This is a genomic window from Nonomuraea glycinis (assembly GCF_014646515.1).
GTDB lineage: Bacteria > Actinomycetota > Actinomycetes > Streptosporangiales > Streptosporangiaceae > Nonomuraea > Nonomuraea glycinis.
The window spans coordinates 1-57671 of record NZ_BMNK01000009.1; the positions used below are offsets into that span (position 1 = coordinate 1).

At 70.2% G+C, this 57671-nt stretch carries 53 protein-coding genes (1 of these 53 running past the window's edge); 22 read left to right on the top strand and 31 right to left on the bottom strand.

Translation table 11 applies throughout. The features are described from left to right. Positions 1-59: 59 nt before the first annotated feature. The 4 genes from IEY87_RS24465 to IEY87_RS24480 form a co-directional block, all read right to left on the bottom strand. Complete coding sequence (locus IEY87_RS24465; RefSeq protein WP_189141115.1) at positions 60-1049, bottom strand: polysaccharide deacetylase family protein; 990 nt, start codon at positions 1047-1049, stop codon at positions 60-62. Positions 1050-1226: 177 nt separating this feature from the next. Continuing rightward, complete coding sequence (locus IEY87_RS24470; RefSeq protein WP_189141116.1) at positions 1227-2441, bottom strand: NADP-dependent isocitrate dehydrogenase; 1215 nt, start codon at positions 2439-2441, stop codon at positions 1227-1229. Positions 2442-2492: 51 nt separating this feature from the next. Next, complete coding sequence (locus IEY87_RS24475; RefSeq protein WP_189141117.1) at positions 2493-2792, bottom strand: DUF3017 domain-containing protein; 300 nt, start codon at positions 2790-2792, stop codon at positions 2493-2495. Between the two features lie 4 nt (positions 2793-2796). After that, a complete protein-coding gene (locus IEY87_RS24480; RefSeq protein ID WP_189141118.1) occupies positions 2797-3918 on the bottom strand; it encodes a citrate/2-methylcitrate synthase in 1122 nt (373 codons plus the stop codon). A gap of 181 nt (positions 3919-4099) precedes the next feature. On the opposite strand from IEY87_RS24480, the gene IEY87_RS24485 reads away from it, so the two are divergent. Then, positions 4100-4741: an FHA domain-containing protein gene (locus IEY87_RS24485; protein WP_189141119.1), complete on the top strand. Its 642-nt coding sequence runs from the start codon at positions 4100-4102 to the stop codon at positions 4739-4741. Here the strand turns inward: IEY87_RS24485 and IEY87_RS24490 are convergent. Further along, a complete protein-coding gene (locus tag IEY87_RS24490; RefSeq protein ID WP_189141120.1) occupies positions 4715-5833 on the bottom strand; it encodes an anhydro-N-acetylmuramic acid kinase in 1119 nt (372 codons plus the stop codon). The two genes, IEY87_RS24485 and IEY87_RS24490, sit on opposite strands and share 27 nt — an antisense overlap. A gap of 12 nt (positions 5834-5845) precedes the next feature. Continuing rightward, positions 5846-7375 carry a glycoside hydrolase family 10-like protein gene (locus IEY87_RS24495; RefSeq protein ID WP_189141121.1) on the bottom strand — a complete coding sequence of 510 codons (1530 nt, stop codon included), beginning with the start codon at positions 7373-7375 and terminating at the stop codon, positions 5846-5848. 88 nt (positions 7376-7463) lie between these two features. Here IEY87_RS24495 and IEY87_RS24500 point away from each other — a divergent pair, with 88 nt between their 5' ends. Both IEY87_RS24500 and IEY87_RS24505 read left to right on the top strand, forming a co-directional pair. After that, positions 7464-8942, top strand: a complete 1479-nt coding sequence (locus tag IEY87_RS24500; protein WP_189141122.1) for a glycoside hydrolase family 3 protein — start codon at positions 7464-7466, stop codon at positions 8940-8942. After that, positions 8927-9808: a MurR/RpiR family transcriptional regulator gene (locus IEY87_RS24505; protein ID WP_225277641.1), complete on the top strand. Its 882-nt coding sequence runs from the start codon at positions 8927-8929 to the stop codon at positions 9806-9808. Before IEY87_RS24500 ends, IEY87_RS24505 begins: the two co-directional genes overlap by 16 nt. A 120-nt stretch (positions 9809-9928) precedes the next feature. On the opposite strand, the gene IEY87_RS24510 is transcribed toward IEY87_RS24505, so the two are convergent. Continuing rightward, on the bottom strand, positions 9929-11212 hold the full coding sequence (locus IEY87_RS24510) for a helix-turn-helix transcriptional regulator (protein WP_189141123.1): 1284 nt from the start codon (positions 11210-11212) through the stop codon (positions 9929-9931). 138 nt (positions 11213-11350) lie between these two features. On the opposite strand from IEY87_RS24510, the gene IEY87_RS24515 reads away from it, so the two are divergent. Beyond that, a complete protein-coding gene (locus IEY87_RS24515) occupies positions 11351-12286 on the top strand; it encodes an NADP-dependent oxidoreductase (protein ID WP_189141124.1) in 936 nt (311 codons plus the stop codon). Positions 12287-12326: 40 nt separating this feature from the next. On the opposite strand, the gene IEY87_RS24520 is transcribed toward IEY87_RS24515, so the two are convergent. Further along, on the bottom strand, positions 12327-13091 hold the full coding sequence (locus IEY87_RS24520; protein WP_225277642.1) for an IclR family transcriptional regulator domain-containing protein: 765 nt from the start codon (positions 13089-13091) through the stop codon (positions 12327-12329). A gap of 101 nt (positions 13092-13192) precedes the next feature. Between IEY87_RS24520 and IEY87_RS24525 the strand changes: the two genes are divergently transcribed. Both IEY87_RS24525 and IEY87_RS24530 read left to right on the top strand, forming a co-directional pair. After that, on the top strand, positions 13193-14908 hold the full coding sequence (locus IEY87_RS24525) for a thiamine pyrophosphate-dependent enzyme (RefSeq protein WP_189141126.1): 1716 nt from the start codon (positions 13193-13195) through the stop codon (positions 14906-14908). Positions 14909-14977: 69 nt separating this feature from the next. Then, positions 14978-16231, top strand: a complete 1254-nt coding sequence (locus IEY87_RS24530) for an RNA-guided endonuclease InsQ/TnpB family protein (protein WP_189141433.1) — start codon at positions 14978-14980, stop codon at positions 16229-16231. Positions 16232-16275: 44 nt separating this feature from the next. Here IEY87_RS24530 and IEY87_RS24535 read toward each other — a convergent pair whose 3' ends face one another. Continuing rightward, a complete protein-coding gene (locus tag IEY87_RS24535; RefSeq protein ID WP_189141127.1) occupies positions 16276-17145 on the bottom strand; it encodes a bifunctional methylenetetrahydrofolate dehydrogenase/methenyltetrahydrofolate cyclohydrolase in 870 nt (289 codons plus the stop codon). Between the two features lie 446 nt (positions 17146-17591). Here IEY87_RS24535 and IEY87_RS24540 point away from each other — a divergent pair, with 446 nt between their 5' ends. Further along, positions 17592-18551, top strand: coding sequence for an ROK family protein (locus tag IEY87_RS24540; RefSeq protein WP_189141128.1), 960 nt, complete (start codon positions 17592-17594; stop codon positions 18549-18551). On the opposite strand, the gene IEY87_RS24545 is transcribed toward IEY87_RS24540, so the two are convergent. From IEY87_RS24545 to purN, 3 genes are all read right to left on the bottom strand, one after another. Further along, positions 18530-18712, bottom strand: coding sequence for a hypothetical protein (locus IEY87_RS24545; RefSeq protein ID WP_189141467.1), 183 nt, complete (start codon positions 18710-18712; stop codon positions 18530-18532). The genes IEY87_RS24540 and IEY87_RS24545 overlap by 22 nt on opposite strands. 119 nt (positions 18713-18831) lie before the next feature. Continuing rightward, the gene (gene purH / locus IEY87_RS24550; RefSeq protein WP_189141129.1) at positions 18832-20382 is read right to left on the bottom strand and encodes a bifunctional phosphoribosylaminoimidazolecarboxamide formyltransferase/IMP cyclohydrolase; all 1551 of its coding nucleotides are present in this window, start codon (positions 20380-20382) and stop codon (positions 18832-18834) included. Beyond that, positions 20379-21008: a phosphoribosylglycinamide formyltransferase gene (gene purN, locus IEY87_RS24555; RefSeq protein ID WP_189141130.1), complete on the bottom strand. Its 630-nt coding sequence runs from the start codon at positions 21006-21008 to the stop codon at positions 20379-20381. Before purN ends, purH begins: the two co-directional genes overlap by 4 nt. 74 nt (positions 21009-21082) lie before the next feature. On the opposite strand from purN, the gene IEY87_RS24560 reads away from it, so the two are divergent. Continuing rightward, positions 21083-21502, top strand: a complete 420-nt coding sequence (locus IEY87_RS24560) for a hypothetical protein (protein WP_225277644.1) — start codon at positions 21083-21085, stop codon at positions 21500-21502. 58 nt (positions 21503-21560) lie between these two features. On the opposite strand, the gene IEY87_RS24565 is transcribed toward IEY87_RS24560, so the two are convergent. The 3 genes from IEY87_RS24565 to sucC all read right to left on the bottom strand — a co-directional run bounded on the left by IEY87_RS24565 (position 21561) and on the right by sucC (position 25475). Then, positions 21561-23189, bottom strand: coding sequence for a cell division protein PerM (locus IEY87_RS24565; protein ID WP_189141131.1), 1629 nt, complete (start codon positions 23187-23189; stop codon positions 21561-21563). Positions 23190-23414: 225 nt separating this feature from the next. Further along, a complete protein-coding gene (sucD, locus tag IEY87_RS24570) occupies positions 23415-24290 on the bottom strand; it encodes a succinate--CoA ligase subunit alpha (RefSeq protein WP_189141132.1) in 876 nt (291 codons plus the stop codon). 3 nt (positions 24291-24293) lie between these two features. Beyond that, on the bottom strand, positions 24294-25475 hold the full coding sequence (gene sucC, locus IEY87_RS24575) for an ADP-forming succinate--CoA ligase subunit beta (RefSeq protein WP_189141133.1): 1182 nt from the start codon (positions 25473-25475) through the stop codon (positions 24294-24296). Positions 25476-25754: 279 nt separating this feature from the next. Between sucC and IEY87_RS24580 the strand changes: the two genes are divergently transcribed. Both IEY87_RS24580 and IEY87_RS24585 read left to right on the top strand, forming a co-directional pair. Next, a complete protein-coding gene (locus tag IEY87_RS24580) occupies positions 25755-26558 on the top strand; it encodes a hypothetical protein (RefSeq protein WP_189141134.1) in 804 nt (267 codons plus the stop codon). A gap of 162 nt (positions 26559-26720) precedes the next feature. Further along, complete coding sequence (locus tag IEY87_RS24585) at positions 26721-27599, top strand: hypothetical protein (RefSeq protein ID WP_189141135.1); 879 nt, start codon at positions 26721-26723, stop codon at positions 27597-27599. A gap of 155 nt (positions 27600-27754) precedes the next feature. Here the strand turns inward: IEY87_RS24585 and galE are convergent, their stop codons facing one another. Then, positions 27755-28741 carry a UDP-glucose 4-epimerase GalE gene (gene galE / locus IEY87_RS24590; RefSeq protein WP_189141136.1) on the bottom strand — a complete coding sequence of 329 codons (987 nt, stop codon included), beginning with the start codon at positions 28739-28741 and terminating at the stop codon, positions 27755-27757. A gap of 200 nt (positions 28742-28941) precedes the next feature. On the opposite strand from galE, the gene IEY87_RS24595 reads away from it, so the two are divergent. After that, entirely contained in the window at positions 28942-29982 is a 1041-nt protein-coding gene (locus tag IEY87_RS24595; RefSeq protein WP_189141137.1) for a L,D-transpeptidase, read from the top strand. Between the two features lie 42 nt (positions 29983-30024). Here IEY87_RS24595 and pcrA read toward each other — a convergent pair whose 3' ends face one another. Beyond that, positions 30025-32247 (bottom strand): DNA helicase PcrA, encoded by a 2223-nt coding sequence (pcrA, locus tag IEY87_RS24600; RefSeq protein WP_189141435.1) that lies wholly within the window; start codon positions 32245-32247, stop codon positions 30025-30027. A gap of 124 nt (positions 32248-32371) precedes the next feature. Here pcrA and IEY87_RS24605 point away from each other — a divergent pair, with 124 nt between their 5' ends. Then, positions 32372-33091: a PIG-L deacetylase family protein gene (locus IEY87_RS24605; protein WP_189141138.1), complete on the top strand. Its 720-nt coding sequence runs from the start codon at positions 32372-32374 to the stop codon at positions 33089-33091. A gap of 25 nt (positions 33092-33116) precedes the next feature. Here the strand turns inward: IEY87_RS24605 and IEY87_RS24610 are convergent, their stop codons facing one another. The 9 genes from IEY87_RS24610 to IEY87_RS24650 form a co-directional block, all read right to left on the bottom strand. Then, complete coding sequence (locus tag IEY87_RS24610) at positions 33117-33530, bottom strand: PIN domain nuclease (protein WP_225277645.1); 414 nt, start codon at positions 33528-33530, stop codon at positions 33117-33119. Then, a complete protein-coding gene (locus IEY87_RS24615; protein WP_189141140.1) occupies positions 33527-33751 on the bottom strand; it encodes a type II toxin-antitoxin system VapB family antitoxin in 225 nt (74 codons plus the stop codon). The genes IEY87_RS24610 and IEY87_RS24615 overlap by 4 nt, the downstream gene beginning before the upstream one ends. 263 nt (positions 33752-34014) lie before the next feature. After that, complete coding sequence (locus tag IEY87_RS24620; protein ID WP_225277646.1) at positions 34015-35004, bottom strand: DUF2804 domain-containing protein; 990 nt, start codon at positions 35002-35004, stop codon at positions 34015-34017. A 167-nt stretch (positions 35005-35171) separates the two neighbouring features. After that, positions 35172-35873, bottom strand: coding sequence for a CPBP family intramembrane glutamic endopeptidase (locus tag IEY87_RS24625; protein ID WP_189141141.1), 702 nt, complete (start codon positions 35871-35873; stop codon positions 35172-35174). A 90-nt stretch (positions 35874-35963) separates the two neighbouring features. Further along, on the bottom strand, positions 35964-36221 hold the full coding sequence (locus tag IEY87_RS24630; protein WP_189141142.1) for a WhiB family transcriptional regulator: 258 nt from the start codon (positions 36219-36221) through the stop codon (positions 35964-35966). A 220-nt stretch (positions 36222-36441) separates the two neighbouring features. Beyond that, positions 36442-37074 carry a neutral zinc metallopeptidase gene (locus IEY87_RS24635; RefSeq protein WP_225277680.1) on the bottom strand — a complete coding sequence of 211 codons (633 nt, stop codon included), beginning with the start codon at positions 37072-37074 and terminating at the stop codon, positions 36442-36444. Between the two features lie 76 nt (positions 37075-37150). Continuing rightward, on the bottom strand, positions 37151-38602 hold the full coding sequence (locus IEY87_RS24640) for a glutamate-cysteine ligase family protein (RefSeq protein ID WP_229699381.1): 1452 nt from the start codon (positions 38600-38602) through the stop codon (positions 37151-37153). 308 nt (positions 38603-38910) lie between these two features. Next, positions 38911-39543 (bottom strand): response regulator, encoded by a 633-nt coding sequence (locus IEY87_RS24645; protein ID WP_189141145.1) that lies wholly within the window; start codon positions 39541-39543, stop codon positions 38911-38913. Continuing rightward, positions 39540-40748, bottom strand: a complete 1209-nt coding sequence (locus IEY87_RS24650; RefSeq protein WP_189141146.1) for an ATP-binding protein — start codon at positions 40746-40748, stop codon at positions 39540-39542. The genes IEY87_RS24645 and IEY87_RS24650 overlap by 4 nt, the downstream gene beginning before the upstream one ends. A 113-nt stretch (positions 40749-40861) precedes the next feature. Between IEY87_RS24650 and IEY87_RS24655 the strand changes: the two genes are divergently transcribed. From IEY87_RS24655 to IEY87_RS24690, 8 genes are all read left to right on the top strand, one after another. Beyond that, positions 40862-42559 carry a PspC domain-containing protein gene (locus tag IEY87_RS24655; RefSeq protein ID WP_189141147.1) on the top strand — a complete coding sequence of 566 codons (1698 nt, stop codon included), beginning with the start codon at positions 40862-40864 and terminating at the stop codon, positions 42557-42559. Beyond that, the gene (locus tag IEY87_RS24660) at positions 42549-42752 is read left to right on the top strand and encodes a hypothetical protein (protein ID WP_189141148.1); all 204 of its coding nucleotides are present in this window, start codon (positions 42549-42551) and stop codon (positions 42750-42752) included. Before IEY87_RS24655 ends, IEY87_RS24660 begins: the two co-directional genes overlap by 11 nt. Positions 42753-42823: 71 nt before the next feature. After that, positions 42824-43306 carry a (2Fe-2S)-binding protein gene (locus IEY87_RS24665; protein WP_189141149.1) on the top strand — a complete coding sequence of 161 codons (483 nt, stop codon included), beginning with the start codon at positions 42824-42826 and terminating at the stop codon, positions 43304-43306. After that, positions 43303-45630: a xanthine dehydrogenase family protein molybdopterin-binding subunit gene (locus IEY87_RS24670; protein ID WP_189141150.1), complete on the top strand. Its 2328-nt coding sequence runs from the start codon at positions 43303-43305 to the stop codon at positions 45628-45630. The genes IEY87_RS24665 and IEY87_RS24670 overlap by 4 nt, the downstream gene beginning before the upstream one ends. Continuing rightward, a complete protein-coding gene (locus tag IEY87_RS24675) occupies positions 45627-46481 on the top strand; it encodes an FAD binding domain-containing protein (RefSeq protein WP_189141151.1) in 855 nt (284 codons plus the stop codon). Before IEY87_RS24670 ends, IEY87_RS24675 begins: the two co-directional genes overlap by 4 nt. Before the next feature lie 80 nt (positions 46482-46561). Then, on the top strand, positions 46562-47296 hold the full coding sequence (locus tag IEY87_RS24680) for an SRPBCC family protein (protein ID WP_189141152.1): 735 nt from the start codon (positions 46562-46564) through the stop codon (positions 47294-47296). 81 nt (positions 47297-47377) lie between these two features. Further along, a complete protein-coding gene (locus IEY87_RS24685; RefSeq protein WP_189141153.1) occupies positions 47378-50011 on the top strand; it encodes a bifunctional glycosyltransferase/CDP-glycerol:glycerophosphate glycerophosphotransferase in 2634 nt (877 codons plus the stop codon). Further along, a complete protein-coding gene (locus IEY87_RS24690; protein ID WP_189141154.1) occupies positions 50008-51060 on the top strand; it encodes a glycosyltransferase in 1053 nt (350 codons plus the stop codon). The genes IEY87_RS24685 and IEY87_RS24690 overlap by 4 nt, the downstream gene beginning before the upstream one ends. A gap of 73 nt (positions 51061-51133) precedes the next feature. Here IEY87_RS24690 and IEY87_RS24695 read toward each other — a convergent pair whose 3' ends face one another. The 3 genes from IEY87_RS24695 to IEY87_RS24705 are packed head-to-tail and all read right to left on the bottom strand — an operon-like array spanning position 51134 to position 54492. Beyond that, positions 51134-52183 (bottom strand): sulfotransferase family protein, encoded by a 1050-nt coding sequence (locus IEY87_RS24695; RefSeq protein WP_189141155.1) that lies wholly within the window; start codon positions 52181-52183, stop codon positions 51134-51136. Between the two features lie 17 nt (positions 52184-52200). Further along, positions 52201-53001, bottom strand: a complete 801-nt coding sequence (locus IEY87_RS24700) for a CDP-alcohol phosphatidyltransferase family protein (protein ID WP_225277647.1) — start codon at positions 52999-53001, stop codon at positions 52201-52203. A gap of 48 nt (positions 53002-53049) precedes the next feature. Further along, complete coding sequence (locus tag IEY87_RS24705; RefSeq protein ID WP_189141156.1) at positions 53050-54492, bottom strand: glycosyltransferase family 2 protein; 1443 nt, start codon at positions 54490-54492, stop codon at positions 53050-53052. A 120-nt stretch (positions 54493-54612) separates the two neighbouring features. On the opposite strand from IEY87_RS24705, the gene IEY87_RS24710 reads away from it, so the two are divergent. Together IEY87_RS24710 and pseI are read left to right on the top strand one after the other, a co-directional pair. Beyond that, positions 54613-55113: a GNAT family N-acetyltransferase gene (locus tag IEY87_RS24710; RefSeq protein WP_189141157.1), complete on the top strand. Its 501-nt coding sequence runs from the start codon at positions 54613-54615 to the stop codon at positions 55111-55113. Beyond that, positions 55110-56153, top strand: a complete 1044-nt coding sequence (gene pseI / locus IEY87_RS24715; protein ID WP_189141158.1) for a pseudaminic acid synthase — start codon at positions 55110-55112, stop codon at positions 56151-56153. The genes IEY87_RS24710 and pseI overlap by 4 nt, the downstream gene beginning before the upstream one ends. Positions 56154-56163: 10 nt before the next feature. Here pseI and IEY87_RS24720 read toward each other — a convergent pair whose 3' ends face one another. After that, positions 56164-57228, bottom strand: coding sequence for a PseG/SpsG family protein (locus IEY87_RS24720; protein WP_189141159.1), 1065 nt, complete (start codon positions 57226-57228; stop codon positions 56164-56166). Next, on the bottom strand, positions 57225-57671 hold the 3' portion of the coding sequence (locus IEY87_RS24725) for a cytidylyltransferase domain-containing protein (RefSeq protein ID WP_225277648.1). Its footprint extends 282 nt past the window's final position; only the last 447 of its 729 coding nucleotides appear in the window; its start codon lies beyond the right edge, outside the window — the gene reads right to left on this strand; it ends in the stop codon at positions 57225-57227. The genes IEY87_RS24720 and IEY87_RS24725 overlap by 4 nt, the downstream gene beginning before the upstream one ends.

Here is a 57671-nt window from a genome sequence, read left to right on the forward strand (position 1 = left end):
CTCGATCATGTGGCTGAAACTCCTCACCTCAACCACATGATCCGAACTCTAAACAGCTCCTAGTACACCAGCGAGCGGGCCTTGTACGAGGTGCGCAGGAACGGGTTCTTGAACTTCGGGTACGCCACGGTCGCCGGGTCCCCGTCCGAGGTGTAGCGCATGTCCGGGTTGGCCTTCAGCCAGTCGAGCCACGCCGTCGAGCAGAACTGCGCGCAGTCGCCCTTCTTGTCCATGGCCCGGATGCGCGGGATGCCCAGCGGGTCGTAGGACTTGCTGAACGGCGAGGACGCGGGCGTGTAGCCGGCCAGGAAGGCGCCCCGGTGCTCGTAGTGGGGACCGCGCAGGGCCCACTCCTTCTTGCTGGGCTGGTTGCCGTACGGCAGCGCGATCGAGACCGGCTTGGTGTGGGACAGCGAGTCGATCGTCTCGGCGATGCTGCCGATCTGCTCCTCGACCTGCTGCTTGCTGCGCCCGCGCAGGTTGTGGTGGTCGCGGGTGTGGTTGCCGATGTCGAAGCCGTTGTCCTTGAGCCAGATCAGCAGCTGAGCCTGCTCCTCCCGCTGGCTCTTGCCGAACATGTCGCGGGTGACGTAGAAGGTGGCGACCGGGCGGAAGCCCGGGTTCTTGGCGGCCATGTCCTGGAGGATCGCGACCGCGGTGTCCTTCTGCGGCGTGCCTGTCTCGTCCATCGTGAGCTGGCTGGGCGAGGAGTCGTCGAAGGTGAGGACGACCGGGTGCTTGCCCGCCGGAATGTCGATCTTGCCGGTGACGAGCTCCGCCGCGGTGATCGGCACGTAGCCGTCCTTGATCAGCCGTTCGAGATCCTCCCGGAACTTCGCGGGCGTGCGGTCGTCGGTGGTGGCCGGTTTGGGAATGATGCGGTGCCACATGAGCACCGGGATCTGTCCCAGCTCGTTGGCCTTGACCTTGGCCGCGGCCGCGACCTTGGCGGCCTTGCTGCGCTGCAGCTTGGCGGCGGCCTCCGCCTTGGTGTCCTTGACCTGGGCCACCGGCTCGGAGCCGCACCCGGACAGGATCGCAGCGACCATGACCACACCCATGCCACTGATGAAAGGCAGTCGCATTCGAACCCCCCGAAACGCGTACGACTGGTTACGGAGAGCTCATACCCAGATGATCAACCGTGCCACGCCAGCGATCACCCAAGAGATGGTGTGGGTCCACGGAAAAGGGCCGCCCGTAGGCGGCCCTCCACGTGCGACGGCTCAGGCCATCTTCTTCTTGAGGTTCTCGTCGAGCGCGCCCAGGAAGTCCTGGGTGGTCAGCCACTTGGCGTCGCCGCCGACCAGCAGAGCCAGGTCCTTGGTCATCAGGCCGCTCTCGACCGTCTCGACGCAGACCTGCTCCAGCGTGTCGGCGAACGCGGTCACCGCGGGGGTGTTGTCGAGCTTGCCGCGGTGGGCCAGGCCACGGGTCCACGCGAAGATCGAGGCGATCGGGTTCGTGGAAGTGGCGTTGCCCTTCTGGTGCTCGCGGTAGTGGCGGGTCACCGTGCCGTGCGCGGCCTCGGCCTCGACGGTGCGGCCGTCGGGGGTCATCAGCACCGAGGTCATCAGGCCGAGCGAGCCGAAGCCCTGCGCGACGGTGTCGGACTGGACGTCGCCGTCGTAGTTCTTCGCCGCCCAGACGTAGCCGCCCTCCCACTTCATGGCCGCGGCGACCATGTCGTCGATGAGGCGGTGCTCGTAGGTGATGCCGGCGGCGGCGAACTCGTCCTTGAACTCGGTCTCGAAGACCTCGGCGAAGATGTCCTTGAAGCGGCCGTCGTACGTCTTGAGGATGGTGTTCTTCGTCGAGAGGTAGACCGGGTAGTTGCGGTTCAGGCCGTAGCGCAGGGACGCGCGGGCGAAGTCGCGGATGGACTCGTCCAGGTTGTACATGGCCATCGCGATGCCGGGGCCCGGGAAGTCGTACACGTCGAGCTCGACCGGCTGGGAGCCGTCCTTCGGCGTGTAGGTGAGGGTGAGCTTGCCCTCGCCGGGGACCTTCAGGTCGGTGGCGCGATACTGGTCGCCGAAGGCGTGACGGCCGATGACGATCGGCTTGGTCCAGCCGGGGACGAGCCTCGGCACGTTGGACATGATGATCGGCTCACGGAAGATGACACCGCCGAGGATGTTGCGGATGGTCCCGTTCGGGGACTTCCACATCTTCTTGAGCCCGAACTCCTCCACCCGCGCCTCGTCCGGGGTGATGGTGGCGCACTTCACACCGACGCCGTACTTCTTGATGGCGTTGGCGGCGTCGATCGTGATCTGGTCGTCCGTGGCGTCGCGCTTCTCGATGCCGAGGTCGTAGTACTTCAGGTCGACGTCGAGGTAGGGAAGGATCAGCTGGTCCTTGATGAACTGCCAGATGATCCGGGTCATCTCGTCGCCGTCAAGCTCGACGACCGAACCCTCCACCTTGATCTTGGGCATGCGAATGGTTCCCCTTCACTGAATGAATACGTTGAGGCTATCGGACGCCCCTCAACCGGAGAAAAGGGACTGGATGAGCGCCTTCAACGCGTTGTTGTAGAGCAGCAGCGAGCTCAGGACCAGCACGAAGCCGGACAGGCCGAGCGTGATGACGTCGGTGATCCTGCTGCGCACGGCGAGCGGGCCGCCGTAGCCGGCGAAGCGCAGCGCGGCGCCGAGCATGAGGACGGCGCCCACGGCGAACCCGCCCCACCGCACGTCGATGAGGAAGATCAAGCCCACGCCGACGGCCGCACTCGCCAGGATCAGCGGGTACGGCCCCCAGCTCTCACGCTCGTAGTTCTCGCTCAAAGGCTCATCGTTCGTCGATCGGCTTCCACTTCTGGTCCGTCTCGCCGATGTATTCGCTGTCCGGGCGAATCAGGCGGTTGTCCGCGTGCTGCTCGATCACGTGCGCGGTCCAGCCGGACATGCGACTGATCGAGAAGACGGGAGTGAACAGGTCGGTCGGGATTCCAAGGTAGTGGTAGACGGACGCCGCGTAGAAGTCGACGTTCGGATAGAGCCCCTTGGTCTCGAAGACGACCTCTTCCATCTCCTTGGACATCCGGTAATAGGTGTCGTCCCCGGTCGCCTCGGCGAGTTCCTGCGACATCTTGCGCAGGTGGGTGGCGCGCGGGTCCTCGGTCTTGTAAACGCGGTGGCCGAAGCCCATGATCTTCTCGCCGGCCTGGAGCTTGTCGCGCACGGCCTGGGCGACGCCCGTCGGTGAGATCGACTCCAGCGTCTTCATGACCTGCTCGTTCGCTCCGCCGTGCAGCGGGCCCTTGAGCGTGCCGATGGCGGCGACGATGGCGGAGTGCATGTCCGACAGGGTCGCGGCGCAGACGCGGGCGGCGAAGGTGGAGGCGTTCATGGTGTGGTCGGCGTGCAGCACCAGGCAGGAGTCGAAGATCTCGACCTCGCGCCGCGCCGGGCTGCGGCCGGTGACCTGGAGCAGGAAGTTCGCGGCGACGCTGAGCGCGGGATCCGGCTCGGGCGCCTGGCCGCCGGTGCGGGCGGCGTGGTAGCGGGCGACCAGCAGGGGCTGCTGCGCGGTGAGGCGGGCGGCCTTGGCCAGGTTGGCCTCGCGCGCGTTGCTGTCCTTGTCCGGGTCGTCCGCGCCGGCGAGCGACACCAGGGTGCGCAGCGCCTCCATCGGTTTCTGCTTCTCCGCGATCTCGGAGATGTTCGCCGAGACGAGCGGGCCCAGCTCCCGGCCACGCACCAGCTCCTCACCGTAGGCGGCGAGCTCGGCCCGGTCGGGCAGCTTTCCGCGCTGCAGCAGGTGTGCGGTCTCCTCGAACGTCGCGCGGCCGGCCAGGTCGTGGATGTCGTATCCACGATAGAACAGGCGACCGGCCTTCCCGTCGATGTCGCTGAGCGCTGTGGACGCCGCGACGACATCTGCCAGGCCTTTTGTGGGCTTGTCCGCCATGTGTACTTCCTCCGCTTATCTCCCGTGGAAGTCTACCTGTGAGCAGGCAAAACCAGTCTCAAGGGGTCAGATCAATTTCAAGCGCGATTCTCGTTTCGGCAAAGGCGATTCCGCATCCCCACGTTTGGGTAAGCCGCAGCTGTAGTAATAGTTACGGCGGGCTACCTGGGGAGGAACTGCCGTGGAGGGGCCGTTCATACGCATCGAGGACACCGGCGAGGTGGTCCCGTTGCGCCCCGAGATCACGACGGTGGGAAGGGGCCGGGGCGCGGACATCCGGCTCAGCGATCCCAGCGTGTCTCGGCTCCATGCCGAGTTCGTCAGGCGAGGACCCTACCTGTATGTCGTTGACCTGGGCCTGTCCCGCAACGGCACACGGGTGAACGGCAGGCCGATCGCCCGGAGGGTGCTTGACGACGGCGACGTCGTCTCCTTCGGCGCGGCCCGCGGTCGCATCGGTGGAGTCCCCCGTGAGGACTTCACCCCCGAGGTCGAACTCCGCAGAGCCGCGGCGCCCGAGCTGACCAGACGCGAGGTCGATGTGCTGACCTCGCTCTGCAGGCCGGCGCTGTCGGACGAGGCGTTCGTCGCCCCGGCTACCGCACGGGAAATCGCCGACGACCTGGTTGTGACCGAAGCCGCGGTCAAGCAGCACCTGCTGCGGCTGTATCAGAAGTTCAGGATTCCCGAAGGCACCAACCGGCGCACGCGGCTGGCCAACGAGGTCGTCGCGCTGGGCCTGGTGCGCCCGACACCTGTGGTGCCACCACAGCGGTCGGGGGCCCCTGCCGAGCCGTCAGCGGCGGGACGCAGGGCTTCCTGAGAGGCGGATCGCGACCGGGGCTTCGGCGAGGGGTTCCGGCAGCGTCAGCGGATCGGAACCCGGCGTTATCGTGCCCAGGATCCGGGCGCCCGAGGCGCCCGTGCACCTGGGCACGGTGGCGGGCAGGCCGTGTGCGGTGAGCCAGCCGAACAGCGAGAAGGCGATCGCCTCCTTGCCGTCGGCGGGCACGCCGAGTTCGTCGCTGGTCACGAAGGTCGCCGGCGACGTACGCGAGCGCAGCATGCTCATCAACGTGGGGTTACGCGCCCCGCCGCCTGAGACGATCACCGTGTCGAGGCGGTGCCGGCGGATCTCCGCCGCCACCGTCTCGGCCGTGAGCGCGGTCAGCGTGGCGACCAGGTCCGCCTGCGGCAGATCCGCCTGTACGTAGTCGGGCGTGAAAAGCTCCTTGCCGGTGGATTTGGGCGGCTCCATGCGGTAGTACGGCTCGGCCAGCAGCTCCTCCAGGAGCCCGGCGTCGACGGTGCCCGCCGCCGCCAGTTCGCCGTCCCGGTCGTACGGCGGCGCGGCGGCGTCGATGAGCGCGCAGGCGGGCCCGGTGTCGTAGGCGAGGACCGGCTCCCGCACGGTCAGATTGGCGATCCCGCCCAGGTTCAGCGCCCCGGTACGGCCCGGCATGCCCGCCATGAGCAGCAGGTCGAGATAGGACACCAGCGGCGCCCCCTGCCCACCCGCCGCGACGTCGCGCGCCCGTACGTCCGACACCACCGGCAGCCCGGTCCGCTCGGCGATCCAGGCCGGCTGGCCGAGCTGCAGGGTGCCCAGCACCCGCCCGTCCTCCACCCAGTGGAACAGGGTCTGACCGTGGGAGCAGATCAGGTCGGCCGGCAACCCGGCCGCCACGTCCGCGAACGCCTGGCCGATGAGCGTGTCCAGCGCGCAGACCTCGCCCAGGTCGATCCGGTGCGGCGGCAGCGCCGCCACGATGCGGGCTCTCAGCCCAGGCTCGTACGGCCGCTCCCCCAGATGCAGCAGCGTGCCGGTCAGCACGTCGCCGTCCAGCGACCAGTCCACCACGGCGCTGTCCACACCGTCGTGTGAGGTGCCCGAGATGAGACCGAGAACCCGCATCGTAACGTCCCCCTAGATGACCTTGAAGCCGTTGCTCGGCTCGCTGGTGCGGTTGGCCCGGTCCACCGCCACCACGTAGTAGTGGTCCCCGCGCCGGCCGTCCGCATCCCGCCAGCTCACCTGCCGGTCGCCCGGGAGGACGGCGACCAGATGGCGGGCGTCACGGAAGCCCGACGACGACGCCCGGCTCGGGAAGCGGAAGACGGCGAACTGGAACGGCTCGTCCCGCCCGGTGGCCACCGCGCGCACCTCCACCCCGCCGTGCCGCCGGATCGCGTAGGCCAGCACCGGCCGGTGCGGCGGCCTTCCCTTCGCGAGCCTGGGCAGCACGGGCGCGAGCGCCGGTCGCGTGTAGTGGTCGTTGACCGCGGTGCTGATCGAGCCGATCCGGTCGGCGCGCAGGTCGTTGGCGTTGTACCAGATGTCGCCGCCGATCTGCCGGTGGTCGCGGTTGAGCGTGAGATGGTCGGACAGCTCGGCCGGGTCCTGCCACTCGGGCGCCTGCGCGGGATCACCCGCCTTGTAGGCGGCCTGGCCGATCCACAGCAGCGTGCCGGTGCCGTCGGCCACGCCGGACCACCACGGCACCAGCTTCGAGTAGTCGGCGGGCGGCTGCCCGATGTACCAGTAGAGCTGCGGCGCGATGTAGTCCAGCCAGCCCTTGCGCACCCAGCCGCGGGTGTCGGCGTGCAGGTTGTCGTAGGACTGACCGCCGTTGGTGTCGGAGCCGAGCGGGTCGGTGCCCTTGTTGCGCCAGATGCCGGACGGGCTGATGCCCCACGCGGTCTCCGGCTTGGCCGCGCGCACCCGCTGCTGCATCTCCGAGACCATCAGGTCCACGTTGTGCCGGCGCCAGGCGGCCAGGTCGGGGAAACCGCCGCCGTGCTGGGCGAAGGCGGCGCTGTCGTCGAAGGCCGTGCTGTTGGTCGGGTAGAAGTAGTCGTCGAAGTGCAGGCCGTCGATGTCGTAGCGGGTCAGCGCGTCCAGCATCGCGTCCTGGCAGAACTTCCGGACCTCCGGCATGCCCGGGTTGTAGTAGAGCTTGCCGCCGAACGGCAGGATCCAGTCGGGGTGCTTGCGCCCGGGGTGGTCGGGGTGCAGCTGCGCCGGGTCCGCCTGCATGGAGACGCGGTACGGGTTGAACCAGGCATGGAAGGCCAGGCCGCGCTTGTGCGTCTCGGCCACGGCGAAGCCGAGCGGGTCGTAGCCGGGGTCCTGCCCCTGGACGCCCGTCAGCCAGTGCGACCAGGGCTCGAACGGCGACGGCCAGAAGGCGTCCGCGGTCGGCCTGATCTGCACGAACACCGAGTTCAGCTTGCGCTCGACGGCCAGGTCCAGCCAGGCGAGGTATTCGGCCTTCTGCTGGTCGGCGCTCAGGCCCTGCTTGGACGGCCAGTTGATGTTCACCACCGACGCGATCCACATGCCGCGCATCTGGCGCAGCGGGGGCACGTGATCGGTGGCCGCGAACGCGGGGAGGGGGACCGCTGAGGCCGCTGCGGCCAGTGCGAGACCTTTGAGGAGGGTCCTTCGGTCGTGCATGGGGGGTGGCTCCTCGGAAGAGGTTGTGTCGAGGGCGACGATGACAGAAAATTACCTTCGGATCAACAACTGTGAAGGAAAATGCCGAATGACCGCTGACCTGTACCGACTGGCCATGGCAGTTCTCCAGCCAGGCTACGCGGGGACTTCGGTCCCCGACTGGATGCGCAAGGCGCTCGGCCAGGGGCTCGGCGGTGTCGTGCTGTTCGCCCGCAACGCGCCGAGTGCGCAGGTCGTCCAGCAGATCAGGGCCGAGAACCCCGCCGCCGTCGTCGCCGTCGACGAGGAGGGCGGCGTGGTCACCCGCTTCGAAGTCGCCTCCGGCAGCTCCTTCCCCGGCAACCGCGCACTCGGCGTGGTCGACGACGTGGCGCTGACCGAACGGGTGGCCCGCCAGATCGGCCGCATGCTCGCACGGGCCGACGTCACCCTCGACTACGCCCCGGCCGCCGACGTGAACGCCAACCCCGCCAACCCGGTCATCGGCGTCCGCTCCTTCGGCCCCACCGCCGACCTGGTGGCCCGCCACACCGTCGCCTACGTCAACGGCATCCAGGGCGCCGGCGTCGCCGCCTGCGCCAAGCACTTCCCCGGCCACGGCGACACGGTCACCGACTCCCACCTGGAGTTGCCCACCGTGCACGCCTCCCGCGACACGCTCTTCGCCCGCGACCTGCCGCCGTTCCAGGCCGCCATCGCGGCCGGGGTGCGCTCGGTCATGTGCGGCCACCTCCTCGTCCCCGCCCTGGATCCCGACTCGCCCGCGACGCTCAGCCGTACCATCCTGACCGAGCTCCTCAGGGGCGAGCTCGGCTTCGACGGGATGCTCGTCACGGACGCCATCGAGATGCGGGCGGTGGCCGCCAGGTTCACCCCCGGCGAGATCACCGCCCGCGCGCTCGCCGCCGGCGTCGACGCCGTCTGCGTCGGCCTGACCACCGAACAGAGCCTGTACGAGATCCGCGACGCCATCGTGGCCGCCGTGCGCTCCGGCAGCCTGTCCGAGGAGCGGCTGGTGGAAGCGGGCGCCCGGGTGCACGCCCTGGCGAGCTGGTACGGCGAGCAGGCGGCCCTACGCGCCGCCGACTCCGACGCCGACGACACCGACGCGCACGTCGGCCTGGACGCCGCCCGCGCCGCGCTGACCGTGACCGGCTCGGCGACCCTGACCCGGGGGCCGCTCGTGGTGGAGGTCAACACCCGCCTCAGCCAGGCCGTGGACCCCGGGACCCCGGCCGGCGTCACCGCCGCGCTGACCGCCCTGCTCCCCGACACCGCCCGCGTCCAACTGGAGCCCGGCGGCCCGCTCCCCCGCCTCGGCCCCGGACTCGCGGCCGGTGCCGGGCTCGGGTCGGGGGCGGCGCAACGGCCCGTCGTGCTCGTGGTGCACGACGCCGCCCGGCACCCCTGGGTCCAGGACCGGGTGGCGCAGGCCGTACGGGAGCGGCCGGATGTGATCATCGTGGACACCGGCATCCCGGACGTCCCCTCCGGCGCCGCGCACCTCGCCACCCACGGCATCTCCCGCGTCTCCGCCCAGGCCGTGGCCGAGTGGCTGACCTCGTGACCCCGGTCCCCGAACCGGCCAACCCCGTCGCGGCCGTACGGGCCGTGCTGCCGTCGCTCACCCCGGCGGCGCAGTCCATCGCCCGCCTCATCCTGGACGACCCCGGCCTGGTCGTGCGCAGCACGATCACCGAGTTCAGCGGGGTGTCCGGGACCAGCGAGGCGACCATCGTGCGCACCGCCAGGGCACTCGGCTTCGGCGGCTACTCACAGATGCGCTTCGCCCTGGCCGCCGCCGTGGCCAAGGAGCCGGAACGGCTGGTCCCCGGCGACCTCGGCCCCGACGACCCGCTCACCGACGTGATCGCCAAGGTGGCCCGGGCCGAGTCCGAAGCGATCGCCGACACCGCCGCCCAGCTCGACCCCGACCAACTGGGCGAGGTCGTCACCGCCATCGTGGGCGCCCGCCGGGTGGACGTGTACGGCGTGGCCGCCTCCGGGCTGGTGGCCACCGACATGGCGCAGAAACTGCTGCGGATCGGCCTGTCCATCCACCCGTTCAGCGACGCCCACCTGGCGTTGACCAGCGCCGCGCTGCTCAAGGGCGGCGACGTGGTGGTGGCGATCAGCTGCAGCGGCGAGACCCCCGACGTGCTCGTCCCGGCCCGCACCGCGGCCGAGGCGGGCGCCCTGGTGGTGGCCATCACCAACAACCCCCGCTCATCACTGGCGGGCATGGCCGACCACACCCTGATCTCGGCCGGCCGCGAGACAGCGTTCCGCCCCGGGGCGCTGGCCAGCCGGATCAGCCAACTGCTGATCGTGGACTGCATCTTCGTAGGACTGGCCCAGCGCACGTACGACCGAGCGGACGCCGCCATCCGAGCCACCCGCCAAGCCACCGACCGCTACCGCCGCCGCACCTGACGGTCTTTGTGGACGGTGCCTTTTGTGGAACCAAATCCACCTGCCTAGCCCGCGGGCCCGGCGGAACGCGGCCTACCCGCACGTACTGCAACTCCGGCGAGATGTGCCCGCAGATCCGGGTCACACCAGGGGGCGCTGCGCCCCGCGGGCGAGGGCGGCGGCCTCGCCGCGCGAACCGGCCTTCAGCTTCTCCAGGATGTTGCGGACGTGGTACTTCACGGTGTGCTCGCTGATCTGCAGCTCTTCGGCGATACTCCGGTTGCGGAGTCCTTTGGTGATCCGCTCCAGTACCTGCAGTTCGCGCGGGTTCAGGCCCTGCAGGGCATCGGCCGACGGCGTTTCCTGGGCACTGAGCGGCAGTTCGACGAAGATGTGCGTGCCCCAGTCCGGCACCGCGTCCAGGGACAGTTCACCGCCGAGCGAGGCCACCCGGTCCGCGAGCCGGTGCATGGTGAGCGCGTCCGCCGAGAGTGCACCGGGCCCGTCGTCCCGGAGTGAGACGCGCAGCCCGGCATCGGCGAGTTGCCACTGGATACGGATCCGGCCGATCCCGTCCTGCTCCAGCATCAGGAGTACACCGCCCCGTACGACAGCGCGCGCGGCATGCGCGATATCGCTGGGAAGCAGCCGTCGGCTCGGCTCCGGAGGGACGAGTTCGAGGGCCACCTCGCTGTACCGGATGAGCGGGGCGAGGCGTTCTTCGAGGCGGGTGAACGCCTCGTGCGCGGTCTCCTCGGTGAGGGACCGGTCGAGATCACCGGCCGCGCGCAGCTCGATGAGGGCGGAGACCGCGATGTCCGTGGCCGCACGCCGGGCGGCTCCGTCGTCGAGCGTACGTGAGCGCAGCGCGCCCAGCAGCGCGGACAGCGCGGCCGTGTGGGCGTCCGTCAACTCGCTGATGGCGCGGGCCCGTTCCTGAGCCGCCATACGGTTCCCGGCCAGTGGGACGGGATGAGCTTGGGCCGCGTACGCCGACAGCCGGAGGGAGATGAGGTCCCACAGCCGCTGCACCACCTGCTGGGTGTGCGGGGCCGGCTCGATGCCGTCGGCCACGACAACGGTCAGCAACGCACCGGAGGTCCCGTGCGGCGCGGAGGCCACGGACAGTACGGGGCGTTTCTCCCCGCCGACCAGAGCGGTCTCGAAGCGCGGCACACCGATGTCCACCGTGCCCGCCAGCCGGCCGAGTTCCGCACTGGAGATCCGGTCGGCGACGCCGCGCTCGCCGACCTTGCGCATCGGCGAGCGGGAGCAGTCGCCTGTGAGGATGGCCAGCGCTCTGTGCGGCAGCGGTTCGGAAAGAACCGCGGACAACTGCTCCGAGGTGTCTTCCGGTGGAACTTCGAGTACGGAAATCGCGGCACCGAGCACCTGCCGCGGGTCCGACCAGTCACCAGCTTCCATGGCTGCCCACCCTAACGAGCGTTCTTCGTCACCGGACTGTTCCTTCGAGTAGTCCATTCCGTCCGGAAGGACGGGCGCACCACGCGAACCTCCGCGCGAGCCTGGACCCGTTGCATCCGACCGCAGAGGAGACAGACCGTGAAAGCACTTGTGGCCCCGTCCTACGGCCCGCTGGACCAGCTCGTCGTGACCGATGCGCCCGCTCCCTCGCCGGGCCCCGGTGAGCTGCTGGTGCGTGTGGAGGCGGCTGGGCTCAACCCGCTGGACGCCGCTCTGGTGACCGGCGCGATGCACGCCATGATGCCCGTCGAGCACCCCTTCGTCGTGGGCATGGACGCCGCGGGAGTCGTGGAGGCCGTCGGCGAGGGCGCCACCGGATACGAGATCGGCGACGCGGTCGTGGCCTACACCCACTTCCACCCGGGCACCATCGCCGAGTACACGAAGGTGGGAGTGGGCCCCCATGTGGCCAAGCGCCCGGCAGGCCTCGACGCGGTGCGCGGCGCCGCGCTGCCGTCGGTCTCTCTGACCTCCGAGTGCATTCTAGAGGCGGCGCGGGCCGAGGCGGGCCAGACGATCCTGATCATCGGGGCCACCGGGGGCGTCGGGTCGTTCACGGTCCAGCTGGCGGCACAGGCCGGCCTGTGGGTGCTGGCCACGGCCGCGCCGGCCGACGCCGACTACGTACGTGGTCTGGGCGCGCGCGATGTCATCGACTACACCTCCACCGACCCGGTGAAGGAGGCCCAGCGGCTGGCCGGTGGCCGACTGGACGTCGTACTGGACCTGGTCAACCGTGGTCCCGCCTTGCTGGGTACGGCGGATGCGATGAAGGACGGCGGCCGCCTGTTGTCCACGTTGATGGGCCCGGAGAGCTTCGAGCGCGGCATCACCGTCGTGTACGTACGGATGTCGGCACGCGAGGGGCAGCTCCAGAGCCTCTCCGAGCGCGTCACCGCGGGCACCCTCTCGGTCGAGGTCGCGGCCACCTATCCCCTGGACGACGCGCCCAAGGCCCTCGCGGAGTTCGCGTCGGGTCGCTACTCGCGGGGCAAGGTCGTCGTCACCGTCTGATCCGCCCGCCGCTCCTGGGTAGCACCCGAGGGGTACGTCGTCAGGTGCGGGTCTGGGCGGACAGGTCGGCTTCGATCCGGGCCGCCGTCGCCTGCAGCAGAGGCAGTAGCTCGCGCCTGACGTACTGCAACGTCGTACGGCTGGCGTGGGTGGAGACGTTCAGGGCGGCCACGGTAGCACCGGAGCGGTTCCGGATGCGTACCGCCAGGGAGCGCAGGCCTTCCTCCAGTTCCTGGTCCACCATCGACCAGCCGTGTGTGCGTACCTGGTCGAGTTCGGTGCGCAGGGCTGTGGGGGAGGTGAGGGTGCGTGAGGTGAGGGGGCGCAGGTCGGCTTGGGAGAGGTAGTGGTCCAGGGCGGGTGGTGGGAGGGCGGCCAGCAGGACGCGGCCCATGGAGGTGCAGTACGCGGGAAATCGGGTGCCGATGCTGATCGTCACCCGCATGATGCGGGCCGTCGCCACCCGGGCCACGTACACCACGTCCTCGCCGTCGAGCACCGCGACCGAGGTCGACTCGTGGACCTCGGCCGCCAGGCGTTCCAGGTGCGGGGCGGCGACCTCGGGGAGCGAGAGGCCGGACAGGTAGGCGTACCCGAGCTCCAGGACGCGGGGCGTGAGCGTGAACAGTCGGCCGTCGCTGCGCATGTACCCCAGCTCGACCAGCGTCAGCAGGAACCGTCTGGCCGTCGCCCGGGTGAGACCGGTCTCGCGGGCCACCTCGCTCAGGGTGAGGGCCGGCGTGGTGGCGCTGAACGCGCGGATCACGGCCAGGCCTCTGGCCAGCGACTGAACGTGGTCAACCATCGGATTCCTTGACAACATAGCCCGACAACGGCATAGCGTCCTTACCATACGGGACTGTTCGACATACGAATAGTTGTCCGCATAGTGAACAAGGGGACATCGTGCACACGGTCAGGGACGCGACGTTCGAGGTGCTCAGGCACACCGGGATGACCACGATCTTCTGCAACCCGGGCTCCACCGAGATCAGCCTGCTGACAGGGCTGCCCGACGACCTCGACTTCGTGCTCGCCCTGCACGAGGGGTCGGTGATCGGGATGGCCACCGGCTGGGCCATCGGCCACGACGCGCCCGCGCTCGCCGTGCTGCACACCACCGCCGGCCTCGGCAACGCCGTCGGGGCGATCGCCACCGCTCGGGCGAACCGGGTGCCGATGGTCATCCTGGTGGGCCAGCAGGACCGCAGGCACCTGGCGCAGGAGCCGTTCCTCGCCGGGCGGCTGTCGGGGCTGGCCGGTGACTACCCCGTGCACACCGACCATCCGGTACGCGCCCAGGACGTCCCCGGCGCCGTCGCCCGCGCCTTCCACCAGGCCACCACCTTCGCCGGGCCGGCCCTGGTGGTGGTGCCGATGGACGACTGGGCGGCGCCGTACGAAGGCGAGACCGTGACCGCGCCCGCCAGACTGCTCCGCCCGGTGTCGGTGCCGGACGCCGACCTGGCACCGCTGGTCGAACTGCTGGCGGGCGCCCGCGCCCCGGCGATCGTCACCGGCGCGGGCGCCTGTGACGGCTGGGACTCGCTGGTGGCGCTGGCCGAGCGGCTGGGGTGCCCGGTCTGGCAGGAGAGCTTCGGGGCGCGGGCCGGGTTCCCGCAGGATCATCCGCTGTACGTGGGCGTGCTGCCCGCCGACCGGCCACGGCTGCGGGCGGCGCTGGCGGAGCATGACGTGGTGCTGGCCGTGGGTGCGCCGGTCTTCCGGCAGTACGGGTACGAACCCGGCCCGCTGGTCGAGCCCGGCACCACGATCGCGCTGGTCACCGACGACCCCGCCGAGGCGCATCGGAGCCCGGCCGAGCTGGCCTACCTCGCCCGTCCGGACCAGGTGTGCGCACGCCTGGCCCAGCTCGTCCCACCCCGCGAACCCGGACCCGGCACACACATCCCATCCCGCGAACCCGCCCCGCTCACCTCGCCCCAGGAGCCTGGACCCGCCGTGTTGCGCGCCGAACCCGTGACCGACGGGCCGTTGCGGCCCGTGCGGGTGCTGCGGGAGTTGGCCGCGCGGCTCCCCGAGGACGTGGTGCTCGTCGAGGAGACGCCGTCATCGCGGCCCGACCTGCACAGGCTGCTGCCCGCCCGCAACCCGCTCGGGTTCGTGTCCGCGGCGATGGGCGGGCTGGGGTTCGCGCTGCCGGCGGCCGTGGGGTTGCGGATGGCGCTGCCCGACCGGCCGGTCGTGGCGGTCGTGGGCGACGGGGCCGCGCTCTGCGGCGTGCAGGCCCTGTGGAGCGCGGCCCACTACCGCGTCGGAACGCTGTTCGTGGTGCTGGCCAACGGGCGCTACGCGGTGATGGACCGGCTGGCGGAGCAGCACGGCGGCAAGGCGCCCTGGCCGGCGTTCGACGAGGTCAGCATGGCCGGGATGGCCAGGGCGCTGGGCTGCGAGGCCATCCGGATCAACGACCACGGCGAGCTGACCGCCGCCCTGGACGACGTGCTGCCCACGCTGGCCGCCCGCCGCGAACCCCTCCTGCTCGACGTCAGCGTGAGCGTGGATCCCGATTTTCAGCGTGATCTGGCGTGGAACCTGGGCGTTGACGCCCGGGAGGAAACGGCAGCGCGGGAGGGCCGCCAGGCCCGAGCGGTGCTGTGACAGTCGGCCCCGGTGCGCGGCTCAGCTGCGGATCTCGGGGCTGGGTTCCTCTCGCGGTGAGTGGACCGAATGGTAGTGTGTGCGATTGTGAAACTGGTGGTGCAGGTGAGACTTCTGCCCACGCCTGAGCAGGCGGCGGCCTTGGAAGCCACCCTGCGCACGGTCAACCGGGCCGCCAACGAGGTGTCGCGGGTCGCGTTCGCCCGGAAGATCCATGCGGGGCGTGACCTGCGCCGGGTGACCTACGGTCAGGTCCGGGCCGCCTTCGGCTTGGGGTCCCAGCCCGCCCAGCACACGATCAAGAAGGTCGCCGACGCCTACACCGCCCTTCGGGCCAATCTGCGTAACGGCACCTACGGCCCGGCCAACTCGCCGCGCAGGCTCAAAGCGGAATCGCAACCGATCAGCTTCCGCCCGCTGGCGGCCCAGCCGTTCGACGACCGCTGCCTGTCCTGGGACCACGATGCGCGGACGATCTCGATCTGGACCAGCAGCGGCCGGGCAAAGAATGTGGCGTTCACCGGCTCGGCCGCCCAGTTGGCGCAACTACGGAAGCACCGCCGCGGCGAGTCCGATCTGCTGTCCCGTGACGGCATGTGGTTCCTGCTGGCCACCATCGAGATCCCCGAGGCGCCGCTCCGCGAGCCCGACGGGTTTCTCGGCGTTGATCTGGGCATCGCCAACATCGCCACCACCTGCCCCGCCACAACTCCCTCCACAACTCCCATCGGTGCCGCAACCCCCGCCGCCGGCACCGAGCCCGCCACGGGTGCCGGGCCCAGCCCGGCCCGCTACAGCGGCGCGAAACTGAACGCGGTCCGCCACCGCCACCGGGAACTACGCCGCCGACTGCAGGCCAAAGCCACCAAATCCGCGAAACGGCTGTTGAAGAAGCGCCGCCGCAAAGAAGCGCGGTTCGCCGCCGATACCAACCATGTGATCGCCAAACGCATCGTGACCGAGGCCCAGCGCACCGGCCACGGCATCGCCCTGGAAGACCTCCAGGGCATCCGTGACCGGGTACGGCTCCGCAAGCCCCAGCGGGTCACCCTGCACTCATGGAGTTTCCACCAGCTCGGCGGCTTCATCACCTACAAGGCCCGGCGGGCCGGGGTCGCCGTGATCCACGTCGACCCGGCCTACACCAGCCGGCAGTGTTCGGCCTGCGGGCACACCGACCGCCGCAACCGGCCCAGCCAATCCACTTTCTCCTGCACGTCGTGCGGCTTCGCTGAGCACGCCGACGTCAACGCGGCCCGCAACATCGCCACCCGCGGCGTCGCGGACTGGGCAGTGAGTCACGCTGCCGACGACGCGGCCTGAACCGTCGAAGCCATCGACGGCAAGGAGCTGCAAGCTCGGTCCCTTCAGGGCTGAGAAGCTGACGCCTGAGAACCGCGCTCGGCGGCCTCGACCACGTTGGACAGCAGCAGGGCGCGGGTCATCGGGCCGACACCACCGGGGTTGGGGGTGAGGAAGCCGGCCACCTGGTCCACGCCGGGCGCCACGTCACCGGCGATCTTGCCGTCGACGCGGGAGACGCCCACGTCGAGCACGGCCGCGCCGGGCTTGACCATCTCGGGAGTGATCAGGTGCGGCACCCCCGCCGCCGCCACCACGATGTCCGCACGGCGTACGTGACCGGCCAGGTCCTGGGTGCCGGTGTGGCAGAGGGTCACGGTGGCGTTCTCGCTGCGCCGGGTGAGCAGCAGGCCGAGGGAACGGCCCACGGTGATGCCACGGCCGACCACGGCCACCTCGGCGCCCTTGATCGGCACGCCGTACTCCTGAAGGAGCAGCACGATCCCGTGCGGCGTGCAGGGCAGCGGCGCGTCGACCATGTGGACGAGGCGGCCGAGGTTGATCGGGTGCAGGCCGTCCGCGTCCTTGGCCGGGTCCATCCGCTCCAGCAGGGCCATGGTGTCCAGGTGCCTGGGCAGCGGGAGCTGGACGATGTAGCCGGTGCACTCGGGGGAGGCGTTGAGCTCGTCGATGGCGGCCTCGACGTCGGCCTGCGAGGCGGTCTCCGGCAGATCGACGCGGATCGAGGAGATGCCCACCTCGGCGCAGTCGCGGTGCTTGCCCGCCACGTAGATCTGGCTGCCGGGGTCCTCGCCCACCAGCACGGTGCCCAGGCCCGGCGTGATGCCCCGCTCCTTGAGCGCGGCCACCCGGGTCGCTAGGTCTGCCTTGGTCTTTGCGGCGGTCGCCTTGCCGTCGAGTCTCACTGCGCTCATGCGCCCGATCCTTTCACGACCCCCGACGCCTCCCACCAATCGCCCTCCCCCTGTGATCGCCACCCGCCATAAAAGGTGATCTCTGTGATCGCCGCCTCGCCGTACAGGACGATCTTTCAGATCGCCCGCCCCGCAGATCGATCTCTCTGATCACTGACCCCGCCGTTCAGGACATCCTTTACGGCCGGCCCGGGAGGGCCCAGTCACCGTAAGTGGCTGAGGTCTGTCCAGGGGAACGGTTCCCCGGTGGAGCGGGCGCGGCGCCGTTACGTGCGCGAGGTGGGCCGGTCAAGTGGTCATAGAGGGTGATCTGAGCCACAAATTGACATCGTTGTCATCGGTCTTTCGACGGCATAGTGTGACGGACGCCAGCATCTCGCTCATCGAGGGGTGACCTTGTCCGCTCGCCTGCCGTCCGTGGAGCCCGACAACCACCACGAACACTGATGACTCACGTACTCGCCATCGACATCGGAGGAACCAAGCTCGCCGCCGCACTGGTGGACGAGGGAGGCTCCGTACTGCGCTCCGCCACCCGCCCCACCCCGCGCGAGGACGTCATGGCCTCGCTCGCCACCCTGATCAAGGAGGTGTCCGAGGGCGGGCCCGAGCCGAGCGCCGCCGGGATCGGCTGCGCCGGGCCGTTGGACCTGGCCGCCGGCACGGTCAGCCCGGTGAACATGCCGAGCTGGCGCGGCTTCCCGCTGCGTGACCAGGTGCGCGAGCTGACCGGCCTGCCCACGGTCCTCGCCGGTGACGCCCAGTGCATGGCGCTCGGCGAGCACTGGCTGGGCGCCGGCCGGGGCAGCGCGGCACTGCTCGGCATCGTGGTGTCCACGGGCATCGGCGGCGGCCTGGTGATCGGCGGCCGGCCGCTGCTGGGCCCCACCGGCAACGCCGGCCATGTGGGCCACATGACGGTCGACCCGTACGGCGAGCGCTGTGAGTGCGGCGGGCGCGGCTGCGTGGAGCGTTACTCCAGCGGCCCGAACATGGTCCGCTGGGCCCTGGAGAACGGCTGGACCCCGGCCGAGGCGGCCCCACCACGCGACAGGGCGTGCGGCGGCACGGGAGTGGCACCGGCGAGAGCCGACGCGCGCCTGCTCGCTCAGGACGCGGCGGCCGGGAACGTGGTCGCGGTGGCCGCGTTCGCGCGGGGCGCCACGGCGCTGGCCGGGATGATCGCCGCCACGGCCGCCGCCACGGAGGTGAGCACGGTCGTCATCGGCGGTGGCGTCTCGGGGGCCGGGCCGGTGCTGTTCGAGCCGCTGGCACGGGCACTCGACGACATCGGCGGCCTGCCGTTCGTCCGGGCGGTCCGGGTGGAGCAGACCACCCTGGGAGTGCAAGCCGGCCTCGCCGGAGCCGCCAAGCTGGCCTGGGACTACTCGCGCTCGGCGACCTGAGCCTCGCGGCGCTCGATGATCCTGCGGGTGAACGGGATGTACTCGACCACGCGTCCGCCGAGGTAGGCCCCGGCGAAGGCGAGCAGGATGAGCACGAACGGGCTGGTGGCGAACCCGTTCACCGCGAGCAAGGCATGCAGGATTGCGTCAAGCATGGTCATATAGGACTCCATGGGAAGAAACGCGCAACGGCGGGTAAAGAGTAACCCTGCTGTTGGCATGCTCGCGGCGTTTTTCCGTGGCGCGGGTGACCCGGGGCGGCCGGGTCACCCGCGGTTGATCAGTGGAAGAAGTGGCGCGTGCCGGTGAAGTAGAGGGTGACGCCGGCCTTCTCCAGAGCCTCGATGACCTCCTGGTCCCGCACCGAGCCGCCCGGCTGCACGATGGCCTTGACCCCCGCCTCGACCAGCACCTGCGGCCCGTCAGGGAACGGGAAGAAGGCGTCCGACGCCGCCACCGAGCCCACCGCCCGCTCTCCTGCCCGGGTGACCGCCAGACGGCAGGAGTCGACCCGGTTGACCTGCCCCATGCCGACGCCCACCGTGGCCCGGTCGGCGGCCAGCAGGATCGCGTTGGACTTGACCGAACGGGCCGCCCGCCAGGCGAAGGCCAGGTCGGCCAGCAGCTCCGGCGAGGCGGGCTCCCCCGCCTTGAGGCTCCAGCTCTCGGGCGCGTCGCCCGGCGCCTGCAGCCGGTCCGTCTGCTGCACGAGCAGCCCGCCGTCGATCCGGCGGAACTCGGCCGCGTTGGCCGGCCCGCTCGGGCAGACCAGCAGCCGAAGGTTCTTCTTCTGCGTGAGTACGGCCAGCGCCTCCGGGTCGTAGGAGGGGGCCACCACCACTTCGGTGAACACCTCGGCGATCTGCGTGGCCAGCTCGGCCGTGACCGCGCCGTTGACCGCGATCACGCCCCCGTAGGCGGAGACCGGGTCGCAGGCGTGTGCCTTGCGGTGGGCCTCGGCCACGTCGGCGCCGACGGCGATGCCGCACGGGTTCTGGTGCTTGATGATCGCCACGCACGGGTCGGCGAAGTCCCAGGCCGCCCGCCACGCCGCGTCGGCGTCGAGGTAGTTGTTGTAGGACATCTCCTTGCCGTGCAGCTGCTCGGCGTTGGCCAGCCCGTCGTCGCCGGAGCTGTAGAGGGCGGCGCTCTGGTGCGGGTTCTCGCCGTAGCGCAGCTCGGCCTTGCGCTGCCAGGCGGCGCCCATGAAGGCCGGCCAGGGGCCGGACGCCTCTTCGGTGGCGTAGGCACTGGCGAACCACGACGCCACGGCCACGTCGTAGGAGGCGCTGTGGGCGAAGGCGACGCCGGCCAGCCGCCTGCGCTCGGTCAGCGTGAAACCGCCCTGGTCGAGGGCGGCCAGCACGCCGTCGTAACCGGCGGGGTCGACCACCACGGCGCAGGTGCTGTGGTTCTTGGCGGCGCCGCGGATCATCGCGGGCCCGCCGATGTCGATCTGCTCGACGCACTCCGCGTCGGACGCGCCCGAGGCCACCGTCTCCTGGAAGGGATAGAGGTTGACCACGACGAGCTGGAACGGGTCGATCTCCAGCTCGTCGAGCTGCGCCACGTGGTGCGGCTTGGTGAGGTCGGCCAGCAGCCCGGCGTGCACCCGCGGGTGCAGGGTCTTGACCCGCCCGTCGAGGCACTCCGGGAATCCGGTGAGCTGCTCGACCTTGGTCACCGGGATGCCGTAGGACGCGATGGCGGCCGCGGTGCCGCCCGTCGACACGATCTCCACGCCCGCGCCGTCGAGGGCCCTGGCCAGCTCCTCCAGCCCCGACTTGTCGTACACGGCGATCAACGCGCGCCGGATGGCGATGCGAGTCACTTGCTTTCCCCTCCTGATGGGTTGCCTATGCGGACGATGCGTCCGCTGACCGTCCAGCCCTCCCGGGCCAACCGGCCGACGATGTCGACGAGCAGGCGGCGCTCGACGGTCTTGATGCGCTCGTGCAGCTCCGCCTCGTCGTCGTCGGGCAGCACGGGCACGGCCTCCTGGGCGACGATCGGGCCGGTGTCGACCCCCGCGTCGGCCAGCATCACGGTGCAGCCGGTCACCTTGACCCCGTGCGCCAGCGCGTCGCGCACGCCATGCGCGCCGGGGAAGGACGGCAGCAGCGCGGGGTGGGTGTTGAGCACGGGGACGGCGTCGAGCGTCGGGGCGCCGAGAATTTTCATGAATCCGGCCGAGACCACGAGGTCCGGCTTGTAAGAGGCGATCTCTTCCGCGATCGCCGCATCCCACTCCTGCCGAGACGGATAATCGCCTAGTTTGTGGACGAAAGTGGGCACTCCACTCCGCGAAGCTCTGGCCAGACCTTCGATGCCCTCCCGGTCCGCCCCTACGGCCACCACCTGGGCGCCGTAGGAAGGATCGGCAGAAGCGTCCAGCAGGGCCTGTAGGTTTGTTCCAGAGCCGGAGACGAGAACGACGAGCCGCCCAGCCTTAGACACGCACACTCCAATGGGGATCCGTGGTGGGGCTGCCAGCGTATCTGTTCCTCGCCTGGCGACGCAGAGGAGGTCAGGTGTCGACACCGGTGCAAGCACCGGCCGGTCAGCAGCCCGCGGAGTCCGCGGGCCGCCGAGCGATCTGGTTGTCCATCGCAGCGCTGGCCATGACGTTCATGTTGCCCGCTGCCGGGCTGGTGATGGCGTTGTTCGCGATCGTGGCCGGGATCCGCGCGGTCCCGCTGCTGAAAGCCGCGGGCAAGCCCACCGGCGTGACCGCGGGCGGCATCGCCGTCGCGGCCGTCGCGCTGGCGCTGTCCGCCGCGACCACGGGCATGCAGCTCTATCTCATGAACGAGAACTCCGCCTACCAGGAGTGCATGAAGAGCGCGGGCACCGTGTCATCCCAGGGCGAGTGCTTCGTTCAGTTCAAGGAGGCGGCCCAGAAGAAGCTGCCCCCCGACGTGCTGGAGCTCATCGGAGCGACCCGGCCCTAGCCGCGGTTCCCAGGCGTAGGCCTGGCCCTAGTCTCGGTCCCCAGGCGTAGGTCCGGCCCTAGTCGCGGTCCCAGGCGTAGGGGTCGACGTAGATGACGTGACCGCCGCGATCGTCGGACTCGTCCACGATGTCCTTGCGCACCGGGACGGACTCGTCCAGCGGCAGGCGCGGACGGGCCTGGGAGAGCGTCTCGGCCGCGGCCGAGGCGTGCTCATCCTGCCAGTCGTCGCGGATGACCGGGATCGCCTGCGTGTCGGCCTCGGTGGCGTCCATCCAGTGGCCCGGCAGCGGCCGGGCGTCGGCCTCGGCCAGCCCCACCTTGCTCGCCGCCCTGGCGATCGCCGCCCCCGCCTTGCGGACCGGCACCGCGGCCTTGTCCAGCGGCACCCGGGCCCGCTTGTTGAGCAGCAGCAGGTTCGTCACCCCGGCGGAGATGCCCGAGGCCACGCCCACCTCCAGGGCGACCGACAGGGCCACCTCCCACGGGGACGGCCCGACGGCCGTCAGCCGCCCGCCGCCGATCGGGCCACCGGACAGCGCCGCGAGCAGCCCCGTCACCAGTCCCGTCGTGACGCCGGTCAGGAAGCCCCACAACGGCGCGGCCTCGTACGAGGGAGAGGGCGACATCCTGGCGACCACGATGCCTGCCACGATCCCCGCCGCGAACGGCAGCGCGATCACCGCCATCATCCAGCCCGACACCGGACCGCTCTCGGGCAGCGCGCCGAGCAGCGGCAGGCTGGGCACCGTGCCGAGTTGCACGCCCGTGGGCGCGACGAGAGTGTCGGCCCCGACGGCGAACCCCGGGCCGGCGATGTAGGAAGAGGCCCAGATGACCCCGTTGAACAGATAGAGGGCCTGTACCAGCACGAGCAGCAGGCCGCCGACGAGCCCGGGGGCGAGCACGTCGGTCAGCTCGCGCACCTGGTCGAAGTGGATCACCACGGCCACCAGGACGAGCAGCAGCCCGGCCGCGATCAGGATCGTGGTGGCCACGGCCGTGCCCACGGTCAGCGCCCGCACCCGCTCCGGCAGCAGCCGCAGCATCGCCCGCCAGGGCCCGATCGTGCGCGCGATGGCCAGCACACCCGCCACGAACGCCAGCAGGAAGTGGCTGAGCAGCGCCTCACCGATATAAGGCTGCGTGATCTCGTTGCGCGCGACCAGCGCGATCAACCCGGCCAGCAGCGCGTACGGCGCGGCCAGCGACACGCCGGCCTGGGCCACCAGGACGAGCTGGGCCCGCCGCCGGGCGTTGGCCTTCTCCCGCGGGCTGTTCTTGGGCAGCCTGGCGGGCAGCCGGAACCGCAGGTCGGCGTCGCGGGCCATCCAGCGGCCCGCCTTGTACAGCAGCAACGCCGGCAGGATCATCAACCCGATCGGCAGCAATCCGACCCTGCCGCCGGGCATCTCGAACCCGGCGTGGTGCGCGGCCAGCCAGATCTGCGCGGCCGTCCTGAACACCTCGGGCAGCCCGGACCCCAGCGCGCCACGCGGCGCGGCGATCCAGCCGACCAGGGTGAGCGTGGTGAGCACGGCAAGCCCGACGCCCAGCGTGCAGGCGGCGGCGAGCATCCCGGACACGGGCAGCGGCCGGCGTGTCCCGTCATCGTCACTCGAGACCCCGGGGAGTTTGCTGAGGACCGAACGAGGGGCGGCCCGCAGCTGGTCGAGTATCGCCGTCACAACAGTGATTTTCTCAATCTTTCCCGACCACCGCTTGGTTGACGCGCCGCCCTGAACCACTTTGTGAGCCGTTTCAAGATCAAACCTGGCTCTGGCGACGGTTAAGGAACCTTAAATCACCGTACGTAGTCCGTACGGCACCTTCTCGGGCACGGAAGCCCGGCGCCAAAGGGAAAGCCCCGCGCGGTGAGAGATCACCGGCGGGGCCTTCACCGTTGAGTGGAGTCAGCGCGACTGCATGACCTCGCGCATCAGCCGGGCCGTCTCGGAGGGGGTCTTGCCGACGCGGACGCCGACCTTCTCCAGGGCCTCCTTCTTGGCCTGGGCGGTGCCGGCGGAGCCCGACACGATCGCGCCCGCGTGGCCCATGGTCTTGCCCTCGGGCGCGGTGAAGCCCGCGACGTAGGCGACGACCGGCTTGGTGACGTACTGCTCGATGTAGGCGGCGGCCCGCTCCTCGGCGTCGCCGCCGATCTCGCCGATCATCACGATCGCGTCGGTGCCCGGGTCCTCCTGGAAGGCCTGCAGGGCGTCGATGTGCGTGGTGCCGATGACCGGGTCGCCGCCGATGCCGACGGCCGTGGAGAAGCCGAAGTCACGCAGCTCGTACATGAGCTGGTAGGTCAGCGTGCCGGACTTGGACACCAGGCCGATGCGGCCGGCCGTGGTGATGTCGGCGGGGATGATGCCGGCGTTGGACGCGCCCGGCGAGGCGATGCCGGGGCAGTTGGGGCCGATGATGCGGGTCTTGTTGCCCTTGGACACCGCGTACGCCCAGAACTCGGTCGAGTCGTGGACCGGCACACCCTCGGTGATCACCACGCAGAGCGGGATCTCCGCGTCGATGGCCTCCTTGACGGCGTCCTTGGTGAACGCCGGCGGCACGAACACCACCGACACGTCGGCGCGCGTCTTCTCGATGGCCTCCTTGACCGTGCCGAACACGGGCAGACCCTCGTGCGTGGTGCCGGCCTTGCGCGCGTTGACGCCGCCGACCACGCGGGCTCCGGAGGCGAGCATGCGCCGGGTGTGCTTGGTGCCCTCGCCACCGGTCATGCCCTGAACGATGATCTTGCTGTTTTCCGTCAGCCAGATGGCCATGACTCACACACCTACCGAAGCGAGCTCGGCGACCCGCTTGGCCGCGTCGTCCATCGTGTCCACCAACTCGACCCGCGGGAGTGCGGCGTCGGCCAGAATCTGCCGCCCGAGCTGGGCGTTGTTGCCGTCGAGGCGGACCACCAGCGGGTGGGTCACCGCCTCGCCACGGCTCTCCAGCAGCTTGAACGCCGAGACGATGCCGTTGGCCACGGCGTCGCAGGCGGTGATCCCGCCGAAGACGTTCACGAAGATCGACTTGACCGACGGGTCGGAGATGATGATCTCCAGGCCCGCGGCCATCACCTCGGCCGAGGCGCCGCCGCCGATGTCGAGGAAGTTGGCCGGGGACGGCTTGCCCGGGAAGGCCTCGCCGGCGTAGGCCACCACGTCGAGCGTGGACATGACCAGGCCCGCGCCGTTGCCGATGATGCCGACGTCGCCGTCGAGCTTGACGTAGTTGAGGTCCTTGGCCTTGGCCGCGGCCTCCAGAGGGTCCTCGGCCGACTTGTCGGCGTAACCCTCATGGTCCGGCTGGCGGAAGACGGCGTTGTCGTCAAGAGTGACCTTGCCGTCCAGCGCCTTCACCTCGCCGTCGGCCGACAGGATCATGGGATTGACCTCGACCAGCGTGGCGTCCTCGTCCACGAAGGCGCACCAGAGCTTCTCGATGAGCTCGGCCGCGCCGTCGAGCGACTTCTCCGGCAGCCCGCCGGCCTGGGCGATCTCGCGCCCCTTGGCCCGGTCGACGCCGGTCAGCGCCGAGACCGGCACCTTGGCGACCTTCTCCGGAGCGCTGTGGGCCACCTCTTCGATGTCCATGCCGCCGGCCGCCGAGCAGATCGCGAGGAACGTACGGTTCGCGCGGTCGAGCAGGAAGGAGAAGTAATATTCCTCCTCGATCGCGCTGGCCTCCTCCACGAGCACCTTGTGCACCGTGTGGCCCTTGATGTCCATACCGAGAATGGCGGTCGCCTTCTCGACGGCGTCGGCCGCGTCATCGGCCACCTTGACGCCGCCGGCCTTGCCACGGCCGCCGGTCTTTACCTGAGCCTTGACGACAACGCGCCCTGTCAGCTCTTGCGCCGCCGCTCGCACCTCCTCCACGGTGTGAGCGACGATGCCGCGTGGCACCGGAATGCCGTAGTCCGCGAAGAGCTCCTTCGCCTGATGTTCGAACAGGTCCACGAGGGTCCGTCCTTGCTTAATCCGACTGATGTTCGACGGCCCGGGCTACCCCGCGCATGCCGGGCGTTTCCGCCAGTGAAGCCTAGCCCCAAGCTTGACCCTCCCAGGTCATCGGGTGGCCGATATGCCGCGATGTGACGGTGATCTCACTTCGGCGAGGCACCCTCTGCACGGAAAGTGCACCCATTCACCGAAAAATACGGCGACGCCCGATATATGGTCGTGATCTTTGATTGGCATGATCCGTTGTCCGTCGTCATTCATCCTAAAAGGATCCGCATGAAGCGAATCATCGCCGGGCTGGCGTTGGGCGCGTCGACGCTGGTCACGGTGGCACCAGCGCAGGCCGCGCCCATCAGCCCGGTCGAAGCGCTGGAAAAGCAGTTAGCACCTGGACGCGGAGTGCGAACCTCAGTTACTGACCGTGACTTGAGCAAGCCGAGCGTTATCGCCCGGAGCACAGGAACATGGGAATTCGGGAAAGCCGGTGCCATCGCCTCCGACCTGACCACGCGTTACCAGCGCGGAAAGGGCGTGAAGAAGTCCGTGTGGGACGAGTACGCCCCATGGACTCCTGAACGCGCACTCGTCCGCGGCGGCTACAAGTACGTCCAAGGGGGCCCCTTTGACGCGTACCTGCCCGAAGGCGAGAAGTGGATCCGTTACGGGCCCGGCTTTCGCCCCAGCACCGGCTTCGTCGACATCTTCCATGCCAAGCAGTTCAGGAAGCTTGTGGCGGACGCCAAGTACGTCAAGGGCTCCTACCGGGGCTCCATCACCTTCAAAGAACTGATGAAGCTGAAGGGCGAGAAGGTTCACAGCGACGTGGGCAAGTCCACGATCGACTATCTGCTGGAGACCGACTCCAGGGATCTGGTGCGCAGGATGGTGAGCAGGTGGACTTGGCGCTTCGGCACCACCCGCCCCAACGTGACTCTCACCGAGACACGCTTCACCGACTGGGGTGCCAAGGTGGCGATCAAGACGCCACCCGAGTCGGAGTGGATCGACGGCATGACCCTCGACGAAACCCCGCAGGATCCGGCGAATAACTCGATCGACTTGCTCGGCCAGAACCGATAGATCTTTTCCGTCGTCAGAGTGAAGAGCCGAGCGGCAACGCCTGCCGTTCACTCGATGCCGGTTTCACCCCGAGGTCGCTTTGATGGGGAAATATGACCGTATTTCCACCAGCCCGCTCGGGCCGCGACCTCACCATCCCCTCCTGAAATGAGAAACCACTCAATGAATCGCATGCTCGCCGGCGTGGCCCTGGCTTCGGCCGCCGCGCTCATGGCGGCCACCCCCGCGCAGGCCGCCATCACGCAGGCACCGGCCAAGCCGGTCACCGCCGTGAAGAAGCAGCTCGTTCCCGGCAAGGGAGTGACGTTCACCGAGCGCACCACCCTTGACTCCGGTCGGATGCGCGCGGTCTTCGTCCGGAGCAGCGGCACCTACCAGTTCAGCAGGTCCGGACTCGCCGCGTCGGACATCACGGGCAAGCTCAACATCAAGGCCAGCGATCTCGCCGACCTCGGCGAGGGCTCGATGTTCCAGTCGCTCGCCAAGCCCGAGCGTACGATCAGGATCGGCACCACCTCCTACCTCTCGGGCAGCGTCTGGGCCGAGCTGCTGCCCAGTGGCAAGACCTGGTACAAGGCCCCCGGGGGCCCGCCCGCCGGCTTCACCGGCATCTTCGGCCAGCCGCTGAACATCGTCGAGCCGGCCACGCTCAAGACCCTGTTCAAGAACGCCAAGCCGGCCACCGGCGGCTACACGGGCAAGATCTCCGTCCGTGACCTGCGCAAGGTCTCCGCGTACTACCGCGCCTCGTCGCCGGCCAAGCCCTCCGCCAAGACGCTGAAGTCCCAGATCACCTGGAGGCTCAGCGTGAACGCCAAGGGGCTGCCGACGCGCCTGGTGACCATCGTGCCCGGCAACGCCCTGGCCGCGAGCGACGGCGCCGGCGAGAAGATGATCGTCGACACCCGCTACAACGGCTGGGGTGGCAAGGTCTCCATCAAGGCCCCTGCCGCCGACGAGGTCACGACCAAGCTGGACGGCGGCACCGGCGACGAGCAGGAGAGCGCGGAGAACCTCGACCTGTTCAACCTGCTGAAGTAGAACCGGCTTCAGCCTGCTGAAGGAGAACCGGCCTTCTCCAGCCGCCGCGGTGACCTGACCCACGGGTCACCGCGGCGGTGACCCGGCCGGACAACCGGTACCGCTCAGCCCGGCCCCCTTGCCTTCGTGAAGCGGCAAGGGGACCGGTCGCTGGGTCAGCCCTTCAGGCGGGAGTCCCGCAGGCGGGCCCATTCCAGCGAGTGCCCGATCCCTTCCTCGACCGAGTAACGCGCTCGCCAGCCCAGCAGTCGCTCGGCGCGGTCGCTGCGGGTGTAGGCCCCGGCCACGTCGCCAGGACGCGCCCCGGTCTCCACCACGTCGATCGGCTGGTCCACGACCCGGTTGAACGCGTCGGCCAGCTCCCGCACGGTGGTGCCCGAGCCGGTGCCGAGGTTGATCACGGAGGTCTCCGGGAGCAGCGAGTCGAACCGCTCCAGCGCCGCCACGTGCGCCGCGGCCAGGTCCCAGACGTGGACGTAGTCGCGGATGCCCGACCCGTCACGCGTCGCGTAGTCCGTGCCGGTGATCTGGAACGGCACCCCCTCCTCGTACGCCTCGATCATCTTGCCGAGCGCGTGGCTGGGCCGTCTGAGCTGCAACCCGGTGCGCATCTGGGGGTCCGCGCCGATCGGGTTGAAGTAGCGCAGCGACAGCACGTCGATCGGCTGGGTCGCGGCGATGTCGGCGAACATGGCCTCGCACACCACCTTGGTCCGGGCGTACGGGCTCTGCGGGTCGAGCGGTGACTCCTCGTCCACGGTGTGGTCCTCGCCCGCCCGGTAGATGGCCGCGGACGAGCTGAAGATCATCCGCGTGCACCCGTTGCGCAGCAGATGACCGGTGAACTCCAGGCTCTTGGTCACGTTCGCCCGGTAGTAGCGGACCGGGTCGGCCACCGAGTCGGGCACCACGATCAACGCCGCACAATGCACAACGGCCGCTATATCCGGATTTTCGGCAAATATCTGATCGATCAGCGCCCCGTCCCCGATGTCCCCCTCATAGAACGCCCGCCCTTCGGCGAACTCACGCCGTCCGGTCACCAGGCTGTCGAGGATCACCGGAGTGATCCCCGCATCCAGGCACGCCGATGCGATCGTGCTGCCGATATAACCCGCCCCGCCCGAGATCAGTACACGCACCCGAGCACCTTATCCACCCCACACCAAGGAGATCTCGTACGTCGCGGAACCCGCCTCACCCCACCCCCACCACGCCGGACATTTCATGAATTGGACCGTTACACCATCGTGATGCCGTCCAGGTACACGAAACTCCTGGCTCACCTGTCCCATCTGTGGCAGAACGCGTCACATGAGCACTTAGCCCAGGAGTACGACCCGTGAACCGCTTCCCCCGGCTACTGACCATGGCCGCACTGATCACCGTGACGGCCTGTACGGCGGAAAGCACCCCCGTAACGCTGCACCAAGTGGACCAGCACCTGGCCGCGCAGGCCCTGCAGGCGCAGGCCGTACAGTCGCAGGCCCTGGAATCGCCGGACGGCCGGACCGCCGGAGCGCCCGTCAAGGCCGCGTCGGCGAGAGCCCGGACCGCCTCGAAGAAGCCCAAGCTGGGCATCACCGACATCACCCCCATGGGGGAGAAGAGCGAGAAGGTGGGCGTCGGCTTTCCGATCATCGTGACCTTCGACCGCGACGTGCGCCAGAGGGCGGCCGCCGAGGCGGTGCTGCGTGTCGAGGCCGACAAGCCCGTCGAGGGCGCCTGGCGGTGGGTGTCGGCCCGCAAGGTCGTCTACCGCACCAAGACCTACTGGAAGCCGAACCAGAAGGTGCTGTTCAAGGCCCTGCTCAACGAGATCCCCGGCAACGAGGCCGCCAAGAACGTCAGTCGCCGCTTCGCGGTCGGCCCGGCCAACATCTCGCTCGTCGACACCCGTAAGCACGTGATGAAGGTCTACCGGAACGGCAAGCTGGCGAAGAAGATCGCGATCAGCGCCGGTCGCGGCGGTTTCGTGCGCAACGGCGTCGACGTCTATCTGACGACCAGCGGCGTCCATCTGACGATGGGCAAGAAGGCCGTGGAGACCATGACCTCGTCCTGGATGGGCGTCACCGACCCCAAGGACCCGCGCTACTACAAGGAGCAGATCCCGTGGGCGGTCCGCATCTCCGACAGCGGTGAGTACGTCCACCAGAGTTTCGGCGACTACCAGTATCTCGGCCGCTCCAACCAGAGCCACGGCTGCGTCCGGGCCACCCCGGCCGGCGCCAGGTGGTTCTACGGCATCGCCCAGCGCGGTGACGTGGTCAAGATCGTAGGCACCAAGCGCAAGCTCGACTGGCGCAACGGCTGGAGCTACTGGCAGCTCAACTGGACCCAGTGGAAGCAGGGCAGCGCCCTGCGCACCCCCCAGACCTGACGCCACGCGGCGCACTCCCTTCGGAGTGCGCCGCCCTCAAGGTCAGAGCTTCTCCACCGGCGCGTACGCCAGCAGCAGGACCTTCTCTCCCCCGGTCCCGAAGTCGATCTTGACCTTGGTCTTCTCCGCCACCCCGTCCACCGACACCACCGTGCCCAGGCCGAACGCGTCGTGCGTGACCCGATCGCCGGGATTGAGCGTGGGAATGGTCCGGCCGCCGCTCTTCTTGGCCGCCACCGCCGGCGCGGGCTCGCGGCGGGTGGCGGCGTTCCAGGCGGACTTGCCCGGGTCGGTTCGCCAGTCGATGAGCGACCCCGGCACCTCGCTGACGAACCTCGATGCGGGGTTGAACGACGGGGAGCCCCAGGAACTGCGCACCGCGGCGCGGGTGAGGTAGAGGCGCTGCTGGGCCCTGGTGATGCCGACGTAGGCCAGGCGGCGCTCCTCCTCCAGCTCCTTCGGCTCGCCCAGCGAGCGGACGTGCGGGAAGACCCCGTCCTCCATGGCCGTCAGGAAGACGACCGGGAACTCCAGGCCCTTGGCGGTGTGCAGGGTCATCAGCGTCACCACGCCCTGGCCGCCGTCGGCGTCGGGGATCTGGTCGGCGTCGGCCACCAGCGACACCTGCTCCAGGAACTCCACCAGCGTGCCCTCGGGATTGGCGTCCTCGAACTCCGAGGCCACCGAGATCAGCTCGTTGAGGTTTTCCAGCCGCGACTCGTCCTGCGGGTCCTCCGACGCCTCCAGCTCGGCGCGGTAGCCGGTGGCGATCAGCACCTCCTCGGCCAGCGCGGACGGCGGCATGCCCTCACCCTTGGCGATCAGCTCCTCGACCAGCGCGACGAACTCCTTGATCGCATTGAGCGAGCGAGTCGCCATGCCGTATGCCTCGTCCGCGCGCCGCAGCGCGTCCCAGAACGGGATCCGCTCGCGGGTCGCGAACGCCTCGACCATCGCCTCGGCCCGGTCGCCGATGCCGCGCTTGGGCACGTTGAGGATGCGCCGCAGCGACACCACGTCCAGCGGGTTGGCCAGCAGCCGCAGGTAGGCCAGCAGGTCCTTGACCTCTTTGCGCTCGTAGAAGCGCACGCCGCCGACCACCTTGTAGGGCAGGCCGGTGCGGATGAAGATCTCCTCGAAGACGCGGGAGGCGGCGTTGGTGCGGTAGAAGATCGCGACGTCGCCCGCCTTGACGTCGTCCTCGTCGCTGAGCCGGTCGACCTCCTGCGCGACGAACATGGCCTCGTCGTGCTCGTTGTCCGCGACGTACCCAATGATCTTGGGTCCGTCGCCCTGGTCGGACCAGAGGTTCTTCGGCTTGCGTGACTCGTTGCGGGAGATGACCGCGTTGGCGGCGGCCAGGATGTTCTGGGTGGAGCGGTAGTTCTGCTCCAGCAGGATGGTGCGCGCGTCGGGGTAGTCGCGCTCGAACTCCAGGATGTTGCGGATCGTCGCGCCACGGAAGGCGTAGATCGACTGGTCCGCGTCGCCGACCACGCACAGCTGCGACTGGTCGGCGCCGGAGCGGACCAGCTCGCCGTCGGAGGTGCGCAGCTCGGGACGGCCCACCAGCTCCCTGATCAGGATGTACTGGGCGTGGTTGGTGTCCTGGTATTCGTCGACGAGGACGTGCCTGAACCGTAGCCGGTAGTGCTCGGCGACGTCGGGGAAGAGCTGGAACAACGTCACCGTGTTCATGATGATGTCGTCGAAGTCCATGGCGCCGGCCTCGGTGAGCTTGAGCTGATAGCTCTTGTAGGCCTGGGCGAGCGTCTTCTCCAGGTGGGAGCCCGCCCGGTCCATGGCGGTCTCGTAGTCGATCAGCTCGTTCTTGAAGTTGCTCACCTGGGCGGAGAACGACCTGGGCGGATAGCGCTTCGGGTCGAGCTCCATCTCCCGGCAGACCATCGCCATCAGCCGCTGCGAGTCGGCCTGGTCGTAGATGGAGAAGCTGGAGGGGAAGCCGAGCCGCTTGGCCTCGCGCCGCAGGATCCGCATGCAGGCGCTGTGGAACGTCATCACCCACATCGCCTTGGAGCGCGGCCCGACGAGCTTGTCGATGCGGTCCTTCATCTCGCGGGCGGCCTTGTTGGTGAAGGTGATCGCCAGGATCTCGCCCGGGTGCACCTCCCGCTCGGCCAGCAGGTAGGCGATGCGGTGGGTGAGCACCCGCGTCTTGCCCGAGCCCGCCCCCGCCACGATCAGCAGCGGGCTGTCATAGTGGATCACGGCCTCGCGCTGCTGCGCGTTGAGGCCATCGAGCAAGGGGTGGTCAACAGGGACTCGGGTCGGCACCCACCTAGGTTATGACCCCTCACCGACAAACGGTGCCCGGAATGCCGACGCCGGGGCGCTCGTTGTGCCCAACGACCATCAGGGAGGAATGACCATGCTGCCCGAGAGTGAGATCGACAGGGTGCTCGTTGTGTCCGCGCACCCGGACGACGCCGACTTCGGGGCCGCCGGGACCGTCGCGCTCTTCGGTGAGAGAGGCGTCAAGGTGACGTACCTGATGGTCACGGACGGCGACGCGGGCGGCAACGAACGCACGCTCGACAACTCCGGCATGGCCGAGCTCCGCAGAGCGGAGCAGACCGCGGCGGCCAAGTGCGTCGGCGTCACCGACCTGCGCTTCCTCGCCTATCCCGACGGCGCCGTGGTCGCCTCGCTCGAACTGCGCAAGGCGATCACCAGGGTCATCCGGCAGGTACGGCCGGACCTGGTGATCACCCACCACCCCGACCGCAACTACCAGTTCATCGCCCCCAGCCACCCCGACCACCGCGCGGTGGGCGGCAGCACCCTGGACGCCGTCTATCCGGACGCCCGCAACCCCTACGCCTTTCCTGAGCTGCTGCTGGAGGAAGGCCTGGAGGCATGGACCGCCCGCGAGGTCTGGCTGGTCGGCGGCTCGACGCCCAACCACTACGTGGACATCACCGACGTGATCGACCGCAGGCTGGCGGCGCTGCAGTCGCACGTCAGCCAGGTCGCGCACGTCGAGGGGTTCGCCGACTTCATCAAGGGCCGCTCCGCCGCCTGGGCCGAGCGAGCGGGCTTCGCCGAAGGCCGTTACGCCGAGGGCTTCCAGGTCGTCGCCACGGCCTGACCCGGCGGTCGGCCGACAGCGACCGTCAGGGCACGGATCCGGGCGGCACCACCCATAGCGACGGCTGCCCGGTGATCTCGGAGATGCGGTCGAAGTCCCGGTCGTAGTGCAGGACCGTGGCACCGTGCACTTCGGCGCAGGCGGCGATCAGCAGGTCCGCCGGACCGATGCCGCGATGCTGTGCAGCCCGCACCAACTGCTCCTGGACCTCACACGCCCGCTTGTATACGTGGTCCCCCATGGAAAACTGGATCACCTGCTGCTGCGCGCGGCGAATGCGCTGGAAATGAGCGGGATCACGAGCGCTGTAGCAGACCTCGAGATCGATGATGGGGCACGTGGCGACGACTTGAGCCGCGTACAGCGGATGGAGGGCCTTGGCCACCACCTCGCTGGTGCGGATGCGCGCCAGCGCGCTCTTGTCGAGGAGATAGATCACTCCTGTAGCGGCCACGCATGCTTCATGACCTCCGGATCCAGGAGATCCGGACTCCCCTCCGTCCGCCAGAACTCGAACGCCTCGATCGCGCTCTCCCTTTCCTTGTCGCGGTCGAGCACCGAACGCAGGGCTGTGTGCACCGTCTCCTTCATGTTGCCCGTGCCCAGTCTGTCCTGGACTGCCTGCAGGAGCTCCTTGTCGATGTCGATAACGGTCCGCATGGGACATCACCTCCGTACCTCCAGCGTATATCACGGCTCGTGATCTTGATATACGCACTCTTCGTAATCTTCTCATCACGAAGAGGCGCAACGGAGACGCTAGGGCATCCAAAACCTTGTAAAGACCGGTGACTCCGGTCGGGTGGGAACGGTCTTCCTCTCAGGCGGACATTTCTTATGCCACAGAGGAATTCGAGCAGGTCAAGCCCGACAATCGAGACTTGCTCACTTTCGAGGAAGCGCCGCGGTGAGGGCCGTGGCCGTCACCATCGCTGGCGGGCCTCCTCGGCCCACCCGGTCAGGCCGTCGAGGTCGATCCAGGCGCCGTCGTCGGCCTGCGCCCGGCCGCTGAAATGGCCGAAGCACTGGTGCGTCTCGGAGCCCACGACGCCCAGCTCGGTACGGGCGACCCTCTCGTGGAACGGCGTGAACTCCGCCTCCACCCGGTCCCCCGTGATCCGCCACGGCCGCAACCAGTCGTCGCGGTCGTAGTGCCACGCCAGTTCCTCACCGATCTTGTGCAGCCGCCCGTCGACGAAGAGCGCGTTCTCGGTCATACCGGTGCCCTCGGTCCACTTCCCGCCGAGCTGGATCGCCCTCCCGGGCGCGCTGCCCGCCGCCCAGTTCCACACCATCCGGTACGGCCACCGCCCCCGGCCGTGGTCGAGCACCGCGAACGAGTCCTCCTCGCGCACCAGGTGCTCCGCCGAGTCCAGCACCAGCCGCCCGCGCACCGGCCGCCCGACATCCTTGACCGTGTACTGGAACAGGCGCGGCCCCCACGGCACCACCACGCCCAGCGACTCGTGCCCGTCCGGCAAGGGCATCTCCAGGTCCACCTCGACGCCCGGCGCCACGGCCCGCAGGGTGGTGCCGCCGGGGCTCTGCCGGATGTCGATGGCCAGGCTGCCGCCACGCGCGCGGGCCGTGCCCTCGCCGCTGCGGTCCGGCATGACGGTGCCGCGCGCCAGCGGCACCACGGCGTCCTTCGACACCTCCGCCCCGGTGGCACGGTCGAGCACGTAGATGCCGTGCACGCCCGCGTAGTCGATCGAGGACGCCACGATGCCGATCACGTGCGCGGGGGTGACGACGCCCCAGTATTCCCACCGCTTGGTCCGCCCCCAGCCTCGCAGGTTGGCCCGATGCAACGGCCGCCGCGTCCAGCCGACCGCCTCCGGATCGAGCCGCCCATCGGGCAGGCACAGATCGACGGGCGCGGTGATCTCAGTCTCGCCAGTTCGGGAGATCACTCGCCACGACCCCCATCACTCCGCGCCACCAAAAACCCGGCAGCACACTCGATACGTGCCCCATTCACCACAAAGCCGACGGCAGCCTACTGGCCACAACCCTCACAACGACACCCTGCCGGACACGACCCTCGATAGTCTTCGCACCCCGAAAGCCCGACGGCAGCTCACTCGGGTCGAGGCTTGTCTGTTTTGGTCACTGCGAGGCGGGCGAACAGGTAGCCCAGGGAGTTGGTGGCCAGGTGCAGCATCGAGGGGGCCAGGAGGCCTCGGTGGCGGCGGAGTTCGCAGAAGAGAACGCCTGCCGCCGCCGTGGACACCACGCTGCCCGCCACCACCCGTGCCGTGTCCAGGTGCCCTGGTGACTCGCCCGCCGTGAGCGCCCCGAGTGCCGGGTTGGCGCGGGCCATGTCGATGGCGGGCAGGATGTGCCACAGCCCGAACAGCGCCGACGAGACGGCCGTGGCGGCGGCGGTGCCGTGGGTCCGGCGCACCATGCCGTACAGCGCCCCACGGAAACCGACCTCCTCCAGCAGGACCGTGCCGAACGGGACCTGGATCAGGGCCTCCTCCAGCACCCGCGCCCGCGTCAGCGACAGCGCCCGCTCGTCCTGGAAGAAGGGCCGGGTACGGGGCACGTTGATGCCCACGGTGTAGACCGCCGCCACCCCCGCGGCCAACACCCCGCCGGTCACCGCCCCCTTACGCCCGTGCTCGAACCCCAACTCCTTCCACGACAGCCCCGACCGCCGAGCCATCGCCACCAGGGCCGCGGTCGCGGCGGCGGATGTGAGCGGTCCGAGCCTCGGCGCGACCTTGTTGTTGAGCACGTTGGCCGCGACGAGCACGGCGATCGACCGGAGCAGCATGCTTGCACGCTACGTCGCCCCCACCCCGACCGGCGCCCCAGACCTCAACCCGATGCCACCACGAGCGCCCGGACCTATGTAGGGGCAGGGCTAGGAGGCCGCGGAGTTGCGCCAGCCGGCGGGGAAGCGGGTGCGGCGGCGCTCCTCCGGAGTCAGGCCGCCCCAGATGCCGTCCGTCTCGCCGGCCTTTAAGGCATAGGACCGGCATTCGGTCAGGACTTGGCAGGTGGCACAGACGGCCTTGGCCTGGGCTTCCTGGACGGGCGAGGCCGCGAGCGGGAAGAAAAGCTCGGGGTCGCTGGACTTGCAGGCGCCCCTCCGCAGCCAGCCGATCTCCTCCAAAGGCATACGCCAACGCTATGGCGTCCACATGATCAGTCGCATCATCCTGTGGATTGACACGCATTTACATCCCCAGCGGGGAGACGAGCGGCGTCCGTACGTCATCGTCGGCAGTCGTCCATACACCGTCCGTGCACCGTTATGGCGGCGTACGGACGGAAGCAGGACGTTGTCGGACACGTCTGCGGACGGACGCCAGCGGGCGCGGGTGGATGGTGGGGGCGGGTCAGCAGGCGGAGACGCCGCGGGTGTAGCCCGTTGCGAATGACTGCTGGCGCTGTTCGGCGGTTCCGTGGGCGGCGGGGTTCAGCCAGTCGTCGGTGGGGTCGCCCGCGGCGGCCAGGTTGAGGAGGAGTTCGTCCTCGTCCCCCGGCTCGGCGGTCAGGGCGCCGGAGTCGATCAGGGCTTTGAGGGTGCCGCCCGCGTAGCAGTCGGCCTGGAGCTCGATCTGGACGTTGAGCCGGAAGCCGGTCTGGAGCTGGGACTGTACGGCGTGGCCGAACTCGTGCGGAATGATCAGGTAGACCGAGCCGTCGCCCATCTCGCTCCACAGCCCCTCCATCCAGGCCCGGTCGTAGGCGATGAAGTGGCCGGCGGGGCAGTAGAAGGCGTTGTTGGGCACGGCGGGCTCTCCGCCGCAACTCGGGCCGGACTCTCCCGAGTAGGGGACAAATCGGGAAACAGGCTGATAAGTCCGCCCCAGCGCGGCGAACTGTTGCTTCCAGAACTCCTCCGTCAAAGCTCTGGCACCCCGTACGTCATCCTCGAACGAGTCGGCGCCGCCCGCGTCCCTGGACGGCGCCTGTACGAGTCCGCACCCGCCGAGCAGCATCGCGAGCACCGCCACGAGCAGCACCACGCGTGGCAAGGGCGGTCCGAGGCGAGGAGGAGGAGACGTCGGGTTGTGCAGGGGCACCGGGGGTCGTGTCACGCCTTCAGACTGCCCACGTGTGCACAGGCTCATTCGTGTGCATGCGTTCGATGTACTCCAGCGTCATCGCGCGCAGCGCCTCGTGCCGGTCGCCGCCGAGCGCGCGCACCTTGTCCACCTGCCAGGTCGCCCCGGTGCGGCCCGTCAGGCAGCGGCCCTCGATGACGCCGAGCAGCCTGTCGGCGACGGCCCCGTCCACTCCCCAGCGGGCCAGCCCTTCGTGCGCCATGGGCAGCAGGCGGCGCAGAATCAGCTCGGCGGCGGGGACCTCCCCCATGCCGGGCCAGTACAGGCGGGCGTCCAGGCCGTGGCGGGCCGCGCTGGTGAGGTTCTCCTCGGCGGCGGCGAACGACATCCGGCTCCAGATCGGCCGCTCGGCATGCGGCAGGACGCTCATCAGGCCGTAGTAGAAGGCGGCGTTGGCGACGACGTCCAGCACCGTCGGGCCCGCGGGGAGCACCCGGTTCTCCACCCGCAGGTGCGGTCTGCCGTCCACCACCGCGTACACCGGGCGGTTCCAGCGGTAGATGGTGCCGTTGTGGAGGGTCAGCTCGGGGAGCTCCGGGGTGCGTCCCCGGTCCAGCTCGGCCCGTGGGTCCTCCTCCTCGCACAGGGGCAGCAGCGCCGGGAAGTAGCGGACGTTCTCCTCGAACAGGTCGAAGACGCTGGTGATCCAGCGCTCGCCGAACCACACGCGCGGGCGCACGCCCTGCGTCTTCAGCTCGTGCGGGCGGGTGTCGGTGGCCTGCTCGAACAGCGGGATCCTGGTCTCCCGGTGCAGCTCCCTGCCGAAGAGGTACGGCGCGTTCGCCGAGACGGCCACCTGGGGGCCGGCGATGGCCTGGGCCGCGTTCCAGTGCGCGGCGAACGCCGGCGGGCTGACCTGGAGGTGAAGCTGGAGGCTGGTGCAGGCGGCCTCGGGGGCGAGGCTGTCGGCATGCGCCTCCAGGCGCTCGACGCCCTCGATCGCCAGGTGCAGATCCTCTCCCCTGGCGGCGAAGATCTGCTCGTTGAGCAGACGGTAGCGGGGGTTGGCCGAGAGCGTGCCCTCGCCGATGTCTTGCTCGCGCAGGGTGGGGAGGATGCCGATCATGACCAGGTGGCAGCCCAGGGACCTGGCCCGTTCCTCGGCGTGGTTGAGCCGGGCGCGAACGTCGTTCTCCAGGTGGAACGCGCCGTGGTCACTGAGATCCTTGGGCTCGACGTTGATCTCGATGTTGAACTGGCCGAGTTCGGTGGCCCAGTCCGGGCGCGCGATCGCGGCCAGCACCTCGGCGTTGCGCATGCACGCCTCGCCGTCCGAGTCCACGATGTTGAGCTCGATCTCCAGCCCGGCCAGCGACCGGTCATCCTCGAAGCGGGACTCCCGCAGCATCTGGGCGAAGACGTCCAGGCATCGTCGTACTTTTTCCCGATATTTCCGGCGATCGTCCCGACTGAACGCGACAGCTGGCACATCTCTGCCCATACCAGGAAATGTCGCACGCCACGTCCCCCAAGACCAGCCCAAAACCCGCCCGGAACCCGATCCTTGCCCGCTCCTGACCGGCCGCATAGCCGCCCCACCATCCCGGACCCGGCCCGCCCTCACAAGACCCGGCCCGCCTCCACAAGACCCGACCCGCCTTCACAAGAGCCGACCCGCCTCCACAAGACCCGGCCCGCCTCCACAAGACCCGACCCGCCTTCACAAGAGCCGACCCGCCTTCACAAGAGTCGGCCCAAGAAGCCTCAGCTCAAGAAGCCCCGGCCAAGGGCCCCGGCTCACACCAGCCGGCGCGCCGTGGCCCAGCGGGACAGCTCGTGCCGGTTGGACAGCTGCAGCTTGCGCAGCACCGAGGAGACATGCGTCTCGACCGTCTTGACGGAGATGAACAGCTCCTTGGCGATCTCCTTGTACGCATAACCGCGCGCGATCAGCCTGAGCACCTCGCGCTCGCGCTGCGTCAGCGAGTCGAGCTCGGGGTCGATGGAGGGCGCCTCGGACGAGGCGAACGCGTCGAGCACGAACCCCGCCAGCCGCGGCGAGAACACCGCGTCGCCGTCGGCCACCCGGCGGATGGCGTCGGTGAGCTCCTTGCCGCTGATGTTCTTGGTGACGTAGCCGCGGGCGCCGCCCCGGATGACGCCGATGACGTCCTCGGCCGCGTCGGAGACCGACAGGGCGAGGAACCGCACCTGGGAGCCCGCGCCGAGCACCCTGCGCAGCACCTCCTGGCCGCCGCCGCCCGGCATGTGCACGTCGAGCAGCACCACCTCGGGCTGCAGCTCGGCGATCGCCTTGACGGCGGTGTCGACGTCCTCGGCCTCGCCCACCACCTGGATCGAGTCGCCCAGCTCGGCCCGTACGCCGGACCGGAACAGCCGATGGTCGTCGACGATCAGCACCCGCGTCATTGCTTGTCCACCTTCATGGTCAACATCACTTCTGTGCCCTCACCCGGTTCGGTGCGCAGTCTGGCGGTGCCTCCGTGGCGTTCCATCCTGCCGATGATGGACTCCCGGATGCCCATCCTGTCGAGCGGCACCGCATCGAGGTCGAACCCCTTGCCCCGATCCTTCACGAAAATCGTGATGGTTTCACCCTCCACTTCCGCGTACACGGAGATGGACGGACTCTCAGAGTATTTGGCGGCGTTGACCATCGCCTGCCTGGCCGCCTTGAGAGCGGCCGCGAGCCGGCCGTGGGCGTCGAGGTCGATGTCGCCCACGCAGACCACCTCGATCGGCACGCTGTGCGCGTCCTCCTCCTCCGCGGCGATCCTGCGTACGGCCGCCGCGAGGGTGGCGTCGGCGTCCTGGGCGGGCTGGTAGAGCCAGTTGCGCAGGTCGCGCTCCTGCGCGCGGGCCAGGCGGGTGACCTCCCGCTGGTCGTGCGCGACCCGCTGGATCAGCGTGAGCGTGTGCAGCACCGAGTCGTGCACCATCGCGGCGACCTCGGCCCGCTCCTCCTGCCTGATGCGCTCGCGCCGTTCGAGCTGCAGTTCCTTCCACAGGCCGGCGAGCCACGGCGCGGCGACGACCGCGAGCCCGCCGACCACCACCGCCGTGAGCAGTAAGCCCTGGCCGGCCTCCTGGAGCCGGCCCTCCATCACCAGGAAGCCCACCCCGCCCGCGACCACGAGCAGCACGCCGAGCAGGGTGCGCACCCGGTTGCCCCGGATGCTCTTGGTGGCGCCGCTCACCCAGTTCTTGCGGCGCTCGGGGTCGGCCTGCTGCCACAGGATCAGCCCGCCGATGCCGCCCACCGCGAACGGCAGCATGCCGAGCCCTCCCTGGGAGGCGCCGGTCAGGAAGCCGAACGCGAACAGGGCCACCCCGATCGCGGTGAACGCCGACAGCTGGCTCCAGTCACGAGCGGGCGACCGCCCTTCGTACGGCTCCCGTGGCGTGATCATCCAGAGCACCGCGTAAGCGACGACGCCTACCCCGTCGACCACGCTGAGCAGCACGAACACCAGCCTGATCACCACGGGGTCGAGCTTGAGCTGCGTGGCGAGCCCCTGGGCGACACCGCCGACGAGGCGGCCCTGCATGGGGCGCATCATGCGGCGGAAAGGCCTGTCGGCCCGGGGCTCGGCGAGAGTCTTCTGGTCAGCCATAACATTCACATCGTCACATGTCGTGCGGTCGCGGGCATCAGGGAACGACCCCCAGGGTCGGGTCAGGGGTCTCCCGGATGCGGACCACCCGCCGCTGGGTCCACGATGGTGACATGACGCAAGCGCCACCCAGGGAACCGGTCGCTCCCCCCAGCACGCTGCGGCGCAGCAGCGAGGGGCGCTTCCTCATGGGAGTCTGCGCCGGGCTGGGCCGGCACACCGGCATGGACCCGGTGGTGTTCCGCGTCGGCTTCACCGTGCTCCTGCTCGGCTCGGGCATCGGGCTGTTCCTGTACATCGCCGCGTTCCTGCTGATGAAGGAGCCGAACGGCAGGCCCGGCCTGGTCGAGCAGTGGACCCGGCGGGACTTCGACGCCGACACCGTGATGGCGTTGCTGACCGCGGTGCTCGCGGTCGGACTCGGCCTCAACGTGTCCACGGTCTGGCTCGGCACCGGCACGCTGGTGGTCGGCCTGGTGCTGGCCATCTCGTTGCTGGCCGCGCACGCCCATGGCGTGGATCTGCTCGGGCTGGCCCGGTCCATACCCGAGCGCCTCAACCGCCGGCCCCGGCACGGTGACCTGGACGATTACGGCGTGCCGGTCACGATGGCGCCGCCCCCCGCCGCGCGGCCGTTCCCCGACCCCGCCGCACGACCGTTCCCCGACCCCGCCACGACGGCCCACGCGCACGCCGCCCCAGAAGCGGCCCCGGGAGCCCCGATGGCCCCGGGAGCCCCGATGGCTCCGGAGGCCAGGACGGCGCGGTTCGCCACGGCCTCCCCGCAGACCCCGCCGGACGAGGCCGCGCCCGATCGGACGCCCGCCGGCGAGGACGAGATCTCCGCCTACGGGACACTGGCCGCCGACGAGGCCGAGCAGGCGGGAAACCCCCCTTACGAGCCCCGCGCCGACGAGCCGCGCCACCGCCCCGGCCCGTACGACGAGCCGCGCCGCCCCGACCCGTACGACCAGCCGCGCCACCGTCCCGACGCGTACGACGAGCCGCGCCACCGTCCCGACCCGTACGAGCAGCCGTACCAGCGTCCGGTGCCCAGGACCGCGACGCACGCCTCCTACGGCGAGCCGTTCGCGCCGCGCGGCCCGTACCAGCCGCTGGACCCTAGGCGGCGGGCCGGCTACTCGCCGTACGACCCCGCGCTGTACGGGCGGCCGGTCAGGCCGCCGCGTGAGAAGCGCCCCAAGTCCTTCATCGGCGCGATCACCATCCTGCTGGCCCTCATCGTTGGAGGAATCGTCGTGGCGGTCCAGGCCGCATCACCCTCGGGAGTGCATCCCACGATCGTCGCCGGCGCGATGCTCGTCACCATCGGCGGCGGTCTGCTCATCGCGGCCTGGTGGGGCCGGGGCGCCGGGCTGGTCGCGGCGGGCACCGTGGTCGCGATGCTGATCGGGGTGGGCCTGATGTTCGGCGGGCTGCCGTCGAAGGTCGGCGCGTCGGTCTGGCATCCGACCAGGGCGGCGGAGGCCGCCAGGCTGTACGACGCGGGCGTGGGCGACGGCAGGCTGGACCTGTCGGAGCTCCGGCTGGAGCCGGGTTCGAAGGTGACGTTCAACGCCTCGATCTCGGTGGGCACACTGACGGTGATCGTGCCGCCGGCGGCCAGGGTGGAGGTGCACGCCAGCAACAAGCTCGGGGACATCCAGGTGGACCAGTCGCTGCGGGGTGGCGTGGACGTCCGGTTCGACAAGGTGCTCACCCCGGAGGTGACGCCGAAGGGCGACGTCGCCACGATCGTGCTGAACCTCAAGGGCGGCGTGGGCGACCTGGAGGTGCGGCGTGGCGCGTGATCTCGACCGGCCGCGCCGGTCGCACCGGACCGACTGGATGGCGCTGCTGAGCGGCATTCTCTTCATCGTGCTCGGCATCCTGGTGCTGACGGATTCGATCACAGATCCGCTGGTGATGCTGCCGGTCACGGTGGTCGGACTGGGTTTCGCGGGCCTGGTGGCGATCCTTACGAAGGTGATTCGTAGCAAGTAGCCCTTGACCGGGACAAACTCGGGCGTACGTTGGCGTTGTCCGCCTTTCCCCCTGCTCCTGAGGGAGGACGTATGCCCCGTGTCACCGTCACCGTCGACGGGATCACCTACCAAGAAGAGGTCGAGCCGCGGCTCCTCCTCGTCCATCTCCTACGAGAACGGCTGGGCAAGACCGGCACTCCTGTCGGCTGTGACACCAGCAACTGCGGCGCCTGCACCGTGATGCTCGACGGCAAGAGCGTCAAGAGCTGCTCGGTCCTGGCCGTACAGGCCGACGGCAGCGACGTCGTCACCATCGAGGGCCTGGGCGCCAACGGCTCCATGCATCCGATGCAGCGGGCCTTCCACGAAGAACACGCGCTGCAGTGCGGCTACTGCACGCCCGGCATGGTCATGGCCGCGATCGACCTGCTCAGGGACACGCCTGAGCCGTCCGAGGAGGCCATCAGGCAGGGCCTGGAGGGCAATCTCTGCAGGTGCACCGGATACTGCAACATCGTTCGCGCGGTGCGCCGGGGCGCGCAGGAGATGGGGCAGGCGGTGAAGAGCTCATGACCGAGGTCGGCCGGCCCAGGAAGCGCAAGGAGGACGCCCGGTTATTGACCGGCCGTACTCAGTGGACCGACAACCTGCGGCAACCGGGGATGCTGCATGTGGCGTTCCTGCGCAGCCCGATGGCGCACGCGCGGATCACCCGGGTGGACGTGTCGGGGGCGCGCGGCCTGCCGGGGGTGGTCGCCGCGTTCGGCGGTCAGGATCTCGCCGGGGAGCAGGGCAGCCTGCCGTGCGCCTGGCCGGTGACGGAGGACGTGATCATCCCGGACCACCCGCCGATGGCGGTGTCGGAGGTCCGGTACGTGGGCGAGGCGGTGGCCTGCGTGGTCGCCACGGACCGCTACCTGGCCGCCGACGCGCTGGAGGCGATCGAGGTCGACTACGAGCCGCTGCCCGCGGTGATCGACCTGGCCGAGGCGCTGGCCGAGGGCAGCCCGAAGGTGCACGAGGAGGGCAACAAGGCGTACTCGATGAAGATCACCACCGGTGACATCGACGCCGCCTTCCAAGACGCCCCCGTCGTCATCGACCGGACGTACGTGCAGCAGCGCCTGATAGGCGCGGCGATGGAGCCCAGGGCGGTGGTGGCCACCACCGACGGCGACTCCTTCACGCTGTGGTCGTCCACGCAGATCCCGCATGTGCTGCGGGTGATGCTGGCGCTGACCACCGGCATCCCCGAGCACAAGCTCCGGGTGATCGCGCCGGACGTCGGCGGCGGGTTCGGCACCAAGCTGCAGGTCACCGCCGAGGAGGTGCTCTGCCTGCTGCTCACCCGCAGGCTCGGCAAACCGATCAAGTGGAACGAGTCCCGCTCCGAGGGCAACCTCACCGTGCACCAGGGCCGCGGCCAGATCCAGCACATCCGGCTCGCGGCCGAGGCCGACGGGCGCATCCGCGGCCTGCAGGTGGACCTGCTGGCCGACATGGGCGCCTACCTGGTCCTGCTCACGCCGGGGATTCCGCTGCTCGGCGCGACGATGTTCAACGCGATCTACAAGATGGACGCGTACGAGTTCGGCTGCACCGGGGTGTTCACCACGAAGATGCCGACCGACGCCTACCGGGGCGCGGGCCGGCCGGAGGCCACCTTCGGCATCGAGCGGATCATGGACGAGCTGGCGGCCGAGCTGAACGTCGACCCGCTGGAGGTGCGGCGGCGTAACTGGATCAAGCACGAGGAGTTCCCCTACACCACCATCTCCGGCCTGACCTACGACTCGGGCAACTACGAGGCGGCGACCGAGAAGGCGCTGTCGCTGTTCGGCTACGACAAGCTGCGGGCCGAACAGTCCGACCGGCGGGACCGGGGCGATCCGGTCCAGCTCGGGATCGGTGTCAGCACCTTCACCGAGATGTGCGGGCTGGCCCCCTCCAAGCTGCTGGGCGCGGCCCGGTTCGCGGCGGGCGGCTGGGAGCACGGCTCGGTGCGGATGCTGCCCACCGGCAAGGTCGAGGTCATCACCGGCACCTCGCCGCACGGCCAGGGACATGTGACGGCGTGGAGCCAGATCGTGGCCGACGCGCTCGGCGTGCCGTTCGAGGACGTCGCGGTGGTGCACGGCGACACCGCGATCTCGCACAAGGGCCTGGACACCTACGGCTCGCGCTCGCTGGTCGTCGGCGGCGTCGCGGTGCTGCAGGCGTGCGAGAAGGTCAGGGAGAAGGCCCGCAGGCTGGCCGCGCACGCGCTGGAGTGCTCGCCCGAGGACCTGGACTTCGCCGAAGGCGCGTTCACGGTGCGGGGCACCGACTCCCGGCGGACGATCCAGGAGCTGGCGTTCGCCGCGTTCACCGCGCACGACCTGCCCGACGGGGTGGAGCCCTCGCTGGACTCGGACGCCACGTTCGATCCGGACAACTACTCCTTCCCGCACGGCACCCACCTGTGCGCCGCCGAGGTGGACACCGAGACGGGCCTGGTCAAAATCCGCTCGTACGTGGCGGTCGACGACATCGGCAAGGTGGTCAACCCGATGATCGTCGAGGGCCAGGTGCACGGCGGCATCGCCCAGGGCATCGCGCAGGCGTTGTTCGAGGAGGCCGTGTACGACGCCGAGGGCAACCTGCTGACCAGCACGCTCGCCGACTACCTGGTGCCGTCGGCGGCGGACCTGCCCGATTTCACCACCGACAGGACCGAGACCCCTGCCACGAGCAACCCCCTGGGCGCCAAGGGCGTCGGCGAGGCGGGCACCATCGCCTCCACGCCGGCCGTCGTCAACGCCATCGTGGACGCCCTGCGGCCGTACGGCGTGCAGGACATCACGATGCCGTGCACGCCCGAGCGGATCTGGCGGGCAGTGGAAGGAGCGCGGCCATGATCCCGGCCCAGTTCGGCTACACCCGTCCCGGCTCGCTCGCCGAGGCGTGCCAGGAGCTCGCCGCCGACGAGGAGGCCAAGGTGCTGGCGGGCGGCCAGTCGCTGCTGCCGCTGCTGCGGATGCGGCTCGCCTACCCGACCAAGCTGGTCGACGTGGGGCGCCTGCCGGAGCTGGCGGGCGTGCACGACCGCGGTGACCACGTCTTCATCGGCGCGATGGCCACGCACGACGAGGTGCTGCGGTCCGGCGTGGTCAACGCCGACTGCCCGCTCGTCGCGCTCGCCACCGCCACGGTGGCCGATCCCGCGGTACGGCATCGCGGCACGTTCGGCGGCTCCCTGGCGCACGCCGATCCGGCGGGTGATGTGCCCGCGGTGGTGCTGGCGCTGGACGGCGTCCTCGTCGCCAGGTCGGCCGACGGCGAGCGGGACATCCCGGCGGCGGAGTTCTTCGTCGACTACCTGGAGTCGTCGCTGCGGCAGGGCGAGATCCTGGTCGGGGTGAAGATCCCGAAGCTCGGGGCCGGCTGGGGCTTCCACTACGAGAAGTTCCAGCGTACGGCGCAGGCCTGGGCGATCGTGGGCGTGGCCGCGGCGGTCAGGCGCTCCAACGGCGCGATCCAGGAGAGCCGGATCGCGCTGACGAACATGGCTCCGACCCCGGTGCGGGCGCACGCGACCGAGACCGCGCTGGCGGGCATGGACCTGGGCGGCGAGGTACGGCAGGCGTGCGCGGAGGCGGCGGCGGACACCTCTCCGCCGGGCGACCTGCACGCTCAGCCTGACTATCGCCGGCACCTGGCCCGGGTGCTGACGCATCGGGCCGTGCGGAAGGCCGCCGGGTCGGTCTGATCCGGTTCACGTGGGGGCGCACCTCTTTCGGGGCGCCCCCACGACACGTACGCTCGCAACCAGCGGGAAGGAGCGGATCGATGGCGATGCGGTTCGAGCACGAGTTCACTGTCCCGGTTCCGATCGAGCAGGCGTGGGCGGTGCTGCTCGACGTCGAGCGGGTCGCGCCGTGCCTGCCCGGGGCGGCGCTGGACGTCTTCGAGGGTGAAGAGTTCACCGGCAGGATGAAGGTCAAGGTCGGTCCGATCACCGTCACCTATCGGGGTTCGGCCACGTTCGAGGATGTCGACAAGGACGCGCACACGCTGACCCTGCGGGCGTCGGGCAAGGAGGCGCGGGGTTCGGGCACGGCGGCGGCCACGGTCAAGGCGCGGCTCACCCCGGGTGACGGCTCGACGGCGGTGGCCGTGGAGACCACGTTCAACGTGACGGGCCGGCCCGCGCAGTTCGGGCGCGGGGTGATGGCCGAGGTCGGGTCGAAGCTGATCGACCGCTTCGCCGTCAACCTCGCCGAGTTACTCGCCGAGCCCGTCCCCGAGCCGCCCAAGGACGAGGCACCCAAGGACGAGACGCTCAAAGACGAGACGCTCAAGGACGAGGCGCTCAAGGACGAGCCGGACCGTCATCTGGCCGCGGTGCCCGCGCCGGAAGTCCGCCCGTCAGGCACGACCCGCACCTCGCTGACGCCCGACGAGGAGGCGCTCAACCTGCTGGAGATCGCCGGCCGGCCGCTGCTCAAGCGGGTGGCTCCGGCGCTCGGCGGGCTCGCGGCGCTGCTGCTCCTCGGCTGGTTGATCCGCCGGCTCACCCGCTGATTTTCGGCAAAAAGCCCATCAAGTGCGGACACACACGCTGAACTGAGGGAATGCCACCCCCATGACACTCGGGGGGATGGCATGCCGATCTGCACCGTCGTCGTGATCACCTACAACGACGCGCCCCGTCTGCCCAGGGCCGTACGTTCGGTCCTGCGCCAGTCGCTGCGCGACCTGGAGGTGATCGTCGTCGACGACGCGAGCACCGACGAGACGCCCCGCGTCGCCGCCGAGCTCATGGAGAGCGACCCCCGCGTGCGCTACCTGCGCAGGCCGGCCAACAGCGGCGGCTGCGGCGCGCCCAGGAACGACGGCCTGGACGCGGCCGCCGCCCCCTACCTCATGTATCTCGACAGCGACGACGAGCTGCCCCGGCACGCCTGCAAGAGCCTGCTCACCGAGATCGAGCGGACCGGCGTCGACTTCGTGTCCGGCCAGATCTCCCGGCTGTACGAGTCCAGCGGGCGGCTCAAGCCGTACTATCCGACGCTGTTCGCCAGGCGGCGGGTGGTGGCGGGCATCGGCGAGGAGCCCGAGCTGTTCCTGGACTCCTTCACCACCAACAAGCTCTACGACGTGCGGTTCCTCAGGGACGGCGGGCTGCGCTTCCCTGAGGACATCCACTACGAGGATCACCCCTTCGCCACCGAGCTGTACGCGCGGGCCCGCCGGTTCGCGGTCGTGCCCTGGGTCGTCTACCACTGGCGGCGGGCGCCCGGCGGCACCTCCATCTCGCTCAGCATCAAGGAGATGGAGAACGTGCGCCACCGGGTCATCGCGGCCCGGCGCAGCGACGACATCCTGCGCGCCCACGGCCTGGCCCATCTGCTTCCCGCGCGGCAGTTCCGGTTCCTGCACCAGGACCTGCGCGTCTATCTGAACCCGCTGCCCACCAGGGACCGGGTCTGGGTGAAGGAGTTCGCCGCGATCGTCAGGCCGTACCTGGAGGGGATCTCCTCCGAGGTGTTCGACCGGATCGACCCGATGGCCCGGGTCTGCGGCCATCTCATCCTCGCCGACCGGGTCGACGACCTGCGCGTCGCGGCGGGCTCGCTGACCGGGTCGAGAGCCGCGCCGCGCGCCGCGGTCCGGATCCACGACCGCACCTACTGGGGCACCACGGTCTCCCCCGGCATGGACATCACCGATCTGGGCCTGGCCGAGCTGCCGTTCTCGGCCGCGCGGCTGCGGCACGAGGTGGCGGAGCTCGCCCGGGACGGCGACCAGGTGCGGATGACCGTGCACACCTACGACCCGTTCGGCGCGCTGCCCGTGGACTGGCAGGCGTTCCTGCGGGTCGGCGGGAAGCGGATCCCGATCCAGCCGCAGGCGTCGGGCGAGGGCGGCTACGTCAGCGAGGTCACCTTCACACCGGCGGGGAAGTGCGACCCGCGCATCGCCTTCACCCGCCTGTCCGACGGCCACACCACCACCGACCGGCTACTGGTCGACCCGGCCATGGAGCCCGTCGAGCTGCCGGGCGGCACGGTGCGGGCCGAGGGGTACGCGGCCTACCTGTGCGTCCGGGCGAAGACGGCCAGGTCCTCCTTCATCCGCAAGCTCAGGCGAAGGGTGCTGAAGCGGATCGGCACGCCGGCGATGAAGCTGCGCGTCTACAAGGCGCTGATCAAGGTGCTGCCGCCGCGCAGGAACCTGGCCCTGTTCGAATCCGACGTCGGCAAGGGCTGCACCGGCAGCCCGCGCGCCCTCTACGAGGAGCTGCGCCGCCGTGAGCTGCCCATCGAGGTGGTCTGGTCGGTGGCGAGACGTCGAGACGACTTCCCCGCGGACGCCCGCCTGGTCCGCCGGGGAAGCTGGGCCTACGTCTGGACCATGGCCCGCGCGGGCTACTGGGTGGACAGTCACGGCTTCCCGCTCGACTACCCCAAGCCGCGCCGTACCCGCTATCTGCAGACCTGGCACGGGCAGGGCATCAAGTCCATCGGCTTCGACGCCCCCGACCTGCGCGCCGACTTCGACAAGCCGCGCGAGCGGTGGCGGGCCGCAGTGGCCCGCTGGGACGCGCTGGTGGCGCCGAGCGCGGAGTTCGCGCGCTGCTTCCTGCCGTCCAACGGCTACACCGGCAAGGTCTACCGGTGCGGCACGCCGCGCTGCGACGCGCTGCTGCGCGGCGAGGTCACCGACGACGTCCGACGCCGGCTGGAGATCCCGCAGGACCGCAAGATCCTGCTGTACGCGCCCACCTACCGCGACCGGGCCAAGGGCAGCGGCCGGTCGGTCCGGGCGGACCTGGCGCTGATGGCCAGGGAGCTGGCGGGCGAGTGGGTGGTGGTCCTGCGCACCCATCCGGTCGAACGGTTCAAGCCGCCGGAGCACCTGCGGCACTTCGTCCGCCCGGCCGGGTCCTATCCCGAGATCAACGACCTGATGCTGACCTCCGACGCGCTGCTGACGGACTACTCCTCGGTGATGTGCGACTACGCGCTGACCGGCAAGCCCATGCTGTTCCTCATCGACGACTGGGACGACTACCGGCTGTCGGAGCGCGGCGTCTACCACGACCTGCCGTCGATCGCCCCCGGCCCGTGCGTGACCACCACCAGGGATCTGATCGGCAAGCTGCGCGACCTGCCCGCCGTGCACGACTCCTACGCCGACCGGTACGCCGCCTTCCGCGAGCTGTGGTGCGCCGACGAGCGCGGCGACGCGGCGCACCGGATCGTGACGGACTTCTTCACCGGGAGCGAGCGGTGAACGTCGTCTTCACCTGCCTGGACGCCGACACCCTCGGCGGCATCCAGCAGGTGACGCACACGCTGGCCCAAGGGCTGGCCGGGCGCGGGCACGAGGTGCACGTCATCGGCCTGCACCGGTCCGCCGCGCCGTTCCACTACGTCGACGAGCCCCGCTACCGGCGGCACCTGATCAGCCGGAGCCCGGTGCGCCCGCAGGGCCGGCCGGCCCGCCGCCGGCTGAAGGAGCTGCTCGGCCCGATGCGGCCGGGGTACGCGGTGCTGACCTCACCCTCGGTGGTGACCCGCCTGACGGGCCTGCTGCCCGACGCCCTGCGGCCGATCGGCCACTACCACGGCTCGTACGAACACGCCCGCGGCTGCTGGCACCTCGACTCGATCAGAAAGCACTACCCCGGCCTCGACCAGGCCGTGTTCCTCAGCGACGACGACGCACGGCTGTTCGCCGAGCACGCCCTGCTGCCCAACGCCTGGGCGCTGCCCAACCCGCTGGCCGCCTGGCCGGACCGGACCTCACCCCTGACGACGCCCCGCGTGCTCGGCGTGGGCCGGCTGGAAGGCGTCAAGCGGTTCGACCGGCTGATCAGCGCCTTCGCCCGATCCGGCGCGCCCCGGCCGTGGCAGCTGCACCTCATCGGCGACGGCGGCGAGCTGGACCGGCTGCGCGCGCACGCCGCCCGCGAGGGCATCGTGGACCGGGTCGTCTTCCGCGGCCGGGTGCCCGCCGCGCTGATGCCCGAGGAGTATCTGGACGCCTCGATCCTGGCGGTGACCAGCGAGCACGAAGGGCTGCCCGTCGTGCTGCTGGAGGCGGCCGCGCACGGGGTGCCGGCGGTGGCGTTCGACGTGTCGGGCGGCGTCAGGTCGGCGGGCCCGGTGCTGGTCCCGCCAGGAGACGTGGACGCGTTCGGCGCCGAACTGGCCCGGCTCACCGGGTCGGCGCGGGAGCGGCGGCGGGTGGGCGCCGCCGCTCGGGCCGGAGCCGCGGCGTTCCGGCTCGACCCCGTCCTCGATCGCTGGGAGTCGCTGTTCCAGCACATCGAGCGCTGAGCGTTCCAGTACGTCGAGCGCAGAGCGTTCCGTCACATCGAGCGCTGAGCGTTCCAGTACGTCGAGCGCTGAGTCACCCGGCTCGCTCGACCAGCTCCGGCGACTCGTGGCGCTGCTGCGGCACCCCGGCGAGCGCCCGCTGGCCGGTGGTGAGCATGGCCGCCACCGGGCTCGGCTCGCGCAGCCGGTTGAACCGGTCGCGCATGGCCTTGCGCATCCGGCTGGCCCGGCGCTTGTTCATCGTCTTCTGGCAGAGCGCGAGGTGCTCCTTGGTCGCCGGCGCCGCCCCGGTGAGCTCGTAGCCGTGGGCCTCCAGCCGCTCGCCCAGGACGTGCTCGCAGAGCGCGATCTCCCAGGCGTCCAGGCGCTTGGCCCAGCTGCCGACCCGGCTGCGGGTGACCTCGCCGTGCGTGTTGCTGTGCCAGACCTTGTGGACGGGCACCGCGATGCTGGCCGCCTCGCGCGGCGAGACCATGGACGGCGCGAAGTCCTCGCCGAGGAACGCGCAGAGCTTCTTCAACTCGGTCGAGGGATCGTCGGTGAGGTGCTCGTAGCGCAGCTCGAAGTAGCTGTCCTGGGGCAGCGTCCGCCGCAGCCGGTCACCCGCGTCGATGGCCTCGGCCCAGGTGGAGACGGCGTGGAAGGAGTCGTGCGTGTACCACGGCATCTCCTTCAGCGAGGCCACGCAGTCGCGGCCGTCCCTGATCAGGTGGATGAACTGGGCGTCGGGGAAGAGCCTGAGCAGCAGGTCGGTGTGCTTGACGTAGCTGGGCCGCTTGTCGCCCCAGCGCGGCTTGCCGAACCGCTCGGCGTACATCCGGAACGCGGTGCCGATCACCGAGCCGAGCGAGCCGGGGCCGTCCACGGCCTGCTGGACGAACTCGTGCTTGTCGATCTTGAGCTCGCGGAACTTGGTGCTGCGGTCGGTCGCGATCCACTCGGCCAGCGAGCGCCGGCACGAGACGTCCCGCAGGTCGCCGAACGAGCGGCGCCGATAGTAGGCGGGCATCAGGAACCGCGTCTCCGGCGGCACCGCGAGCCGCGGGTGCGAGTGGAGCATGAGCTGCAGCATCGTGGTGCCGGAGCGCGGGCAGCCAATGACGAATACTGGCCGATCGGACATGTCGAACCCCCGAAAACTTAGACGAGAACGTGCTCTCGGCTCCTCTGGGGCACCTCGTGCCTGCGCGTGAAGAGCCACAACCGGTGGACAAGGAAGATCTCGTTGGCGAGCAGCAGAACGCTGGCCACCACCGAGATCGGGATCAGCGCCGCCGCCCCGATGAGCGGCGCGATCACGAACACCGCGGCGTGGAACTCGATGCCGCTGATGAGATGCGAGCGGACCCGGCGACGGGCCAGGAACCTGTTGAGCCGCCGCAGGAAGGACGGCATCCGCCGGACCGGCCGGCCCTGCCGCGGCGCCGGCACCAGACCGTCCAGCTCCGCCTCGGCCCGCCCCTCCTTGATGACCTCGCGGACCCGCTTCATCTGCGGCGCGTTGACGTACCTGAACAGGTCCAGCACGGCCAGCGCCGCGCCGAGCACGATGTAGCCGGCGTCCCCCGTCAGCGTGTACTGCCCGTAGGCGAGACCCGCCGCGCACAGCACCACCCTGACCCGGTCGCCGACGTAGTCCAGCCAGAGGCCGAAGGGCGTCCCCGTGCCCTTGAGCCTGGCCACCTTGCCGTCGACGCAGTCGATCATGAAGCTCAGGTAGAACAGCACCGCCCCGGCCGCCAGCCGGTCCGTCGCCAGGAACACGGCCGAGACCAGGCCGAGGAGCAGCGAGAAAACCGTGAGCTCGTTCGGCGTGATCCGGGTGCGGTTGGCGACCACGAGCGCGACCCGGCAGGCGACCGGATCCACGAAGTACACGGTCCACCAGGAGTCTCTCCGCTTGCGTGTCTCGTGGACGTCATCGAGCGAATAGGTCCTCATGGACTACAGCATGGCCACGAGTCGCGTTTGAACTATTACTCTCTGGAACTACTGGGGGATGTCCATGCCTCTTCTTGACCATCCCGCCACCGAAAGCCGCCAAGTCCGCTTGTTCTCGGCATCCCGGAACACCGCCTTCAGCACGAGCCCCCGCGTCTCGGTGCGCGCGTTCAGCCGCCAGGTCGGGCCGCCGCCTTCGAGCCGCCGGGGATCGACCGTGGTCACGAAGCCGTGGCTGCCCGCCCGCTTCACCTCCAGCGGCACCTTGCGCTTGCCGGAGGAGAGCCACAGGTTCAGCCGGTCCGGCCCCCGTTTGACCCGGTGGATCGCCACCTGCCCGCGCAGCACGAACTCCGTGCCGGTCCACTCGCACTTCTCGACGGTGGCCAGCAGCTTGAGCTCCGCCTGCGCGTCGTACACCTCGCGCGGGATCGCGAGCCTGCGGTTGCGGAAGTACGGGTAGTCGCCGTACCACTTCGTCTCCCGCCACCCGCGCGGCACGATGCGGGTGCCGTCGGTGGCGGCTCGGCGGAAGTTGCGCACCCGGCGCAGCTCCTTGATCAGGCCGCGCCGTACCAGGTGCAGTTCGAGCCGCCGCAGGGACGGCGCGGCGGCGAGCGCGCCGGGGGTCAGCTCGGACAGCCACTGCCTGGCCAGGTCGAGCACCGGCCCGGCGTCCACGCCGCCCTCCAGCGCCTGGAACAGGAACAGGATGTCCTTCTCCAGCACCAGGCTGTCGAAGGCGTCCGTCAGCTCGGGCGCCGTGTCGTCGAGGAAGGCGCGCACGGACCGGATGGCGGCCAGGCGTTCGGCCAGATTGGCCAGCTCGGTGCGCCGCTGGGTGATCGACACCTCGCCGACGTCGCGCCTGCGCCAGTGGTAGACCACGTCGTCCAGCACGTCCACGCTCGTGGCCAGGACATGGGCGCGCATGGCCACCGGCACGTCCTCGTAGATCCCGGCGGGAAACGTCAGCCCGCGCCGGCGCCAGAAGTCCGCCCGGTAGACCTTGTTCCACACCGTGCGGTCCCTGACCAGCGAGCGCCTGTCCATGATGTGCGTGCAGAGCACCCGCCGCCTGAACACCTTCTCGTGCAGCGTCGACGGCCCCGGCTCGCCGTCCTCGATCCGCAGCACCGCGCCGCACGCGAGGTCCGAGCCGGTCTCCCGCAGCGAGGAGACGAGCAGCTCGTACGCCGAGGGCGGCACGACGTCGTCGGCGTCGGCGAAGGCGAGGAAGGGGGCGCGGGCGTGCCGCACGCCCAGGTTGCGGGCCGGTCCGGGACCCTGGTGCGGCTGGTCCAGCAGGGCGAAGCGGGAGTCGCGGGCGGCGAAGTCCTCGGCCAGCCGCCGGCCGCCGTCGGCCGAGCCGTCGTCGACCATGATGACCTCGAAGTCCTCCATCGTCTGGGCGGCCAGCGACTTCAGGCATTCGGCCAGGTACGGCTCCACGTTGTAGATGGGGACGACGATGCTGAGCAGGGGGATCATGCCGCACGCTCCTTCGTTCACCGGATCGGATGAGGGCAGGATGCCTCGACGGTCCCCCGGGGGTCCGATTCTTTACGCTACGTTGTGCATGGGATCGAACGCGGTACGTAAGGAGGGGCGGTGCTCAGAGGCGTCGAAGAGCACGAACTCCCCGCGATGCGGCGCTGGCGCAACCACCCGCGGGTGCGGGCGTCGAGCTTCACCACCCACACCATCACCAAGGCCGAGCACGCCCGCTGGTGGGCCACGGTCAAGAACGACCCGGCCAGACGGGTGCTCATCTACGAGCACCGGGGGGCCGCCGCCGGCGTGGTGTCCTTCTCCGGCCTGACCCCCGGCGGGCAGAGCGCCGACTGGGCCTTCTACCTCGACGTGGCCGGGCTGGAGCACTCGGGCGAGCTGCTGGCCGCCTGGATCGGGTTGGAGCGGGCGGCCATCGAGCACGCCTTCGGGCCGCTCGGCCTGACCACGCTGCGCGGCGAGGTGCTCGCCTGCAACGAGCCGGTGCGGCGGCTGCACCGCCGGTTCGGGTTCGCCGAGGTCGCCGGTTACCGGCTGGAGCTGGCCGGGCTGCGCCGTGAGGTCGTCGCCGTCGAGCTGACCAGGGAGAAGGACCCATGATCGAGATCGCGGGCCGGGCCATCGGGCCCGGCGAGCCGCCGTTCGTCATCGCCGAGATGTCCGGCAACCACAACGGCAGCCTGGAGCGCGCGCTGTCGATCGTCGACGCGGTGGCCGGGAGCGGCGCGCACGCGATCAAGCTGCAGACCTACCGCCCCGACACGATCACCGTCGACGCGGACGGCCCCGCCTTCCGGATCGGCCAGGGGCACGACCTGTGGGGCGGCGAGCGCCTCTACCAGCTCTTCGAACGCGCCCACACGCCCTGGGACTGGCACCAGCCGATCTTCGCCAGGGCCCGCGAGCACGGGCTCGTCCCCTTCTCCTCGCCCTTCGATCCCACGGCCGTCGAGCTGCTGGAGAAGCTCGACGCCCCCGCCTACAAGATCGCCTCCTCGGAGATCGTCGACCTCCCGCTGATCAGACTGGCCGCCGCGACCGGCAAGCCGCTGATCATTTCCACCGGGATGGCCTCCATCGGCGAGATCCACGCGGCCGTGGCCGCCGCCAGGTCCGCCGGCTGCGACCAGCTCGCCGTCCTGTCGTGCACCGCCTCCTACCCCGCCTCCCCCGCCGAGAGCAACCTGCGCTCCCTCCCGCTGCTGGCCGCCCTCACCGGCGCGGTCACCGGCCTGTCCGACCACACCCTCGGACTCGGCGTCCCGCTCGCGGCCGTCGCCTTGGGCGCCTGCCTGATCGAGAAGCACGTCACGCTGTCCCGGGACGCCGGCGGGGTGGACGCGGCCTTCTCCCTGGAGCCGCACGAGCTCGCGGCGCTGGTCGTGGAGAGCGAACGCGCCTGGCAGTCGCTGGGCGCCCCCGTTCTCGGCCCACGCCCCGGCGAGCGCGAGGGGCTGCGCTTTCGCAGGTCCCTGTACGTGGTGCGGGACGTGCTGGCCGGTGAGCCGGTGACGGAGCTGAACGTACGCTCCATCCGCCCCGCCGGCGGCCTGCCCCCCGATGCCATGACCACCGTGACGGGCCGCCCCTTCACCCGCGACGCCCCCCTCGGCACCCCTCTCACCTGGGACCTCCTCTGACCCTCTCCGGTCAACCGAGGATTCCGAGGAGAGCGTCGGCGACGCGTTCGCGGCCCCGGCCGTCGATCAGGTTCCTGCCGCGCCTGCCGTACTCCTCGCGCAGCGTCGGTGCGGCGAGCAGGCGGGCCAGCGTGGCAACCGCGGCCGGGCCGGGCTCTCGGCCCAGGCCGGCCGCCAGGCCGCCGTGCACCAGTGCCTCGTAGCCGGCCGACTGGTTGTCGGCCACCCAGGTCAGCGCGGTGGGGACACCCAGGTGAAGCAGCTCCCAGCTCGCCGATCCGGCGGCGGTGAGCACCAGGTCCGCCTCGGCCATCAACTCGGGCAACCTGTCGGTCGGCGGGATCACCCGCACCCGGCCCGCCGCCTGGAAGGGGACCGGACTGATCACCGTGGCCTCGTACGGCAGGCCCGTCCGGCGCAGCGCCGCCGCCCAGGCGGGTGCGACGCCGGCGCTGTCGGTGCCGCCGAAGAAGCAGAGCACCCGTGGCACGCGCCGCGCCCACGGCGACCGTCGGCAGCGCCGCACGCTGTCCCGCAGCAGCACGTACGACACCCCCGCCAGCCGCCTCCCCCTACCTGACCTCGACACCCCGGGCGGTTCCCCCTCGGACTCCAGCACCCCGCAAGGCCGTGGCGTCCGGTGCTCCGGCCCAGGCTGTGCGGGGAAGGGCCGGTGCTCGGCGCCGAGGTTCTGGTCGAGGTAGAGATCGGCCTCCTGCCCGAGGGGGTCCCCATCGATGATCGCCAGCACCGCCGGCCCCCGCCCGCCGACGGCCGCTCCCGTGTCCGGGGCGAGCGTGTAGGAGTCGAGCGCCACCGCGTCCAGACGCAGCTCGCCCACCAGCGCGGCCAGCGGCTCAGGCTCCTGAGGGGCCGCCACCAGCGGCAGCCCCCGGGCGCGTAACTGCTCGGCGGCCCACGGCGAGCCGGACACCTCACCCAGGAAGACCACCTCGGCCCCGCGCGCGCACAACTCCTCGGCGAGCGCGACACACCGCACCAGGTGGCCGACGCCGATCGCGGCCCCCGCGTCGCACCGAACCCCGACCCGCCGCCCGCGCCCGCTCCCGGTCACGCGTCCTGCAGGTGCTTCTGGGCGATGTGCGCGTTGAGGCGGCACACCTCCGGCCTGGCCCGCAGCCAGTCCACCAGGGTCCGCATCGGGACGCACCCGTCGCCCAGCTCCCCCACCACGCGCGAGATGAGCTGCCAGTCCTCCTGGGTGTCGAGGGTCACCCGCAGGTCGGCGGCCCCCGGCGGATAGGCCAGCCCGAGCAGGCGCGCGTCCCCGGGGTGCGAGTAGACGTAGGAGGTCACGTGGGTGCGATGGTAGGCGTCGGCCTCCTGGTCGGCACGGCGCAGGGCGGCCAGGCCGACGATCTCCACGTCGAGCCCGCGCGGCAGCGTCCCCGCCAGGCCGGTGCTCAGGTAGTCGAGCCCCGGCAGCGCCCGGTAGACCTGCGCCGCCTCCCGGATGATCGCGGGGTCGAGCAGCGGGCAGTCGGCGGTGAACCGCAT

Coding starts and splice junctions, on each gene's coding strand:
- IEY87_RS24465 (WP_189141115.1), bottom strand. CDS start 1,049: ATGGTCGCTGCGATCCTGTCCGGGTGCGGCTCCGAGCCGGTGGCCCAG.
- IEY87_RS24470 (WP_189141116.1), bottom strand. CDS start 2,441: ATGCCCAAGATCAAGGTGGAGGGTTCGGTCGTCGAGCTTGACGGCGAC.
- IEY87_RS24480 (WP_189141118.1), bottom strand. CDS start 3,918: ATGGCGGACAAGCCCACAAAAGGCCTGGCAGATGTCGTCGCGGCGTCC.
- IEY87_RS24490 (WP_189141120.1), bottom strand. CDS start 5,833: ATGCGGGTTCTCGGTCTCATCTCGGGCACCTCACACGACGGTGTGGAC.
- IEY87_RS24495 (WP_189141121.1), bottom strand. CDS start 7,375: ATGCACGACCGAAGGACCCTCCTCAAAGGTCTCGCACTGGCCGCAGCG.
- IEY87_RS24500 (WP_189141122.1), top strand. CDS start 7,464: ATGACCGCTGACCTGTACCGACTGGCCATGGCAGTTCTCCAGCCAGGC.
- IEY87_RS24510 (WP_189141123.1), bottom strand. CDS start 11,212: ATGGAAGCTGGTGACTGGTCGGACCCGCGGCAGGTGCTCGGTGCCGCG.
- IEY87_RS24520 (WP_225277642.1), bottom strand. CDS start 13,091: ATGGTTGACCACGTTCAGTCGCTGGCCAGAGGCCTGGCCGTGATCCGC.
- IEY87_RS24530 (WP_189141433.1), top strand. CDS start 14,978: ATGGTAGTGTGTGCGATTGTGAAACTGGTGGTGCAGGTGAGACTTCTG.
- IEY87_RS24535 (WP_189141127.1), bottom strand. CDS start 17,145: ATGAGCGCAGTGAGACTCGACGGCAAGGCGACCGCCGCAAAGACCAAG.
- IEY87_RS24540 (WP_189141128.1), top strand. CDS start 17,592: ATGACTCACGTACTCGCCATCGACATCGGAGGAACCAAGCTCGCCGCC.
- IEY87_RS24545 (WP_189141467.1), bottom strand. CDS start 18,712: ATGACCATGCTTGACGCAATCCTGCATGCCTTGCTCGCGGTGAACGGG.
- sucD (WP_189141132.1), bottom strand. CDS start 24,290: ATGGCCATCTGGCTGACGGAAAACAGCAAGATCATCGTTCAGGGCATG.
- IEY87_RS24580 (WP_189141134.1), top strand. CDS start 25,755: ATGAAGCGAATCATCGCCGGGCTGGCGTTGGGCGCGTCGACGCTGGTC.
- IEY87_RS24585 (WP_189141135.1), top strand. CDS start 26,721: ATGAATCGCATGCTCGCCGGCGTGGCCCTGGCTTCGGCCGCCGCGCTC.
- IEY87_RS24605 (WP_189141138.1), top strand. CDS start 32,372: ATGCTGCCCGAGAGTGAGATCGACAGGGTGCTCGTTGTGTCCGCGCAC.
- IEY87_RS24615 (WP_189141140.1), bottom strand. CDS start 33,751: ATGCGGACCGTTATCGACATCGACAAGGAGCTCCTGCAGGCAGTCCAG.
- IEY87_RS24625 (WP_189141141.1), bottom strand. CDS start 35,873: ATGCTGCTCCGGTCGATCGCCGTGCTCGTCGCGGCCAACGTGCTCAAC.
- IEY87_RS24630 (WP_189141142.1), bottom strand. CDS start 36,221: ATGCCTTTGGAGGAGATCGGCTGGCTGCGGAGGGGCGCCTGCAAGTCC.
- IEY87_RS24645 (WP_189141145.1), bottom strand. CDS start 39,543: ATGACGCGGGTGCTGATCGTCGACGACCATCGGCTGTTCCGGTCCGGC.
- IEY87_RS24650 (WP_189141146.1), bottom strand. CDS start 40,748: ATGGCTGACCAGAAGACTCTCGCCGAGCCCCGGGCCGACAGGCCTTTC.
- IEY87_RS24655 (WP_189141147.1), top strand. CDS start 40,862: ATGACGCAAGCGCCACCCAGGGAACCGGTCGCTCCCCCCAGCACGCTG.
- IEY87_RS24665 (WP_189141149.1), top strand. CDS start 42,824: ATGCCCCGTGTCACCGTCACCGTCGACGGGATCACCTACCAAGAAGAG.
- IEY87_RS24670 (WP_189141150.1), top strand. CDS start 43,303: ATGACCGAGGTCGGCCGGCCCAGGAAGCGCAAGGAGGACGCCCGGTTA.
- IEY87_RS24675 (WP_189141151.1), top strand. CDS start 45,627: ATGATCCCGGCCCAGTTCGGCTACACCCGTCCCGGCTCGCTCGCCGAG.
- IEY87_RS24680 (WP_189141152.1), top strand. CDS start 46,562: ATGGCGATGCGGTTCGAGCACGAGTTCACTGTCCCGGTTCCGATCGAG.
- IEY87_RS24685 (WP_189141153.1), top strand. CDS start 47,378: ATGCCGATCTGCACCGTCGTCGTGATCACCTACAACGACGCGCCCCGT.
- IEY87_RS24695 (WP_189141155.1), bottom strand. CDS start 52,183: ATGTCCGATCGGCCAGTATTCGTCATTGGCTGCCCGCGCTCCGGCACC.
- IEY87_RS24700 (WP_225277647.1), bottom strand. CDS start 53,001: ATGAGGACCTATTCGCTCGATGACGTCCACGAGACACGCAAGCGGAGA.
- IEY87_RS24705 (WP_189141156.1), bottom strand. CDS start 54,492: ATGATCCCCCTGCTCAGCATCGTCGTCCCCATCTACAACGTGGAGCCG.
- pseI (WP_189141158.1), top strand. CDS start 55,110: ATGATCGAGATCGCGGGCCGGGCCATCGGGCCCGGCGAGCCGCCGTTC.